Below are 57,671 nucleotides of genomic sequence, written 5' to 3'. Positions count from 1 at the left end.
GCATCAATTTCCAAGCTAATAATGTTGGCCTGCGCCCAGGTAGCAACTTGCTCGAAATTACCGCCACAAACAATAACGGAAGTACCACACAAACCTTTGCCATTACTTATAATGCCGGAGGAGGAACTAGCAATACCGCCGACCGCAAAGCTGATAATAATAACCAAAATAGCTCTACCAATAGTGGATCTACGGTAAACGATAAAAAGCAAAGCAATAAGCGGACAAAAACCTCGACTAAAGACCAAAAACGTCGTGGAAGTACTACTAAAACAGAGGCAGAAAAGAAGGAAGAAGCCAAAACGCAAAAACGTCGAGGTAACTAAACCCTCTGTCTTTCTCTAAAATTTTGGGAGCATTGGATTTTTTTCCGATGCTCCCTTTTTTATTTTCTTTTTTTGGGGCTGCCCCGCCCTGCGGGCGGGTCGGGCTGTGTCGCAGCTCGCTATTCGCTCGGCCCTGCGCCGCCTTTGGCGGCTGGGTCTGGCCTGCGGCCACTGCTATCCATCCCTCAGCCATGGGCCCTACGGGCCCTAGCGGCTTCGCCGCCAAGCCCAACCCTTGCCTCAGGGCAAAAAAAAGACCTGCCCACAAAAATGCGAGCAGGTACTAACCCCTAAAAATGTATGAAGAACAAGTAGTCCAAATATAATGTATTTTGATAGAAATTCAACGAATTACTATTTTTTAACAGTTTTCACCTGAAAATGACATGATGTATATTTTTCACGCACTATATGTAAAAAAGACCTGCCCACAAAAATGTGAGCAGGTACTAACCCCTAAAAATGTATGAAGAACAAGTCTTCAAATATACTATATAATAATTAATTACAGTATACAATTTAAGTTTTCACTCCCTTTAAGACTCTAAATAGAATAATTCTATACAAAAGTCTATTTTGCTTGGTCCTTCAAGAAAGGGAGCCCTTTCCGTATAGCTAATAATTCATCTATAGATATCTTTATATTTTTTATTTGCTCCTTATCTTTTAACTGAAACAATATTTTGCCATCGGCAGCAATTAGGCTACTGTAGCCAGAATAATACAAATCTGTGCCATCAACCCCTACCCGATTTACAGCAGCAACATAAGCTTGGTTTTCTATTGCTCGGGCCTGAAGCAGCGCCCGCCAATGTGCACTGCGCTTGTCGGGCCAATTGGCCACATAAATGGCCAAATCATACGGCTCCTCTTGGCGGTTTCGGTTCCAGATCGGAAAGCGAAGATCATAGCAAACAAAAGGACAGATCCGCCAGCCTTTATAGGCGATGATTATTTTTTCTTGGCCCGCCTCATAATGCAACTCTTCTTGGGCCATCGTAAATAGATGTTTTTTATCGTAACAGAGATAATCGCCTGAAGGAGGCATCCAAACAAAACGATTGTAGTACTTTCCCCCTTCCTCAATAATGAGGCTGCCCGCCAAAACAGCCTCCAATGCTTGGGCTTTTTGCTGCATCCATTGCATAGCGGGCCCCATCATGGGCTCGGCCAATTTTTGGGGACTCATGCTAAAGCCCGTTGTAAACATTTCGGGCAAGATGATTAAATCACTTTCTTTGGGGGCCAAAGGCGCCAAAAGTTGGTCAAAATGGGCCAAATTGGCCGAAGCATCTTCCCAATGCAAATTTGCTTGGACTAAGGTAATTTTCATAAGCTGATGTTTTATGCAAGATAATTTGGCCCTCTGCAGCGGACAGGCGGCGAAGCCGCCGCAGGCTGAGCTGCCGAAGCAGGGCCGCCGCAGGCGGCAGACCCAAGGCTTTTGAAGCAAAGCGAAAAAGCCTGCAGGGCCGAGCAGGCTTGCGAGCTGCGAAGTGGAGCGACCCAAGCGACAACAAGGCCCTTGGGCCGCAGTTGGCCGCGCGGGGCAGCCCCAAATTATACATTAGAAAGTAGCCAACTGCCGCTTGTACATTTTCCAAACCACCCAAAAGTAATACAAAAGAGGAAGCGCCAGCCCCAAGGCAAAATAGCCCCAAAAAGCAGGCATTTCTACAGCGATATACTGCCCCAAAACCCACTGAAAACTGTAGCTGGCGTAGGCCATAAGGCCCAAGAGTAAGAGGGCCGAAATCCCCATCATTAAGCCCCTAGAAAAGCGCCATAGTTGGCGTCCTCTAGCCTCATTTTTTACGGCCACCTTATCACTAAAATGGAGTAACTTTTGACGGATATACAAGAGCAGGGGAAGCGGAAAAATGGGCAAAAGGAAGCCCGCCAAGGCAAAAATACCGCCTAGGTAAATCAAGCCCAAGAAAAAGGCTTTGAGCGCCAAAAGGAAATCCATAACTTGAGTATTATTGCTAAAGGGCGCTAGGCTGCCCCAAAATGAGTTCGTTTTAATCAGTTGTCCAAAATATAGAAAATATGCGGTTTTTCCTGAAAAACTACTTCCCTTTCCTGCTTGGCCTCTTGGCCCTTTTGCTAAGAGTTTTTTGGGGATTTTTTCCGGCCCATTGCGAGACCTACTACGCCAGAGGCCTCTTTTTATGGATCCGCCAAGGACTAGATGCGCTTTTTTCGCCCCTGCCTTTTGCGGCTTTCTATTTGTTTTGGGCCAGCTTTTTCCTTTGGGCCGCCTATCGGATTTGGGCCCTGTTTCGGGCCCGGCCTTTTGGCAGTTGGAGAGCATTTTTAGGCTTACAGCTACGAGCCAGCGCCAATTTCATAGGCCTAATTGTTAGTCTTTTTTTGGGCCTTTGGGGCTATAATTATGCAAGAATTCCCTTAGAAGAACAGCTAGAATTGGCCGTTCGCCCACTTTCTCAAGAAGAAATGCGGGCAGAGGGCAGCCGAATACTCGAAGCGGTGGCCCAAGCCCGAGCCGAAATTGGTCCATTAGATAGTTTTGCTTTAGATAGTGCAATTTTGCCCAAAGATATAGTGCCTCATCTGCGTACTTGTTTGGAGGCTGAGCTGGCCAAACTGGGCTATCCGCATCAGGCAAATTTTAGATTGCGGGCCTTGCAGCCCAAGGGCTTGGGCTATGGCTTTAATGCCTCTGGATTTTATTGGCCCTTTACGGGAGAAGCCCATATAGAATCGGCCCTACACCCTTTGCAACAACCCTTTACCATTGCGCATGAACTGGCCCATGGCTACGGCTTTGGCGATGAGGCCAGCTGCAATTTTTTGGCTTATTTGGCTTGTAAGGCCTCTCCCAATGCCTTTATCCGTTATACGGGCCAACTGGCCTATTGGCGCTACATTTTCTCCGAGCTAAAGTATAGTGACCACGGCTATTATCGCTATCTGCGAGCACAAATCGACAGAGGGGTGCATCAAGATTTAGCCGCCATTTATGCGCAAATGGGCCCCTATTTTGAGTTTGTTCCCGGCCTGCATGGCATTGCCTACGAAACCTACCTGCAAATGCAAGGCGTAGAAGAAGGTCTGGCCTCCTATGACCGCATGATTCTCTTGGTTTATGCCTGGGAAAAGCAAAACTAATCGAGTAAATATTGTAATTCTGGCCCAAAATGCGCCTTAATCTGCTCTTTTACGCCCTCTTTGGCCGCCCGATGCAAATAGAACCTAAGCTCTCGCAATTGCTTGAGTTGCAAAAAGCTGCTGGGTAATTCTAAAGAGGGACTATAGACCGAAAAGCTCTGATAAAAGGAAAGGCGCTGCAAATTGGGCAGGCCCCTCCAGTTTTCTGGAAACTCCTCTAAGAGATTATAAGAGAGGTCCAAATCCTCTAAATTGGGCAAATCAAATAGGGAGGCGGGCAGGGCTGTAAGGCTACAATTTTTTAAGGACAAGGCCCGCATATTCTTCAATTGCCCCAAAATATGGAGCCGCTCTCGGTCTACCTGCTTTGCCCCCTTAGATAGCTCTTCCTTTTGTTTGTAGTAACTGCCCACCAAGCCTAGTCGGCACTGACTAAGGTCCAAAATCTCTATATCAAAATCGGCAATTTCGGCAGGAAGATGCTCTAAATACTGCCCAGAAAGGTCCATGGTTTTGGCTTCTTCCTGATAGAAATGGGCCAATAAGCGACGTTTTTGCTCCGAGTCTTCGCTATAGCGAAGCAAAAAAGCCAAACCCTCTTTGTTCTGCTCAAAAGCCAAGGCCGCCATGGCCAAGGGCTGCTCTAAGGGAAGGCGCTGCCCTGCAGGCAGCTGAAGCTCGCTAAAATGAGGATAATTATGAAAGGGCGTATAGGCTTTGAGGCTCTGCGAGGGCCGTTTGTAATTCGCCAGGCCTAGTTGCCGCAACTTTGGAGCGCGACAAAATTCTTCGGGCAGGGCCAAGCCCCTTTGCAAATTTACCTGGCAACTGCCGGTCAGTTCTAAGGCTTCTAGCTGAGGAAGCTCGGCCAAAAAGCTGGGAAATTGCTTGAGGTTGTTGCGGCCTAATTCTAGGCGCTTGAGCTGCTTGAGCGACAACAACGCCTTGGGCAATTTACGCAATTGATTACCCGATAGCTCTAGGACTTCTAGCTGCTCTAGCTCGGCAATTTCTGGCGGGAGGCGGCGCAAAAAATTATCATTGAGCCGAAGATGCCGAAGATTTTTATGGGCCAAAACGGCCAAGGGAAACTCTTCTAGGCCCGCCTGAGAAAGGTCGATCAAATCGCCCTTTTGGCAAAAACTCAAATCTGCATCGGCCTTTCGGCCCCCATCCAATAAATAGTAGGCCCCCAATTTATGGTCCTCATAAAGCCATTCGGCCAATAGCTTGGCAGGCAAATCGGCCTCGGCCTGGCAAAGATGAAGCTGCTGGGCCAAGGTCTTTTCCTGAGAAGATAAAAGAAGCGATCGGCTAATCTGCTGCCAATAAAAATCCATTACCCCCGAAGCCGCTAGCCTCGGATTGGCCCGTAGCAAACGCTCGGCCGCCTCGGCAATGGAAGCAGTAGGCGCAAACTGATAGACATAAAAAAGAGCGGCCAGCAGCTGGGGAGGCTGCGGCCCTTCTGCCAAAAGGCTAAAGGCCAATTCTACATTTTCGGGCTGCGAACTCCGCAGCAGCAGTAATAAGTTGGCCAGTTCGTCGGTAGTAAATCGATTGGGCATAAGTTTATTGTTGGGGAGCCTGGGGAGCCTCCGTCACTAAGAAAAAGTCATATGGACGTAGCAGCTTTTGCAAAACGAGATTCTGGGCCAAATAAAAATGATCCTCATCCCGATCGACAAAATATCGAATGATGCGCTCGCGCAAACCCGGACGACCATCGCCACGGTCATAAGAAGGGTTAATGACCGGATAAATGCTCAATTGCTCCTTTTTTCCATTCTCAAATTCATAACGCAATTGGGCAAAAGGAACCGTTTTGACAATAGAATCTCGCAAAGGCGCATCATAAATCAAACGCTCGGCCCCCATGAATTCCATTTCCTCCAAATAGGCCGAAATATACTCCTTTTTCAGCTGCCCCTGGGCTACATCCTCTCCATTGGGCATCTGGTATAAAGGACGCAATTTATAGTCCTCTCCCCCATTGCAATCAATGTGAAAAGAATAGGGCCGCTGCTCTGGCGAGTAATATTCCATCTCTAACCAAGCTATTTTTTTGGGGTTGATGCGCAACATGGCCTTATCTCTCAGGGCCTCTTCTCTACAAGTATAGCGGGTGTCAATACTGCCCGAAAACTTAGGCAAATAGACCATATAAGGCACCTCAGCACCTTCCATGACCGCAAAAGTAGCCTGCCCGGCATCGGCTGGACCACCAATGTAGTAGGTCCGCATTTTTTTATCTTGTTTGTTGTACAACTCTACCTTGATGCCAATACTTCCAATCCCTTTAAGGACCGAATTGACCGAAGCCGCAGGCACTCGGTTTCTGGCCCGTACCTTTTCTACGGTCTCCATCAAGTTATTAAAGGCATTGGGGCTAGGCCGAAAAACCTTGCCCGTCGCCTGATTGGTATAGGTCCAGCTGCCATCCGACTGCTTTTCAAAAAGGGCCTGATTGCCCTGCTTATCGGCCAAAAAGATTTTATGCAAAACCTCTCGAGCGTTTTCTACCGCAAATTGCGTATGCTCTACCTCTGTAAAGCTGTCTTTGTACTCCTCGCGCCCTTGCCAAAGCCAATAGGCCAAACCCAATAAGATGATTAAAATAATGGCTAATAATCCGATCCGTTTCATGTTTCATTTTTTATATAAGCTCCAAAGATAAGCAGCCCAAGGGAAATCTAAAACCCAAATAGCTGCCTTCTCTTTTTCTTATTTTTTTGGGGCTGCCCCGCCCTGCGGGCGGGTCGGGCCATTGCGCAGCTCGCAGGTCTGCTCGGCCCTGCGCGGGCTGCGCCCGCTGGGTCTGCCGCCTTCGGCGGCCCTGCTACAGCCCCTCAGCCGCGGGCCTTCGGCCCTTTAAAGCGGTATTGCTACGCAATAATATATTGGAGGTCCAAATCTGCGTCCTACAGGCGCGAAGCGCCGCAGGCTGAGGGATGGACAAGGGTGGCCGAAGGCCAGACCTAGCCAGCTTGCTGGCGCAGGGCCGAGCAGACCTGCGAGCCCTGAAACAGCCCGACCCGAGCGATAATTCATGAGGGTTTTAACCCTCATTTTGTATAGCTTCGCAAAGCGATACCGCTTTGCGCTGGCTTTCAACCCAGCGGGAGGGGCAGCCCCAAAAAAAACAGCCCAACAAAACTGTTGAGCTGTCTATTTAATAATCAAGCAGTAGCTGCCTATTATTGTTTGACAAAGCGGCGGTGGTAGTTCTGCCCGCCTTGCTGGATGCGCAAGAAGTAAATTCCGGCGGCCAAATCTTGAAGTGGGAACTGGAATTGGTTCTCTCCTTCACTCACGCTCACTCTTGTTGGAGGCGTAATTTGTCGGCCCAAAGCATCTACAATTTCCATTTGGATCTCGCTATTGTAGTTGCTGTAAAATAGCAGGTTAATTTGCTCTCGGGCGGGGTTGGGTTGTAGGCGAATGGCCTCTAGGGTATTACGGCGCATATCGAGTACACGGACCGAAGAGTAATAGGTGCTGCCATTATCAAAATGCTGCAAGAGGCGATAATAATTATAGCCATTGAGCGGCCGTGCATGAACTTTCTGATAGCTAGCGGCTTGGCCTTCTGCCGTAATTTGGAAAAGATCTTCAAAGTCAATTCCATTTGCAGAATGCTGTAGGCTAAAGCTATTGCAGCCTTCCTCGGCGGTTGTTTCCCAGCTTAGCAAAGCTTGGTCTCCGGCTCTTTTGGCCTCAAAAGAGAGTAGGTTATTAGACAACAAAGTGGGACTAGGATCGCCAAAACCAAAGCCAGAAAAGCCGGTGCTAAAGTTAGCCGAAAGCGTTACGCCATTGGCGCCAAAGCTACCTATAGTTGCTGGAACATATTCGATATTATAGCTCGCATAATTGCCAGGCGTCACATCTGAAATTGGATTATTGGCCACCTTTACAATTTTGAGATCGGCTCTTGTTTTTCCAGTAGCGGCCTCCCAAGCGGCGATTTCTGCTTCTGTAAAATAGAAAGTTGCGTTATAGGTTCCTGAGGCATTATTGCTAGAGGGATCTAGGTAAAAGGTTTTGGCCATTAGGGCATTGGCTGCAAGCAAATCGATGAAAGGAGCGGTAGGTCCAGCATTACTCGCCGTAGAGCGGTCTACCTCTAGAGTGGTACAACCATAGTCCCAAGCCGAAGTATTTTCAATGCTTCCCATCACATTAGAAGTAGCGGGATCGTAGAAATACACCATATTGTTTGGGCCAAGGGGAAGATCATCATTATTGGCCGTATTCACAGCCTCTTGGATATTCGTATTAAAGTTAGCCTGCAAAAGGATATTATCTATGGCCATGCCATACATCCAGTCGCCGCCATCGCTATACTCAAAGCGGAGCATAAGGTTATTTTGGCCAAGGTAAGCATCTAGATTGCTATTGACAGTTACCCAGGGTGTCGTCCGGCGACCTCCACCATCATTTGTGCTAGTATTACTTAGCGTTAGGAGGGGTACAAAGGGACCTGCGGCGCCATTGGTAGAAATAGAAACCACTCCAGTTTCAGGCGCTTCATCGGCAAAAGCATGATCAAAGCTAAAGGTTGTAGAATTGGCATTTTGCAAGCTAAAGACCGGAGAAAGGAGGTAATCTGCGCCCTTATCGCAATTACATTCATCATCATTGGTATAAGCAAAAGTAGTTGCATTGCTGTTGTCGATGGTCCAAAATGCACTAGAAGCTGTAGCGGCAGTACCTAGACCGAAGAGGTCAGAACCTGCGTTTCCATCGGTTGTAAATCCACCGCCACCAGATTCAAAGTCTACATTGATCACATCAACTAATTGGTTAGCGATAGGCGCATAATCATCATCTTGGACCGTAAATACATGTTGGCGAGTATCGGCTGTTGTAATTGCGGCATCGCCTACAGTGCTTAGATTCATGCCAATAGTAAAGTCTTCTGTTGCTTCAATAATTCCATCATTATAGATACGAACCGTTAGGGTTTGAGTGTTTTGTTGGCCCGCTAAAAAGGTAACTGAGCTAGGAAAAAAGTCATAATCTTCGCCTTGGGTAGCCGTTCCAGAAGGAACAAAAGTAATGACGGCATCATCAGAAGGGGGAAGAGCAATATTGAGATCTAGGGTAAACTCCTGAAAATTACAATCGGTCCCTTCAGTTACTGCCGTTTGGTCCAAATCAAAGGCAATAGTTGGCGTTGGAGGTGCACATTTGGTAGAGCTAGCTAGTTCCATCCGACGAGGCGAGTTATTCATGACCACGACCATCCGTGCTTTTTGGTCAGCAGTAAAGTTATTCATACAGGCATCATTAGAATAATCCATATAATTCTCGACTAAATCTGTAGTAGTACAAGAAACATGGCCCGTAGCACAACCAAAGTTAGCCGCATCAGACTCTGGAGTATCTGCACAAAAGTCATCTACAGAACAGTTGCCATCGCCCCAGATATGGCGAAGGCCAAGCCAGTGGCCCACCTCATGAGTAGTTGTTCGACCTAGATCGTAGGGTGCGTTATAGGTTCCGCCAGGCGCAATCGCCGAAGAACCAAAGGCACTAAAAAGCATAACGACTCCATCTGTATTTGCGGCACCACCTCCAGGCATACCAGCTAAGCCAGAGGCATCTGGAAATTGGGCGTACCCCAATAAGCTTGCATCTGGAGCCACAAAGCGGCAGGTCCACATATTCAGGTACTGGGTAGGGTCCCATTGTGTGTTAGGCTTAATCGTATTTTCTAATTGATTTCTAGTAACCCCTGTTTGTCCAATATTTACACGGTTAATTCCAGTAGACGGTCCATTTGTTTCATCATATTGGGCCATACAGAACTCGATCTCCACATCTACCCCAGATCCATCGCCGGGGGTTCCTGCCAATTTGCGGAAGTCCTCATTCATTACCTGAATTTGTGACAAGATTTGGGCATCAGAAATATTTTCGTCTGTGCCTATGGGGTCGCCATTATGTAGTACATGCACCACCACAGGAATTCTATAGACCACTGATTTGGCACCGCCTCTAGCCGCTTTTTGTTTGTATTCCGCTACTTTAGGGGCAATCCAGCGTTCAAAATCTTCTACATAATTTGTTTTGAGCTGCTTGCGCATGCGTTCAGCTTCCATTTCAACAGTAGCACAGCGAATATGGCCAGAGGGCGTGCGTTGAAAACTAGTTTGATTTTGGGCAGGTCGGGGTGCATTGGCTGGTTTTTGGGCCAAAAGACCTGTAGTCAGTCCAGTAAATAGCAGTAAGCTGTAGAGTAACCTCATGAATGTTAGTTTTAGTTAGACAATTGAATTTTGCTGATTATTTGACCAAAAGTCAATGTAAAAGTAAGTAGTTAGGGCATTAAATAGCAAAATTTAAGGCAACAAAAACCCCCTTTTACAGATATATTATTTTGATTAACCTAAAAAACAGCAAAGGCTAGCATTCTAAAAAAAGCCCTAGCCATTTTATAAATGGCTAGGGCTTCATTTTGTTACATCTTTTTAGTCTCTTTTTTTAAGCGAACTCAGTATTTTTTGGACAAGTCCCAAAACTAAGGTTTTGGGCCTTTTGTCTAGAACAGAGCTGCTAGCTCTAAAATAGCCAACTACTTAGAGCCTGGCATGCCAGATTTTCCGCCAAAATAGAGATAGGGAAAACTATCGTCTACTCCGGGTAAGACCTTCTTTTGCTCTTCCGTGAGCTGCTCATAGGCGGCTTTTACGTAAAACTGCGGATTATGATACCAAAAGCGAATAGGCAAAGCCGGCAACCAAGCATTTTCCATTTCCTTTTTCAGGCGAAGTTCGCCCAGCGTTCTTTTATCTCTGAAAGGGTGTTTATGAAACTTGAAAGGAGAAAGCGGAGTATAGCGTTCTCTTACATTTTCATGCAATTGATAGCCGCCAAGATCTTCAGCATCAAACCAATGCCGCTGCCCGCAATTGGTATAGCCCGGCGCCCAAAGAATACTCACGGGGTCGAGATAATACTCAAATCGGTGGACCTTATTCGGCAGTAGCTGCGCTAGTTTTTCAGCAAACTTCTTATTTCCAATAGTTCGGGGCGAGGCAAAAGTATAGACATTTTGCACGGGTAGACCCGCCGCTTTTAGGTAAGCGCCCGAAATAATGGCCATAGCACCACCCAAACTATGTCCAGTAATCCAGATAGGTTTGTGTTTAAACTCTTTTTGCTGTAAGGTTCGCATCAACTCATCTCGAATCAGGTCAAAGCTCTGCCAAAAGCCCTTATGCACCTTAGTATTGATGAGAAAGCCCCCCGCTTGAACCAACTGAATCCGAAAATCGGTCCCCTTCCATTCGCTCCATTCGTTTTCTTCTACTTTATCGGTGCCTCTATAGACCAAAACGACTGCTCTAGGCGTATTCACAATCATCAACTCGGGATCTAGCCCCTGATCTTTCTTGCCCCCCAAATAGGCCATTTTCCGCATAAAGTGGAAGGTACTCTTGGTCTGCGGAGGCTGCTCCTCTTTCATCCCCGTTAACTGTCGGGGATAATCAAAATAATGAGCAAAGCGCAGCTGAAAAGCCTCCTGAAAATTGTCGTCATTAACTGCTGCATATTGCTTGATCCACTCCGAATCTGGAATGCTGTCTACTGGCTGATAGCCATTTTCTAGATAGCGCAGCTGGTACTCCATCCGCTCTAAATACATCAGTTCTGAGAACTTGGCCAAAAAGAATAAATTGATCGGAGAAATGCCTTCAGCCTTGGGCTCAAAAAATCGGAAGGCCCCTTTTTCTTGCTCTCGGGGCTGAAACTTAAACTGCAGTTGGGTAAAACTGCGAGTAGGGAGTAAGAAAACTAAAAATAAAAGATAGTGTACAGGCGCTAGTCCTTTGGTTTTCATTGATTTATTGTTTTTCCATGCTATTTAACTTCGGCCGTTTGCCTATCAAAAAATGTGCCCCTATTTAAGTTTTTCTTTGGCTTTTTTGGCCAGCGGCTTAATAGTCAAACTCCATGCTTTCTAATGGAAAACCAAAGGCCCCTCTTTCCTGAATATAACGCGCCACACGATCCGATAACATGGCCTCCCAGCCTTCTTCTGCCGCCTGTATTTTGCGCAGGGCTTCTCTAGAGCGAATATGTAAAACATCCTCATTATAGCCTTCTACATCTCGAATCTGCCGCTGGTCCAGCAAATGCTGATAGAGGTTGCGCATACCTTCTGGAATGGGCAAATTATGGGTTTGCAACAGCTCTCCACTGCCTTCCTTGAGTTCTGGATAGGCATAAAGGGTCACATTGCGGGTAAATACCTCGCCAAAGGCCGTGAGCAAACGCCCATCTTTATTCCGTTCATATTTGCCCGATAGCAAGCTAAGCAGCAAATTGTTTTCAAGGACCAAGCCCAAATGCTGAATCCGATAATCAAAGGCGTATTGAATGAGCTTATGGTAGCGGTCGCAGTCCGTAATCATTACATACTGCCCCAAATGATTGAGCAAGCGCGCCCGTTCCAAAAAGTTTTTCTCATCGGTGGTATTTTCTTCTCCCTGCAGACTATCAAGGGTCATTTCGGTCATGACAAAGCAGTCCATGGCCCGCCGACTAAAGTCGGCCCTAAATTGCGCCGCCGAGGCCCGAATCATATCTAGGCTCAGCAAGGTAGACGGATTGTAGTTGCCCCGAACCAACAAGAGGTTTTTCTTATACAAGAACTCCGATATATGAACGGGCTGCCCCTTCTTATCAAAAACAGCCACATCGGTCAGGTTTTGCTCTATTAAAGATAAGAGCAATAGACGATTGTCAATATGTTCAAAATCGGGCCCTTTCATGCGTACCACATCAATCCGAATCCGATCCTCCAGCTTATCCAGCAAAGAGGCCAAAAGCTCTTTATAATCCGCATGATAGCGATAACAGGCATATAATAAATTTACCCCCAAGATCCCCACCGCCTGCTGCTGCAAATTGGCATTGCCATCCTGCAACTCTATATGCAAAACGATTTCGTTGGGCTCTGCATGCGGACTCAACTGAAAGCGCATGCCCATCCAACCCTGCCCCTTGATGGTGCGGTGGTAATTGATGGTGGTAATGGTATCGGCAAAGGCAAACAAACAGAGGTCGGGCCGCTGCCCACTCAATCGATCCAACAACAACTCATACTCATGGTCTAGCATTTTATACAATCTCGACTCGCAAACGTAGCGGCCAGAAGGCTCCCGCCCATAAATGTCATCACTGACCACTTTGTCGTAGGCCGAAATCGTTTTGGCGATGGTCCCCGCCGCAGCTCCTACCTTAAAAAAATAACGAGCCACTTCTTGCCCCGCCCCAATTTCGGCAAAAGAGCCGTAAATTCTAGGGTCGAGGTTGATTTCTAGGGCTTTCTGTTCGGTTTCTAAAAATTGACGCATAGTTGTAGTATTAAGGCCCTGAATATACAGTTTTGCTGAAAAAAAAGAAAGGTTTGTAAACCGAGTTTACAAACCTTCTAATCACCAAAAATCAATCAAATTCTAACGCTTGTATTAAAGAACCAAAAGCGAATTGGCCCCAATACTGTCGTTTTCTGTTAGCTAAGATAGAAGCATTCTACATAAATGCAAAACTTTTGATAAAAAAAAAGTTTTGTTCTTTTTCTCTGCCCCAAATCCCCTCTATTCCTTCAACCAATCGCCTAGTTCTTTCTGCTGTTCTAAAGCATCTGCCTGCTGCACCGATAGTTTAGGGAAAAAGTTAAGGCCCGTCTTATTTTCTAACTCCCGAATACTCAAAGCAAAGCTGCTTAAGTCTGCATCCGACTTTTCATTGGCCAATAAAAAGGCAATGCTCTTCCGCGCCTTTAGGTCTACAATGACTTTGTAAAAGGCCGAAGGCACCAAGATGTCTCCAGCAATTTTTGGAGCATCCACAGGCAGTTCTGCTGGCAAAACAGGCCCGGTAATCACCAATAAATCCCCCTTTTCTAAGGCCCAATCTCGCAAGTCCCCCTCTAGCTTTTTCCAAATCCCCCGATTAAAACTGGGGTCCTGAGGCGATACATTAGATAAATAAAAGCTTTCGTCCATGGCCTTGGGATCAAAATCCATATCCTCGGCCGGAATCAAATGCCCCCGATCAAAACCCGAGCCCCGATAATCAGCATCACTAGCCGTTTGCCGCCCCAATTGAGGGTCCTGGATAAAACCAGAACGCCTAGGCGCCCGCTCATCCGCTACCGACTGGCTGTCGATCCGATACATGGCCCATTCCGCATTTTTTGCATCCAAACGATAGGAAAGCTGATAAAATTGATGACGCACCAATTGCCCCCCCTGACCCGCTGGCACATCTGCCAGTAGCTGCTCTGCGGTCCAAAGCTGCTCTGCTGCCGCTGGGGCCGGACTAGCGCCCCCAGGCGCCTGCGGACTAGGCTGACAAGACCAAAGGCCCAATAATAAAAAGCCAAATGCTAGTAATCGATTCATAAGTTCTGCTTTTGCGTTGGGCTGCCCCAACTCTTTTCTTATATGTTTGTTAAGAGACAAACATAAGTTATTTTTCCCAAAGCTGTCTTCTGTGATTCTTGTTGCTTAAACTCATAGCAGCCCTTTGTTTATTTTGACCTAATTTTTCAACTGCATCAACTTATGGCCAATAGAAAACATTATCCCCAAGACCAATACGAAAAACCGGTCTTTAATCTCCCCTACCAAAAAATTTATCTCTACCTCCTTTTGGTAGGCCTCACTTTCCTCTTTGTCGCCTTTGCCATCGGCTATGTCTATACCCGCTCGGCCAATGAGGTGGGCCAGGGCGTTTACCTCCCCCCCATTTTTATCGCCAACTCGGTTTTGCTTCTCCTCAGCAGCCTGACCATCAAGGCCGCCAATACAGCCTATAAAGAGGATGAAACTAAGAAGTACCAAAATGCCCTCAACCTGACCTTTCTGCTCACGGCCATTTTTCTCATTATGCAAATTTTGGCCTGGACCCTCTACAAAGATGCCCTGATGGGCGAAAATATTGGCAATGGCAAGCAGTATCTATACGCCCTCTCGGGCCTGCACTTTGCCCACGTTTTTGGCGGCCTGCCCTTCCTGCTCTACTTTATGTATGTGGCCTCGGTCCGCATGAAAGAACCCGTTAGCGTATTGGTCTATTTCTCCGACCCCGCCAAAAAACTCCACCTAGAACTCCTCACCGTCTATTGGCATTTCCTAGATGCCCTCTGGATCTTTCTCGTCCTCTTTTTCCTCCTTAATATGCTGTTCTAACTGCTGTTTTGGGGCCTCCCGCCTGCGGCGGGCGCTACGCTTTGGGGCTCGCAGGTCTGCTCGGCCCTGCGTCGCCTTTGGCGCCTTGGTCTGGCCTTACGGCCACCCCGCCGCATCGCTAGGCCGCTCATCTATCTTTTTCCTTTTGGCTTTCTTCTTTGGCAGTTGGCTGCTTTAGGACCATGAGCTAAAGCCCATGGTTCTGGGCCTAGGCAAAGAACAGTCCCATAAAATACGTCGCCAAACCCCATTAACGACGTTCTGAACTCCATCAGATACGTCCCTATACTCCATCAGATACGTCGCCAAACCCCATTAACGACGTTCCGAACTCCATCAGATACGTCCCTATACTCCATAAGGTACGTCCCCAAACCCCATCGATGACGTTCCGAACTCCATCAGATACGTCCCTATACTCCATAAAATACGTCCCCAAACCCCATTAACGACGTTCTGAACTCCATCAGATACGTCCCTATACTCCATAAGGTACGTCCCCAAACCCCATCGATGACGTTCCGAACTCCATCAGATACCTCCCTATACTCCATAAAATACGTCCCCAAACCCCATTAACGACGTTCCAAACTCCATCAGATACGTCCCTATACTCCATAAGGTACGTCCCCAAACCCCATCGATGACGTTCCGAACTCCATCAGATACGTCCCTATACTCCATAAAATACGTCCCCAAACCCCATTAGATACGTCTAGGGACCCCCAAATAGACGTCCTGGGACGTCTATTTGGGGTCCTACAACCTATATCATGGACTTCCACAACCTATATCATGGACTTCCATAACCTATATGGAGGACTTTGACCACCTATATCATACAGTAAAGGACCGCATACGAGCAGTACAACTACTGCATAGCAACAGTAAAGAGGGCCTGTTCAGGATTTTGTGTATTAGAATAAAATTTTGGCCTCTAAGTAGTTGGGATTTGGCCAATAGTCGCCCAGGGACAAGCCCCTAGGCTAATCCAATGGAGTCAGCCCTCTGTGAGGGCCTCAACTATTGATATACAAGGCCTTGTTCAGTTGTTATCGAAGAGAAGAACCTTATCCAAAGGCCCTCTTTAGAGGGCTGTCTAAAAAAGCTAGCCTAGGGGCTTGTCCCTGGGCGCAGGAAAGAGCAGACACAAAATTTTAAACAGATCCCAAGAGGTTAAACAATATCTCATAGCCCTAGGCTTCAGCCCAGCCCACTAAGTATAGAAGTTCTTTTTTGCACTTAATTTTCTGCTTAGCCATTCCCTGCCTAGAGACAAGCTAAAACTCCCCCCTCCCTACTACCCTTCCCCTCAATTCAAACACCCAAGAAAAAGCTGAGGGACTAGTTAAATACCTATTAGCCTAAGACTGAGTTTATATACATTGAGTTATTCGGCCGGAGAAGAAGGGCCAAAGAAAAAACTAAAGTTGAGCGGCCCAGCGCTGCGGAGCGGGTGGCCGAAGGCCAGACCGAGCTGGCGCAGCCAGCGAAGGGCCGAGCAGACTTGCGAGCCCCGCAGCATAGCGGCGGCCAACTAGCTGAATGCTAGTTGGCCGCGGGCCCCAAATGATTCCTAAAATTCTTTTTCTTCTAAGGGGGGCTGTAGATCTAAATCTAGTTGTCGGTACTTCTTTTTATAGAGCTTGGGGTAATCCCAAAAAGCAAACTCTCCATTGCTGCGGTCCAGTAACTGCCAATCATTGATACTAAAAATGGTTAGGCTCAGGCCAGCCGTGGGTTGGTTATCTATGGGCGTTGGCTTGAAGGCATTGACCCAATTGGTGGCGCTAGTATTGTGGCCCACAACAAGGACCTTATTGATATGATTGGGCAACTCTCGGAGGCGTTGGTAGACCTGTGGGAGCTCGGCCTCATAGAGGCGATAGCTAATTTCGATATCGCCAGCGGGGCGATTAAGGGCTTGGCAAAAATGCAGAGCCGTTTGTTGGCAGCGTTCTGCTGGAGAGCAGAGAATATGGTCCAGCGGCAGCTCTCTGCGCTTAAACAACTGGGCCATGAGTTGGGCGGCCTCCTCTCCTCTGGGGTTGAGCGGGCGATCAATATCGTCTAGTTCGGGCTGTTCCCAAGAAGATTTGGCATGGCGTAAAAAATAAACCCACTTCACAGTTATTGTATTTTGGTTAGGGGGCGAATATCTTAAAAAAAAGAGAGGGCACAAAAAAAGCCGCCTCCTTTGTCGGGAGGCGGCACTGAAAGCTATTGTCTACAGCTTTTTAATATCTATCTACTATTGCTTGATGAACTGCTTAACCGTAAATCCTTGGCTAGTGGCCAAGCGGATAAAGTAGACACCAGCAGGCAATTCGTTGATATTGATTTGCTCTGTTTGGTTTTGAGCGCCATTCAAGCTAATTTCCTGAAGACGTTGTCCACGGATATCGATCAAGCTAATTTGTGCATCCATTTGCTCCTCTAGAGACAACTGAATATTGAGGTAGTCCTTAGCAGGATTGGGGAAAACAGCCAAGCTATTTTGGTCCAATTGAGCTACAGGCGTTACAGCAGAACCCATCATGAAAGGAGCTTCATGTAGACGGATAACGGGGCGGTAGCCACCAGTAAATCCACCAGGATAGAGACGGTCAGTATATACCGTAGAACCTAGGCTAATGAACTCTCCAGTTCCGCCATAAGTAAAGCGAGGAGAAGTGGGAATTGTGCTATCCCCTTGGTATTGTACCACAAGGAGGTACTGAGTGTTGGCCGTCAAAACAGCAGAATCGGCTCCGCTATTGATGTCGAACAAACGCTCAGAGATGATCGTATTGGGTAGGGTATCAGCAGCAGTGATAATATGCTGAGTAGCAGCGATAGGCGTATAAGTAGAGTAATCTGCATCTTGACCAGTAGCGCCAGTAATATCATAAAGTAGGATATTGAAAGGACGGCCAATAAACTCAGAGCCATTGTCTAGGGCAAAAGAAGCCCAAGCTACAGAACCACCATTGGGACCAGCGATATAGGCGTTACCCATATCGAAGCGGTAACCAGCATCGGCAAAGCCTTGGTCAGTTACCCCGATCCAAGTGAACTCATCTTCATCGCCTTCATCTAGCATAAAGCTATGCTCAGTGATCTGGAAGTTTTCAAATACAGTATCATTAGCCAAAGAGCTAAAGAAAGCCATTTGATACATCCCCGTATCTACAGGCGTGTAAGTCTGTGTGAAAGTTACATTAACAGTAGTATCTGCATCAATAGTTAGGGTTTCTGTCAACGTTTGAGTAGCTCCAGCAGGATCAGTTACAATAGCGGTAACTGTAGCACTAGCAGAAGAAGCACTAGCATTGATTACATCTACATTGATTCCGTCTAGTGTTTGGATATGGTCCTCTGGCGTACCATAGGCAAAAGTACCTACCGCATTAGCGATAGCAGGCTTACGGAAAGTCATGCTTACAGAATCGCCAGCAGTAATAGCATTGGCCAAAAGCTCACAGTCTTCATAGCTCAACATAACGGCGGGAATATTTACCTGAGGACCAAAAGTACCTCCGGCCATGTTAATTACACCACCACCGGGCTGGCTATTACAAATCACACAACCAATAGCTCCTTGAATTTGTGCATTAAGGGCCTTTTGGCTAAAGTTACAAGCGCCACGGCGAACAAGGGCGATCTTGCCCGTCAAATCATTGACTACAGAGTCACAAGAAATAGAATCGCCTACTGCAGTTCTGGCCCAAACGGCCTGTCCAGTTACATTTGCAGCCAAAGAGGTAGGTCCCCAATCCGACTGATAACCATAGATATAAGAGCCCGCCAAGTTAGAGGGCGAGTTGACCTCTACCAACATGGGATGCTCCAACTGCTGGGCAGATAGACCGAAGCCCATAAGCAGGCAGGCAAAAAGAAAAAGTTTCTGTTGTAGAATTCTCATAATAGATTGCTGTTTTGGTTTTAAAATCGCAAATTGATATGCGGTTCATTTGCCTTAGCAAGATAATTTATTCTGTTTGATTTTAAAAGCCCTATTGTCTTAAAGTTTAAGTTTCCTTAACTTTTATTTTACAATAGCCGCCTAAGCTGCTGCAAACTAAGGCTTTATTTTTTTGTTTTATCTGCCCTTGCCAATGAGCGGGAAAAGCTTATATTTAAGCTTGTTTTAGATCAAAAATCAAGGCCCTAAGGGCCTCATCAAAATGTCACAATTTATGAATATCATCACGCCAACTTCTGAAGATTTTTTGGCCAAATACCTCAACAATGCTTCGCCTACGGGCTTCGAAACCCCTGGCCAAAAACTTTGGCTAGATTATATTAAGCCCTATATCGATGACTATTTTGTCGATAATTATGGTACTGTTGTGGGTGTGATCAACCCCACTGCCGACTACCGTGTGGTCATTGAGGCCCATGCCGATGAAATCTCTTGGTTTGTGCATCAAATTACCAAAGAAGGCTACATCAAAGTGATTCGCAATGGCGGTTCTGACCATATGATTGCCCCCTCTAAACGTGTCAATATCCATACGCCCCAAGGGATTGTCCGCGGCGTTTTTGGCTGGCCCGCTATTCATACTCGCCGTGGCGAGGATGCTAAATTGGCCCCCAAGCTCGACAATATTTTTATTGATGTGGGAGCCGATTCTAAAGAAGAAGTAGAAGAAATGGGCATTCATGTGGGTTGTGTGATTACCTTCGACGATGAGTTTGAGGTCCTCAACGACCGCTTTTATATGGGCCGCGCCCTCGATAACCGCATGGGCGGTTTCTGCATTGCCGAGGTCGCCCGTTTGCTGCATGAGGAGCAGGTCAAATTGCCCTTTGCGCTCTATATCGTCAATGCCGTTCAGGAGGAAGTAGGCCTCCGTGGTGCTCAAATGATTGCCAACCGCATTAAACCACATGCGGCTATCGTGACCGATGTTTGCCACAACACCCATACGCCTCTGGTCAGCATTGCCAAACATGGCGATATCAAGGGCGGAGATGGACCCGACCTCACTTATGCCCCTGCGGTGCACAACAAATTGCTCCAACTGATTATTGAGGCGGCCCAAGAGAAGGAAATTCCCTTCCAACGCTCGGCTTCTTCTAGAGTGACGGGCACCGATACCGACGCCTTTGCCTACTCCAATGCAGGCGTGCCTTCGGCCCTTATTTCACTGCCCCTCAAGTATATGCACACCACCGTAGAGATGGCCCATAAGGAAGATGTCAAGCATGTGATTCAACTCATTTTTGAAAGTCTTCAGAAGATCGAAAACCAGCATGATTTCCGCTATTTTCATTAAGGAATGATTTTTTGGGGCCTCCCCTAGGGCGCTTTGCGCCCTAGGGTCCTTCCCTTTCGCAGCTCGCAGGCCTGCTCGGCCCTGCGGGCTGCACTTCGTTTAGCCCTGGGTCGGCGGCTGCGCCGCCCTGCTACAGGCAAGTAGGCCGCTCATCGGCTGGGCTTTGCTTTTGGGCGGGCGGCTTCGGCCCAATTAATTATTAAAAGGCGCGTAGCGCTGCCTTATTTGGCTGAGGGATGGATAAGGGTGGCCGAAGGCCAGACCCAGCCGCCTTTGGCGGCGCAGGGCCGAGCAGACCTGCGAGCCCTGACACAGCCCGACCCGCCCACAGGGCGGGGCAGCCCCAAATTCTTCTCCTCGATCTGCACAAAAAGAAAACTTACAAATTTTGTATCTTGCGCCCATTCTAAAATTTCTTTGAAATAAAGTAGCGATGCCCCTTTCCTCTCAACTATTAGAAGAAGGCGTACAAGCCTTTAGCAAACTGCCGGGTATTGGCCGCAAAACGGCCCTTCGTTTGGCCCTACACCTCTTGCAAGCCGAAGAAGAGGAGGTGGTTGATTTTGCCAAGGCCCTGCTCGATATGAAGCAAAAGATTCAGTTTTGCCAAAAATGCCATAATATTTCGGACCAAGAAACCTGCAGCATCTGCCAATCGCCTGCCCGCAGCAAGCAAGTTATTTGTGTGGTAGAAAGCATCAAGGAGGTCATGGCCATTGAAAACACCCAGCAATTTCAGGGTACTTATCATGTTTTGGGGGGGCTCATTGCGCCCATTGATGGCGTTGGCCCCGACGAGCTTGAGATTGCCTCTTTGATAGAGCGTATTGAAAAAGATGAGGTAGAAGAGCTAATTATGGCCCTGAGCCCTAGCATTGAGGGCGATACTACCGTTTATTATATTTCTAAGCAGCTAGAAGGCAAAACGATTAAAATCTCGACCATTGCCCGAGGGGTTTCTTTTGGTGGAGAGCTAGAATATGCGGATGAGCTGACCTTAGGGCGTTCTATTTTGGGCCGTTTGCCCTACAAACAAAGCTAAATTGAGCATGAAACTGAGCATTGTCATTGTCAACTACAATGTGAAATATTTTTTGGAGCAGGCGCTCTTGGCCGTTCGTAAGGCCGCCAAGGGCTTAGCCGTAGAGGTTTTTGTGGTAGACAACAACTCAGTAGATGATTCTGTGCAAATGTTGCGGGAGAAGTTTCCTGAAGTCAAGCTCATGGCCAATAGCCAAAACTTGGGCTTTTCTAAGGCCAACAACCAAGCAATTGCGCAAGCCAAGGGGGAATATGTGCTTTTGCTCAACCCCGATACCGTCATCCGAGAAGATAGTTTATCGGCTCCCTTGGCCTTTATGGATGCGCATCCTGAAGCAGGCGGTTTAGGCGTAAAAATGATTGATGGCAAGGGCTGTTTTTTGCCCGAATCTAAGCGGGGATTTCCTAGTCCGGAAGTGGCCTTTTACAAAGCCTTTGGGCTCTCTAAGCTCTTTCCCAAATCCACTCGCTTCAATCGTTATCATTTGGGCTACCTCAGCGCCGATGAGACCCATGAAATTGAGGTACTTTCGGGGGCCTATATGCTTTTGCGCAAATCTGTTTTGGACCAAATCGGCTATTTGGACGAGGCTTTTTTCATGTATGGGGAAGATATTGACCTCTCTTATCGGGTGGTACAAGCGGGCTATAAGAATTATTATTTTGCGGGCACCACCATTATTCATTATAAGGGAGAAAGCACCAAAAAGGGCAGCTTGAATTATGTCAAGACCTTTTATAATGCCATGATTATTTTTGCCCAAAAGCATTTTGGTGGTCCTCAGGCTGGGCTTTATGTGGGCATGTTGCGGGCGGCCATTTATTTTCGGGCCAGCCTCACGCTTTTGGCCAATTGGAGCAAGCGCTTATTCCCCTTATTATTGGATGCTTTGCTCATCTTTATAGGCCTCTTTTTGCTCAAAGATATTTGGGCCAATCTCCGTTTTGATGATCCCGATTACTTTAAGCCCAGCTTAATCTACTTCAACTATCCGCTTTATATAGGCATTTGGCTGACTACCGCCTTTTTTCGTGGGGTCTATGATCAAAAGCTCAAGGCGGGACAACTGGTCTCGGGCTTTGCCTTGGGCAGCCTGCTCATTGCGGCGGTTTATGGTTTTTTGCCCTCCCATCTTCGGGCCTCTCGTATGCTGATTGTGCTGGGCACAATTTGGGCCATTGGCAGCAGTTGGAGCTGGCGCTACCTACTGGCCCTTTTGGGTAAGGGGCCTTTAGAACAAGGCCAACAACTGCATAATGTAGTCATTTTGGGCAGCTTGTCGGAAAGCGAGCGCGTGCAGCGCCTACTTTATAAAGCTAGAGTGCAAAATAACCTCATTGGCACCGTAGCGCCTAGCGAATCTGAGGCCGATTTCAAGCAGTTTTTGGGGGCGATCTACCAACTAGAAGAGCTGGTCCAAATCTATAAAATCAAAGAGATTATCTTTTGCGCCAAAGACCTGCGGGCCGAGCAAATTATTTATTGGATGAACCGCTTGGGACCAGAAGTCGCCTATAAAATAGTAGCCGAAGACAGCCTGAGCATTGTGGGCTCCAACTCCAAAAACTCGGCAGGCGACCTCTACACCCTAGAGCTGGGTTTCAAGATTGCCGAAACCATGGCCAAACGCAACAAAAGGCTGTTGGATTTGAGCAGCAGTTTCATTTTCCTGCTTTTTTCTCCTATTTTAGCTTGGAGCTGCGCCTCTCCCCTGGGCTTTATCGCCAATGCTTGGGCTGTTTTTTGGGGCCAAAAAAGCTGGCTGGGCTATGCCGAGGGAGACAGCAAACTACAACATCTGCCCAAGCTCCGCCCTTCGGTCCTCTCCCCTGCCGATAGCCTGCCCCAACTGCCCGATGAAGAACACAGCCTCCACCGCATCAATCTATTTTATGCCAAAGACTATTATTGGTCAGAAGATGCTCGGCTAATCTGGGAAAACTGGCGCAAATTGGGCCGAAAAAAACAGCCAGCACAGTCCTGCAGCCAGCCGCTGCCATCTACTCAAAAACAAGACTAAATGGCCAAGAACTATCGGGCCCAACTGATGGCCCACCCCAAAATCCCGATCAGCCTTTTCGACTTCCTAACCGAAGAACTGCAGATTTCTCGCCGCTACCTAGCCCTTTGTGTCGGTGCCGATGCCCTACAACTTATTAAGCATTGGAAAAAACGCCTGCATCTGCTTTGCCTGCTCTTGCCCGATCAAGCCGCCATCTCCCTAGCCGAAGAACTAGACCCCAGCCAAGAAATATGGATGCAAAAAGGCGATTTGGCCCAACTTCCCCTAGATGATGACAGTATCGATATGGTCTGTATTCTAGACCCCCTGCCCAGCTCCCCTGCCGCCTGGAAAAAAGAACTCCAACGCCTGCTTCGCCTCAATAGCTATGTTTTTGTCTTGAGACACGAACTAGAAGACCAAAATGAACGCAGCTTTTCTTGGGCCTTTAGCCAGTTTTTCAGACAACTACATGGCCCCAATAGCTACCCCCACCTCCCCCAAACAGAAAACTTTGACCAACTCTACCCCAGCAACTACAAAGCCCAAAGCTTTGCCAATCAGCTCCGACTCGATTGGCCCCTGCTAGAAGCCCACTACCAAGCTTGCCCCCAAGCCTTTGGCCTAGAACAAGAAGAATACGAACGCGCCCGAAAAGGCCTGCGCATCCTCTTTGAACAATATCAACAAGATGGAAAAGTGGTCCTCAACTACCAAACAAAACTCTACTACGGCCTTTTTAACCTCTATACCCCAGCCATCTCCCTACGCAAAAATATATTTTTTCAACTGCTCCGCCCCTTTGCCTTTCTCTTCTACCTACTCATCAAATTAAACCTCTACTTTTGGCGGGCTATCTACAAATTGCAAAAAAAACAAGCTGATGACTAAGCAAGATTTACAAAATAAATGTCGTGAACTTATCGAAAAATTATCCTACGAACACCTCGAACAAGTGCACGACTTTGGCAAAATGCTACTCGAAATGCAACAAAGCGAAGAGGAGTTTAATAACCACTTTAGCATAGAAACCCAAGAGGAAAACCCTCAGACCCCCAATGCAGAACCCCTTGCAGACCCCCTAGATAAATTGCTGCTACAACACCTAAAAGACGAAAATCGAGATATTAACTAAACCAATTTCTCCTTTTTCTATTCTACTCTAAAAGTACGCTCTAAAATGAAGAAACTCGTTTTTAAAACCAGTTTGCAGTGCGCCAACTGCCAAGCCAAAGTGCAAGATGAACTCAACGCTATTCCCGGACTGCATTGGCGGCTAGACCTAAGCGATGCCGACAAAAAACTCTATGCGGAAGGCGATGATATCAAAGCCGAAAAAATTATCGAAACCATTGAAGATTATGGGTTTGATATAGAACTTATTGACGAAGAATAATCTATACCACTTTATGGCCAATCTACCCAAGGAAATTCAGGCCCTTCAGGCCAAAATTGCGCCCATCGAAGCGCAAATTATCCAACACCCTCTCTATAAAAGTATCCAAAAACCCGAAGAGCTGCACCCCTTTATGCAGCATCATGTGCTGGCCGTTTGGGACTTTATGTCGCTGCTCAAAGCCCTGCAAATTGAGCTGACCTGCATGCAGCTCCCCTGGCGCCCAACAGGCAATGCCGAAACCCGCTTTCTCATCAATGAAATTGTGGTAGGCGAAGAGTCTGACGAACTACCCGATGGCAGCCATATTAGCCATTTTGAGCTCTATCTACAGGCAATGCAAAAGGCCGAGGCCGATCTAGGCCCTATTCAAGCCCTGCTAAAGGCCCTTGAAGAAGGCCAAACGGTAAAAGAAGCTCTGCAAACCGCCAAGATTCCCGCCGGCGCCCAAAAGTTTGTCAACTTTACCTTTGAGGTGATCGCAACAGGCAAAGCCCATATCATGGCGGCCGTTTTCACTTTTGGCCGCGAGGACCTGATCCCCGATATGTTCCAAGCCATGGTAGACGACCTCAATGCCCGCTTTCCCAACGATCTTAGCCTCTTCAAATATTATCTAGACCGCCACATTGAGGTGGATGGCGACCACCACAGCCATCTGGCCCTCTCCATGACAGCCCAACTCTGTGGCCAAGATCCCGAAAAATGGGCCGAAGCCGAACAATATGTCCTCCAAGCCCTGCAAATGCGGAAAATGCTCTGGGATTCTGCCTATGAAGCCATTATGGCCGTGCAAGTATAATCCTTTTTTTGGGGCTGCCCCTCGCCTAGGGCTCGGGTCGCTCCCCTCTACAGCTCGCAGGTCTGCTCGGCCCTGCGCAGGCTTCGCCTGCTAGGTCTGCTGCCTACGGCAGCACTGTTCCGGGCAGCTCAGCCTGCGGCGGCTGCGCCGCCTGCAAAACGCAAGCTCATCTTATCTGGATGGCCTTGCGTTTTTTTGTACCTTTGGACCAAAGGGCGCAAAGCGCCCCAAAGGAGCGAAGCGACTCGGCTGAGGGATGGAAAGTGGGGCGGCGAAGCCGCAGACCAAACTGCCGAAGGCAGTGCAGGGCCGAGCAGACCTGCGAGCCACGACACAGCCCGACCCGACCGATAATTCATGAGGGTTTCAACCCTCATTTTATATAGCTTCGCAAAGCGATACCGCTTTGCGCTGGGTTTTAACCCGGCGGAAGGGGCAGCCCCAAAAAACAGAAAAAATTAGTCAATGAATATGAAAAAGATCTATTTCAGTTGTTGTTTGCTTTTGCTTAGCCTTTGGGCCAAGGCACAATACTATGAAGTATATAAGGGGATTTTGGGCGGCGAACCCATGGAACTTATTTGGACGGAAAAAGCCGATGGGCAACTAGAGGCCTATTATATAGATATCAACCGCAGACAGCGCTTCCCTTTAGTGGGCGAATATCATCAGGAAGGACAATATTGGTCCTTTGAAAGCCAGGAAAGTCCACAAAGTTGGCGACTATTTTTGCGGGCACGCTGGGGCCAAAAAGGCCGCCTAGACGGCATCTACTACCGAGAAGATAAGTTGCGTAGCTTTGCCGATATGCGACAACAAAATGCCAGCAAACGCAATCCCGAACAACTCATCGAGGCCGTTAATGGCATTTATCGCGACTTTTTGGCCCAAAATAACCTCCCCCAACGACAAAAGGAATTGCCCTTTACCCAAGACGAACAAACAGGCATTTATTTTCTGGCCGAAAATGAACCCACTCCCCTCCCCTCTGGCCTTAGTTTAGCTGGCCGAGAAATGCACCGCTACCAAGCCATGCAGGTCTTTTTTGACGACTTTTCGGGAGATGGCAAAAAGCTAAGCCTCTACTTTCAAGTGCTAACCTATTACCCCAATATGCAACTGATGGTCTGGGCCGAAGAACAAAACGAAAATGGCCAAACGCTCACCCTAGGCGTTTATCAGCAAAATCGCAGAAATTGGGAGCTGACCAAAGATGTTTTGCAAGAAAAAAGCTGGGCCGAATTGGCCGAACGGCTCCCCCAAGGGGCCAAAATCAGTAAAAAGGGCGCATTTTACCAGTTGGAATTGGGCCAAAATCCCTTGCAAATTGACCTAGGTACCCCTTTAAGTAGCTTTTACGATAAAAAGAAACCCCTCTTCCGCCTCTTTTGGGAAAAAGGCCATTTGCTGATTCGCTAGGCCAAGACCTTCCATTCTTCACTGCTATTTTGTACATTTAAAGCCCAAAAATATTCTCTTTTGCCCATGAATTGGACGCCCTCAGAAATTTCTGCCCTCGCCCCAGATGTCGCTACCGAAAATCGTGCACGTCGACTTGCCCAGGCCCCAAAATGGGAGTCCCTGGGCCGCTATGAAGATTGTATCTGGGGCTATTGCAAAGGAGCCGGCATTGGTAGTATGGCCTATGAAGTTAAGATCTACCTCAAAGGGCCAGAACTGCTTTGCAATTGCGCCCAAAGACAAGTCCATTGTAAACACGCCCTAGCTCTGCTCTTCCTTTTTGCCGAATCTGCCCCGCTTTTTCGGCAAAAAACGCCCCCCCAAAATATCCTCCACTGGTATCTGCAGCAGCAACCCCAAACGGCCAAAACAAGCCCCGCTGCAGCGGTGGACCAAAAAGAGCTAGAAAAAAAGCGCTTGGCCAAAGCCAAGCGCCAAGCCAAAAAACTGGCCCAAATGGAGGCCGGCATGGAAGAACTAGAACAATGGCTACAAGATTTTAGCCGTCAGGGATTTGCCCAATTGCCCGTCCAAGAGAAAAGCTTTTGGGAGCAGCTGGCCCAAAAAATGACCGATGCCAAAATGAGCCGCCTGGCTTATGGCCTGCGAGAAACCGCCCAACTCCTGCCCTTTCAAAGCAACTGGATGGATTTTCTGGGCCAGAAAATTGGCGAGCTGCAACTCCTACTACAAAGCTTTAAGCAAAGAGAGAAGCTCTCGCCCCTTCAGCTAGAAGATTTACTGGATGCCTTGGGCCGAGTACAACGCAAAAAGGATATTGTGGCCCAAAACGACCCCATTGAAGATCAGTGGCTAGTCTTGGCCCAATTAGAAGAAATTGATGCAGAAGGCCGAAATATGCGCAGAGTTTGGCTGCAAGGCCTGCAAACAGGAAAAAATGCCCTACTCATTGATTATAGCTTTGGTAGCCGTGGCTTTGAGCAAAACTACTTTTTGGGCCAGCTCTTAAGCGCCAAACTCTACTATTATCCCAGCGCCTACCCCCAAAGAGCTATCTTGCAAGAGCAGCAGCAAAGCGCCCAAAAAGGCCCTTTCCAAATTCGGATGGCCGAAAACTGGCAGGCAGCCCAAACAGAATACGCCCAAGCCCTAGGGAAAAACCCCTGGCTCAATTACCAATTGTTTTTGGTCCAAAACCTTCGCTTAGAACAGCAGGCCGATGAACGTTTTATCCTTTTGGACCAAAATGGGCAATTTCTCCCCTTTCAGACCAAAATAGAGCAGAGCCTCTGGCGCATCTTGGCCTATGCCGCCGAAGCCGACATCCACCTAATTGGCGAATGGCAAAACGGCCAATTCCGTCCCCTTTCTATCTTCAAACAAGGTCAACCTCAAGCGCTTTAAGTCTTATGCAAAGCTGGAACCTCATCATCAAACAACTTTTATTGGGCAGCGCCCAAGCTGGCCCCTTACCCAAAGAAAGCCAGCTCCAATTGGAACATTGGCAACTGCAGCAGATTGGCCAAGAACAACTAGAGCTCCAATATTTGCAGGCTTTGGCCGCCCAATCGCTCTTTAAGAAAGCAGAGCTGCCCCTGGGCCAACTGCCCGAAGAAGCCCAAAAAACCAAGAAAATCCAGGATGAGCAGCAGGCCGCGCCCCAAAAAGCCAGCTGGATGCTGCAACAAATCCTCAGCCGCAGACAAGAAGAACTCTTGCCCGCCTGGATCGATTTGGCCCATAGTCAAAACTGGCGAGTGGCGCCCGATAATTTAGCCGATATCTTAACCTTTGGCAGCCGCCACAAAGAACTGCGGCCCGCTATTGTTTCTGTTTTGGGACAAACGGGCCGCTATTTGGCCCAATTCAAAAGAAGCTGGTCCTATGCCGCCATCAAAGAATTGCAGGAAGAAGAATTGGCCCAAGCCGACTTTTCTAGCCTGCTCTTTTGGTTGCAGCAAGAGCGCCGCTTGGATCCCAACAATGCCCTAAAAGTGATTCAGCAGTATTGGACGGAATGGAGCAAGAAACAGCGTCTAGAAGTGCTCGAACTGCTGCATATTGAGCTCTCTAAGGCCGATGAAGCCTTTCTGGAGGAGGTCCAAAACGACCGCCGCCAAGAGATCAGGCAAGCCGCTGTAGAGCTTTTACTGCTTTTGCCCAATACCGCCCTCGAAAAGCGAATGCAAACCGCCCTCGAACAACTGATTCAGTATGATGGAGAACTACTAAAGGTAGCCGCTCCCGAAAAACTGACTGCCCAGCTCAAAAAAGATGGCATTCGGGAGCATTACCAAGCCTTTAGCGAAGGGAAAAACAGCAATTGGCTGGCGCAAATGATCGCCTCGGTAGCGCCCAGTTATTGGGCCAAAAACTGGGAACTTTCGCCTATGGCTTGCCTGCAGTTGGCCCTAAACTCTGACTATCGGCAGGCTTTGATTTGGGGCTGGAGCAAGGCCGCCCACCGCCTCAAAGATTTAGATTGGCTGATGGCCTTTCATCAGCTCTTTATGCAAAATGAACCTAAAGGGAAACAAGCCCTTTTCTTTTCCCTAGAATTTCTGTATTATGATTTGCCCAGTTCATTTTTTAATGAATTGGCCATGGCTTACCTTCGGGCCTCGGGCAAAAGAAGCATAGATGATGAAGATCCTATTATGCAGTTGCTTTTGCAAGAGGGCCAAAGCTGGGAGGCCGAATTGGGCCGGCAGGTTTTAGAGGCCATGAAAATCAGTTTGGCCCAGGGCTTTTCCGTTTTTCAGTGGAACCACAAAACCCTGCTCAAACGAGCGGCTTTTGCCCTAGACGAAAGTCTGTTTGAAGACAAAGAACTACTTAATGACTGGCCTCAACTGGATTATTCCTGGCAAAAGGAATTGGACCAATTTAGCGCCCAAATCTCTTTCCGTAAAGAACTGGCCCAACTCAAGGCCCTTTAGGGACTTGCAGCGGACAGGCGGCAAAGCCGCCGCAGGCTGAGGGATGGATAGTGGGGCGGCGCAGCCGCCGACCAAGGCGCCCCGCGCCGCAGGGCCGAGCGAACAGCGAGCCACGACACAGCCCGACCCGAGCAAAGCGAGGGGCAGCCCCAAAAAAATAGCTTGACGATTATCTAATACAATACTATATGGCTAAGCGAAAAAAGGCAGCAGAACAATTGTTGCGCCCTCATGCCGAGGTGCTTTATGCAGAGGAACTCAAGGCCCTCAAAAAAATGGATAGCTACCCCAAACCCCATAATTGGGCGCTTTCGCCTTGGGCGGTGGTGCAGTTTGTTATGGGCGGAAGCTTGGAAGATGGGACCGAAATTGAGCCCAAATATTTTGGCAACCGCCGCTTGATTGAGCTGGCCGTAGCCACCCTAGCCACCGACCGCGCCCTGCTGTTGATGGGGGTGCCCGGTACGGCCAAATCATGGGTCAGCGAGAATATTGCCGCGGCCATTAGCGGCAGCTCGACCTATTTGGTGCAGGGGACCGCTGGCCTTGGCGAAGAGGCCATGCGCTATAGCTGGAACTATGCGCAATTGTTGGCCAAAGGCCCATCTGCAGAGGCTTTGGTGCCCTCTCCCCTGCTGCGGGCGATGCAAGATGGGGCTATTGCCCGACTAGAAGAATTGACCCGTGTGCCCGCCGATGTGCAAGATACCCTCATTACGATGCTGTCGGAGAAATTACTGCCGATTCCCGAACTCAATACCGAAGTTCAGGCCCAAAAAGGCTTTAACCTGATTGCCACGGCCAACGACCGCGACAAGGGCGTCAATGAGCTTTCTTCGGCCCTCAAACGCCGCTTTAATACCGTGATTTTGCCCCTGCCCGCTTCTTTGGAAGAGGAGGTCAAGATTGTCAAAATGCGAGTAGAAAAGCTGGGCGCCGCCCTAGAGATTCCCGCCAAAATGGCACCACTCAAAGAGATTGAGCGCCTAGTGACGATTTTTAGAGAACTGCGTTCGGGCGTGACCCAAGATGGCCGTCAGAAAATCAAGCAGCCCAGCTCTACCCTCAGTACCGCCGAGGCGATTTCGGTGGTCAATAATGGCCAAGCCCTAGCCGCTCATTTTGGCGATGGCGAACTGCGGGCCAGAGATTTGGCCTCTAGCCTGATTGGTGCGGTGGTCAAAGACCCCAGCCAAGACCAAGAAGCTTGGCAAGAATATGTAGAAACGGTGGTCAAAGAGCGAAAAGAATGGGCCGATTTATACCGCGCCTTTAAAGAACTAAGCTAAACTACCTCATTTGGGCCATAAAACGGCCCCAATAAACTCATTAACATGCAATACCCCGTCAAGATCTCTAAAGCAGAGGTCAACGAACTTCCCCTCTGGCATTTTGAGGGCGAAATTATTACCGTAGAAACCGAAGAGCAGCTAGAAGAGGCCCTTTTGGCCCTCAATCAATGCAAGGTTTTGGGCTTCGATACCGAAAGCAAACCCTCTTTTCGCAAGGGAGAATACCATCCCGTTTCGCTCATCCAATTGGCCATGCCCGATAAGGTTTTTCTGATTCGCAACCTCAAGTCTGGCTTTAGCGATGGCCTCAAGGCCCTCTTCGAGAACCCCAAAATTGTAAAAGCTGGCCCTGCTCTCCGAGACGACATCCGCGATTTGCAGCGGCTGCGGCCCTTTAAAGCCAAGGGCTTTAAGGACATTGCCGATATTGCCAAGGCCAACGGCATTCAGCAAATGGGGGCCCGCAATCTTACGGCGATTTTTCTGGGCAAACGGATTTCAAAATCCCAACAGACCTCGAACTGGGAGCGAGAGCCCCTCAGCCAAGCCCAAAACTTTTATGCCGCCACAGATGCCTATTTGGGCCTAAAAATTTATACCTTATTCCAGGAATTGGGCTGGACCTAAAACAAGATGCAGCAGTCTATTTTTCTAGGCTGCTGTTTTTTTGGGGGGCTTGCCCGCCCTGCGGGCGGGCCGGGCTGTGCCGCGGCTCGCAGGTCTGCTCGGCCCTGCAGTTTTTTCGCTGCGCTCAAAAAACTTTGGTCTGCCGCTTCGCGGCACCGCTATCCATCCCTAAGCCGGCGGCTTCGCCGCCTCGGAACGCAAATATTGGAGCCATGTCATACGAACAAAAAGAAGTCAATCTTCGCCTAGAAAAATACTTGCTCAAAAGCAATCAGCAATTTACCCTAGAGGATGCTGCCGCTAGTACGGGTATGCCCATCATTGAGAGCGAATCGGCTATTCGAGAACTAATGCAACGCTACGATTGTAAACTCAAAGTGACCGAAAATGGCGATTTAATCTATGATTTTACGGGCCTGCACCGCCGTACAGAAAAAAGCTTTGGCGAACGCCTAGCAGAATTTGCCGATTGGTTTTGGAAGGGCTTCAAGATCTTTTATCGCATTGTTACGGCGGTGTTTCTGCTCATTTATTTTGTGCTTTTTGTGGTCATCCTAATCGCTTTGATTGTGGGCCTTTTGTCTCAGGGTGGCAACTCAGATAATGATAGCAAATCGGGAGGAGTGGGCAAGCTCTTTTTGGTCCTTTTTCGAGTTTTTATCTCCATTTTTGAGTGGAGCACCATTTTGGGCTATGATTATACCTACCGCAGCCGCGACGACTATGGTTATCCCTATAAACATTATGTAGAGAAGCCAGGCCAATTGGCCAAGTTGCGTAAAAATCGCAAAAGCTCTAAGGAAGAAAAGGGCTTTGTGGCCTCTGTCTACGACTTTATTTTTGGGCCAGTTCGCTATCAGCCCGATCCCTATGCCAACCATAAGGAGGTGGCCAGTTTTCTGAAGGAAAACAAGGGCTTGGTTTCTACTGCAGAGCTACAGGCCTTGGCCGGTTGGCGCAGAGATGAAGCCGAAAACTTTATGACAGAGCTTTTGGGCCGTTATGATGGCCAAGCCAAGATTTCGGAGCGTTCTGCGGTCCTTTATGGCGACTTTAGCCAGCTAAACCGCTCGGCCAACCGCCCCGATGAGGCCCCTATTATCTATTATTGGGATGAATACGAGCCCGAATATGAACTTACGGGCAATAAAACTGGACGAAATTGGGCCATTGTGGGCATGAATAGCTTGAACTTAGTTTTTTCGCTCTTCTTTTTGGCCCAGCCTAACTTTTTTGCCGAATTTGATATTCCCATTGCGAACGGTCCCTTTTTGGCCCAAGTCGTTTTGGGGGCGATTCCCTTTACTTATTCCCTACTCTTCTTTTTGATTCCCGCTTTTCGCTACTTTAGGCTCTTGCCCCTCAAGCGAAAGCAGCGGCAAGAAAATGCCCGCAAACGATTGATGAAAGTCATCTTTCAGCATGTTCGTGTTCCTATTAGTCTAAAGATGCTGACCCAGGTGGCCAACGACCAAGCCCAAACCGAGGAGAAACTCAAGGAGGAGCAGGTAGAAGCCCTGATGCAGGAAGTGATTCATGACTTAGGGGGAGAGTCGAGCTTAAACTCTCAAAACCAACTGGTCTATCGCTTTGATCGCCTGAAGGAAGAGGTAGAGGAAATGAGCCGTTTGCGCCAAGAGCATCGAGGAGATGATCGCCTGGGCAAGATTGTTTTTGAGTCTTAGGGCTTAAAAAGGAAGATAGCAAAAGATGCTCTCTGGGGAGCAGGCCCTTTTGGTCCAAAAAAAAGGAAGCCTAGAGGAAGGTCCGATTAAGGGCGCAAAACTTGAGTTTTGCGCCTTTTTTTGGTCCAAAAATCAGTTGGCTGCTATATTTCGATTCTAAGCGACTATAGTTAAACTGTAGTAGGGGGAGTCCAGAAAAAAAAGATAGGACCTTAGAGATACGCCCGGAGGAGTTTGTAAATTGCAGATTAGCTCTGAACAACTGTATAGAGCTGTTTTGCATTTGCAGATTAACTCTGGGGATTCCCCAGAGCCGTTTTGCATTTGCAGATTGCCTCTGAACAACTGTATAGAGCCGTTCTGCATTTGCAGATTAGCTCTGAACAACTGTATAGAGCTGTTTTGCAGTTGCAAATTAGCTCTGGGGATTCCCCAGAGCCGTTTTGCAGTTGCAGATTGCCTCTGAACGACTGTATAGGGCCGTTTTGCAACTGCAGATGAAGGCTGGCGCAACGCCAGGGTTGTTGCTGAGCTGCAGCTGGACGCTGGACGGTTGTTTTTTTGGGCCTGGAAGTTGGGGGCCTAGGAGATGGGGTTGTTTCTTTGTAAAAACCCCGCCAACAGTACCCCTGAGGGATTCCTTAGGGAATCCCGAGGAGGGGCGGGTGGGCGGGGTCGTGAAAACGAATGAGGAGCGCAGCGACGAATACCGCTTTTCGGCAAAGGCCCGCAGGGCCGCTGAGGGCCCAGCGCTGCGGAGCGGGTGGCCCGAAGGGCCAGACCAAAGGCAGGCAAAGCCTGCCTGCAGGGCCGAGCAGACTTGCGAGCCCCGCAGCATAGCGGCGGCCGCCCCTACTCAAAAGGGCGGCCGCGGGCCCCCAAAAAAAACTCCCCAACAGTAAACTGTTGAGGAGTTCGTGAGGCCTTACTTTTGTAATTCTAGTAAAAGCTTATGCTTATAATCCTTACTCTTCTCGAAATCATCGGGGTTCAGGAGGATATGCTCTGTAAACTTTCGTTTCTTAAAATCGGCAGTCATATTAGAGAGCTGGCTATAATCATTTTTGGAGAGATAAGGCTCCTTATTGGGCCAAACGACAAAACTGGGCTCTGCATATTTGGTAAAAGGATACTTTTGCAACTTCTCGATCGCCTCGGTAATGGCTGGACCAAAATAATAGCCCTCAGGCAAGGCTTTGTCGCCTAGAGCTTGCCGCAGCAGAATCTCCGCCAAAGACTCTTGGCTCTGGATATTGAGGGTCAGGAAAAAGCTATTGACATGCGGTAGCTTTTGGACCTTTTCCGCATTGAAATTTTCTTGCAGATAAGTCATATGCTCCATGGGATCGCCCCCATTAAAATGGACCACAATCGTTTCGGAAAAGCGGAGCATCGTTTTGAGGTAATAGGTTTTTACGCCCTTATGATAAGTATAAGGGACCTCCTCTACTTCTAGGCGCTCCTCCATGAGGTCGGCAGGATGCTCGGCGGTAATAAAATTGCGTGTAATAGTTTTGAAACTGGGGTGCGACATACGCACTTTAAAGGCTGTATTATGTGGCAAATAGATGCCCCATTCATCTCCCTTGGGATCATAATACGCAATATAAGTATTACCTAAATCGGTACCTCGATTTCGGATATCATAGACCGTAAACTCAACCTTCAGCTTAGCACGGGCCTCTTTATAGCCAATTGCTCTTTGGGCCCTATATGCTGGTTTTTCGAGTCTGATAATAAGGTGGGTCATTCCCTCTTCCGACTTATTGGAGAGGATGCGTTCTCTGGGCTTTTTATCTTTGGGCGGCAAGAGGCCTTGGGCAAAGCTAGGCGAAATAAAGAGGGCCAAAAGGCCGATTAAGGCGAGTTTTCTCATAGTGGCTAAGATTTATTGGGCGCTAAAAATGGGCTGTAGTTCTTGCTTAATTTGGTAGAGATACATAATCTGCTGGCTACATTCTGGGCCAAATTCGGGCTGCAATTCGTTCCAGAGCATCAGGCGGTCTATAGCGGTTTGCAGATAGGGCCAAAGGCTGCGGGGCAGCTCGCCTTCAAGGACCAAAGGGGCCAAGCAGGCCGCCAGAAGATAACTATCGGTAGAGAGAATTTCTAGCTCATCGCGAAAGCGGCGATCGGCAATCTGTGCTTCTATTTTCTTTCGATTGAGCAAATGAGGACCATATTGGGCCAAATTCAGCTTTCTCCTTTTGCTCATCCAATCAGTAACAAACTCTAGGGGATCTGCTTGGGGCGCTGTTTCTCGCCAAAGCAGATAAGCTTTTAGGCTTTGGTAGCCCTCCATGGCCCCAAAAGGCGCTAGTTGGTCGCGGCTATCCCAGAAAAAATCGCCTTTAAATAAGGCCAGGGCTTTGGGGTGGGCCAAAGATTTTTGAATTCCTCTATAGGTCGTTTTCATTAAGATACATTTAGGTCCATCAAGATTTGCAGGGCCGCCTCATAACCTGTTTCAAAGGCCCCATGAAGGCTTTGGATATGCCCCTTAGGGTGGCAGGCTTCGCCAGCAAAATACAATTTATAATCGATCGGGGCTTGCAGTTCGGCTCTATCGCCGGGCTGCTCGCTATTGGAGGGATAAGAATAGGCGCCCCAGATATGCTCCTCTTGGCTCCAGTCCTGCCAATAATATTTTTCAAAATGGCTGCTGGCCGCCCCCACATAAAGGCTATCTAATTCGGCTAAAATGGCTCGGCTAGCGAGCTCTTGGCCCATATTTCGTAGAATTTCGGCCTTTTCGCCAAAGGCCCAGGCGCAAAGAATAGCATCCTTGCCCGACTTATAAGCCTGCGTATCAATATAACTGCTAGCCATTTTGGCCCCAATAATATCGCCGCTCCAAAATAGGCGATTAAATTTAAAGAAGATTTTCAGGCCATCGCCCATTTTTAGTCGCTGAATTGCTGCAGTTTTGGCTGTGGGCAAACTGGGCGCAAAGCTAATGCTCTCCTTTTGCAAAACGGGCAGGGGAACGGTTAGTAGGACCTTATCCACCACAATCGTTTGATCTTGGGTAAAGACCTTAATCTGCTCCCCACTATAATCAATATGTTTTACGGCCTGGCCCAACTGCAAATATGGGCGGAGCGGACGGATCAGCGACTCATCAATAAGATCATAGAGCGAGGGCTCTGCCTTAAAGTCCAGATCGCCAGAAGACCATTGTCTATTGATTTTGGCTAGGGCTTCTATCCCCAACTCCTTGGCCGAGCAGCCCCATTCGCCAGCCCAATAGTCCAACAAAGGATAAAGCGCCTGATCAATGCCATTTTGCTCGGCCCAATCCAATAAATTGCCTTTAATGGGCGCTTCTTCATAGCCCAACTCATTGAGTCGCTCGAGCAAAACCTCTGCGCCAGGATAATCCTCTAGGGCCCGCAACTGCTGTTTGTAAGGCACAAACTCCTCCCCTTCATCTTCTACAATTTGGTTTTGGTACTGGCCATCTAACCAGCGAAAAAGCGTAGAGCGCTGCCCATGCAACCATTCTGCGCCTAGTTCTAGCGGCATATCGGCCCAGTTTCGGAGATTGGCCAAGCGGCCAGCGGGACGCTTTTTAGCCTCTAAAATAATGGGCCGCAAGCCCTGCTGCTTAAGCATATAGGCCGCCGTCAGGCCAGCCAAACCAGCCCCAACAATAAGGACCTGTCCCTGAAAATAGGGACCCGTACTCAGCTCCCAAAGGCGGGGACTGAGTGCTTGAAAAACGGGAGCTAAAAAACGATTGGCGGGAGAGCTAGACATCTAATCTTTATTTTTAATCAGGTGGGGTTGAATACAATTTTCGCAAATATTGGGGCCATGATTTCGGATGAGGGTGGCCTTGGTTTCGGGATAAATCAAACCATGTTTTTCCCAACATTCGCCAGCTTCATGCTGCAAAAAGCTTTTGCCACATTTGCCGCATTTGACCACAAAATTTTGCCGCAGCTCAACAAAAGTGCGGCTAACAGGGCCGCCCAAGGGCGGGTCCAACTTAGAAAGGCGCAGCTCAATATCGGCCGCCTTACTCAAAATAGAGCGCAGTCGGTCCATAATCCGCTGGGCCAGATGTTCAATCATTTTAGAGGGCTTGGCCATTTCTACCTTAGCCGCCCGATAAATGGTTTCATAATTCACGGTATCGCCCAATTCATCGGTTTTGCCCACCTTTCCTGTGGCGGTTTCCACATACACATCTAGGCGATAGCGGCCGCCCATTTTGCGTTCCTCCTCATAAAATCCGTGATAGGCATAAAACTCCATGCCCTCAATTCCTATTCTTCCCATAGCGTTAGGCTGCTGTATTTATTTCTGCTGTTGATTCAATTTATTTTTTGGGGCCTCCCGCCTCCCTTCGGTCGTCGGCGGTTACTCCCTTTGGTCGTCGAACTGCGAACTAAAGTTCTTGTTGTCGTTTATTCCCTTTGGTCATCGAACTGGCGCCCCTATAGGGGCTGGTTGTCGCAGCTCGCTGCTGTTTTGGGGCCTCCCGCCTTCGGCGGGCGCTACGTTCCGCAGCTCGCTGTTCGCTCGGCCCTGCGGCGGCAAAGCCGCCTGGGTCTGGCCTAACGGCCACTGCTGCACATCGCTAGGCCATTGGGCGCAGCGTTCTAAAAGTAAGATATTTTTCCATAAAAAAAGGGCTGTCGATGATCGACAGCCCTTTTTTTGGGGGTTAATTTCTTCAGGCGGCTTCTTGGGCCAAGGCCTTGCAAAGGGCCACAAACTCACTGAGCATCATGGCGGTGGCGCCCCAAACTGTTTTTCCGCAAAGGTCAAAATACGGCATATTGGGCAAAATGCGGCCATTATAGGTTTGAATATCCTTAGATTTTCGGTTCGTAGAATCGAGCAATTCGGCTAATGGGATTTCGATAATCTCTTCCACTTCTTCGGCATCGGGAACAAAATTGGGTCGTTCTTCTAAATAGCCCACAAAGGGGTAGACCAAATAATTGCTCACGGGAATATAGAGTGGAGTCATAGGGCCTAAGAGCTCTACAGTTTCGGCCAAAACGCCAAACTCCTCTTCTGTTTCTCGGAGGGCGGCAGCGGCCGGGCCGGCATCAAAGACCTCTAGTCCCCCACCAGGAAAGCTAATTTGCTTGCTATGGGGATAAGGCGAAGCGGGCCGTTGCATTAGCGCCGTATGCCATTCTCCTTTGTGCATATACAGCAAAAGCAAAGTAGCCGCTTCTTTATATTTTTTGGGCAATTTGAAGCGCGACTCTTGGTCTGCTCTTCGGGCGAGGGCTTGGCCCATCATTTCTTTTTGTGCGGCTTGTCCGGGTAATTTTTGAGCGATTTCTGCCTGCAGATGGCGAATAAATTTTGCTTTCATTGTTCTTTTTTTTGGGGACCGCATTTCAACTAGTCCCTAACTCTACTTTTTTTTACTTAACTTAAACTTTTGCCAACTTGTTCCTTGTAACAATAGTTACGAACTTCTTTTATTTTGCTAACAAACATTTGCTATGATTATATCTGCTATTGTGGCTTGCAACCAAAACCGAGCCATTGGCAAGGGCAATAAAATGCCTTGGTATTTGCCGGCTGATTTGCGTTACTTTAAGGCCACCACCCTAGGGCATCCCATCATTATGGGCCGAAAAACCTTTGTTTCTTTGGGGCGGCCCTTGCCCAAGCGGCGTAACATCGTATTGAGCCGACAAAAGAAATACAGTGCAGAAGGCATAGAGGTTTTCCCCTCACTTTGGGAGAGTTTGAAAACCCTAAAAAAGGAAGGCTGCGAAGAAGTATTTATTATTGGCGGGGGGCAAATTTATCGGCAGGCGCTTCCTTTTTGCCATAAACTTTATTTGACAGAAGTAGAAATTGACTTACAGGGGGCCGATACCTTTTTTCCTGAGCTTAAGGCAGAAGACTGGACCCTATTGAGCGAGGAGGCCCATGAGAAGGACCAAAAAAATTTGTATAATTATACCTTTAAGGTCTTAGAGCAGAACAACAGAAGAAGCTTGCTCAAGGGCTTGGCCGAATAGTGGGATCCAGAAGGCGCGCAGCGCCTGGCTGAGGGATGGAAAGGGGGGGCCAAAGGCCAGACCGAACAAAACGAGCGCTAGCGAAGTTTTGTGAAGGGCCGAGCAGACCTGCGAGCCCCTGCACAGCCCGACCCGACCAATCATTCATGAGGGTTTTAACCCTCATTTTGTATAAGCTCGCAAAGCGATGCCGCTTTGCGCTGGGTTTCAACCCTGCGGAAGGGGCAGCCCCAAATCATAAAAAAGAAGCAGTAGAAAAGAATATGAGTACAGCAGAGCAGCGAGAACAAATAGCCCATCGGCAGGCGATATTACTGGACCTATTGATGTTAATTTTGGTCGTTTTGGACTTGAGTTGGATTGCCTTTGATCAAATTTTTGGCGTCAAACTCATTCGGGAACAACTCTTTGATGCCTTTTTGCCTAAATTTAGCAGTTGGTACTTTGAGGAAGTGCATCAGAGTTTTTTGCTTTATGAGTCGACGATATTCGGGACCTTTTTTATTGTAGAAATTAGTTTGCGTTGGTTGTGGGCCATTTGGAAAAAGCGTTATGCCAAGTGGTTTTTCTACCCCATTGTGCATTGGTATGATGTCTTGGGTTGTATTCCCTTGAGTTCTTTTCGGGTTTTGCGTTTTTTGCGGGTCATTGCATTATTGTATAGTTTGCACAAATGGAAATTCATCAATTTGTACAACTACAGCCTATTTCGTTTAGTCATTCATTACTACAACATTGCGGTAGAAGAAATTTCTGATCGGGTGGCGATTTCTTTATTGGAAGAGGCCAAAATTGAGATTCGGCGGGGGACGCCCTTGTCCAAAGCCTTGGCCCAGGATGTATTTCGGCCCAAGCATGCGGAGCTAACGGATTGGGCGGCTGGGCATATTCAGGCGGGTTTACAACTGCATTATCATCGGCATCGCTATGAAATACAGGCCTATTTAAAAGATATTATTGAGGAAATCACGCATGGGAACAAAGAGCTCAAGCGGCTGCAGAAGATTCCCGTTTTGGGCAAATCTATACAGCAGGATGTAGAGCAGGCCGTCTCGAGCATTACCTTTGGAGTGATTGACCGCTTGACCACCGACCTAGCCAACAAAGAGCATTTGGTGGTTTTGGAAACTACCGTGGCCGCTGTTTTGGAGGTTATTTTTCAGATGAGCGAGCACAGCAAAGGCGAAAAAGATAATTTGGCCAATGATTTAGTCATTGAAAGTGTAGACCTCATCATCAACCGCATACGCAAAAAGCGTTGGCAAGAGGTAGAAGCAAGCTGGAAGGCCTGAATTTACTATAGTTTGGCCCATAGTTCAGTGAACAAAAAAAGTAGTTTAGCATTATAATTTTCAGCTTCAACTCTCTATATTTGGCGAAGCTCGAAAAAGCAAAAAAAAATTTGGCCAGCCCGCTGGCCAACAATTATCATATAATTTCAATTCTAACGTCTATGAAGTTATTAGTGTGTGTTAGCCAGACACCTGATACCACTGCCAAGATTAAATTTACGGCAGATAACAGCCAATTTGACAAAAATGGTGTACAGTTTATTATGAACCCCTACGATGAGTGGTATGCTCTAGTGCGCGCCCTCGAGCTCAAGGAGCAAGTAGGTGGAACCGTTACCCTTTTGCATGTTGGTCCCAAAGAAAATGAAGCGGTGATCCGCAAAGGACTTGCTATTGGTGCCGATAATGCCGTACGCATTGATGCCGAAGCCAAGTCTTCGCTTTTTGTTGCTAAACAAATTGCAGAATACGCCAAAGCAGAAGGTTTTGACCTTCTTTTCTTTGGTAAAGAAACCATCGACTACAACGGTTCTGAAGTACCCGCAATGGTTTCTGAATACCTCGACCTTCCCTTCGTATCTTATGGTATCGAAATGAGCGTAGAAGGAACTACCGCTACTGTTCAGCGCGATATTGAAGGCGGTAAAGAAGTACTTACTGTAGATACTCCATTTGTATTGAGCTGCGCCAAAGGAATGGCCGAACAACGCATCCCCAACATGCGCGGTATCATGATGGCCAAGCGTAAGCCCATCAAAGTGGTTCCCGCTGTAGAAGCTGCTGTAGGTGCCGAATTGGTGAGCTATGCCTACCCGCCCGAAAAAGGCGATGTTAAACTTATTGATGCAGACAATATGGACGAACTCGTTCAACTTTTGCACAATGAGGCCAAAGTCATCTAATTTTTCCTTGACCAAAAATTATCTCAATATATTATGGCTGTATTAGTATTTGCCGAAAGCCTAACAGGCAGTATCAAGAAAATTGCCCAAGAGGCCGTAGCCTACGGTTATCAGGCTGCCCAAGCTATGGGTACAGAATGTATCGCCCTTACAATTGGCCAAGCCGATGGCGCTGGCGATTTGGGCCTTTATGGCGCTGCTAAAGTTTACAATGTAGACGCTAGCAACGATTTTGACGCTCAGGTTTATGCCAGCATTTTGGGCCAAGCGGCCGATAAATTTGGCGCTGACCTTATCGTTTTTGCTCACTCTTCTTCTGGAAAGTCTTTGGCCGGCCGCCTAGCTGCTCGCTTCGATGCCGCTTTGGTGACTGCCGCTACTAGCGTTCCTACTGTGGCCGATGGCGGTTTGCATATCAGCAAAGGGGTATTCTCTGGTAAAGCTTTTGCCACTTATGCCCTCAAAACAGACAAAAAAGTAGTGACTATCGCCGGAAATACCTTCCGCCCCACTGAGGTAGGCGCTGCTGTTGCTGTTGAATCAGTAAGCCTAGATGCCGCTACTGGCCGCATTACAGTAAAAGAATTAAACACCGTTACTGGTGCCGTTCCTTTGCCCGAAGCCGAATTGGTGGTTTCTGCTGGCCGCGGTATGAAAGGTCCCGAAAACTGGGGAATCATCGAGGAACTAGCGGGTACACTTGGTGCCGCTACCGCTTGCTCTCGCCCAGTGGCCGATGTACACTGGCGCCCTCACCATGAGCATGTAGGCCAAACTGGGGTGGCTATCCGTCCCACGCTTTACATTGCCATCGGTATTTCTGGAGCAATTCAGCACTTGGCTGGGGTGAACCAATCTAAGGTAATCGTTGTGATCAACAAAGATCCAGAAGCACCTTTCTTCAAAGCTGCTGATTATGGCGTTGTTGGCGACCTCTTCGATGTGGTGCCCAAACTCAATGCCGCTCTCGCTAAATTTAAGGCCAATAACTAAGCCTTTACTTTAGCCAATAAAAAAATCCCTAGTTGCTATGCAACTAGGGATTTTTTTTGCCCCTGATCAGGTTAGGGCAAAAAAAGAGCGGGCGACCTCCTCAGGCCTCCCGCTTCTGCCAAAATACATTAACCTAACTAACTATTATGAACCTGTAATAGTTACAGTACAAACTTACAAATATAAAAATTGACAGACAAATAAAAAAGTGTTTTTTTATTTTTGTTTAACAGAGCTGCCGCAAATTGCCTTCTCTTAGCCTTAATTTAAGACTTACTTTAGTTTATCATAACGTAGATGACTGGCAGAAAATCAGGGACTTTTATAGCTTTGCGCTCATTTTTTACTATCTATTGAGTAAGCATAAAAAATAGCTCTAAAACAATTGTTTATGAATTTCAAGGATGCCTTTACGGCTAGTATGATTTTATTTGCGGTAATTGATATTATTGGTAGTATCCCGATCATTTTGGACCTGCGCAAAAAGGTGGGCCATATTCAATCCGAAAAGGCGAGTTTGGTGGCAGGAATTATCATGATTGCCTTTTTATTTGTGGGAGAAGAAATTCTCAATCTCATTGGTATTGATGTCAGTTCTTTTGCGGTGGCGGGTGCTTTTGTGATCTTTTTCTTGGCCATCGAGATGGTGCTGGGCATACAAATTTATAAGGAAGATGCCCCCGAAACGGCCTCAATTGTGCCCATTGCCTTTCCCCTGATTGCGGGGGCCGGGACCATGACCTCTCTGCTTTCTTTGCGGGCAGAGTACGCCCTACCCAATATTATTATTGCCATTATCGTTAATCTGATTGTGGTCTATGCGGTCCTCAAACTCTCTGGCCGCATCGAAAAATTGCTGGGCCAATCGGGCCTGAACGTGATTCGAAAGGTCTTTGGCGTCATTCTTTTAGCCATTTCCATCAAACTATTTGCCTCTAATGTGGGTGGTTTGATTAACTAGTTGGATTTGGGGCCCGCGGCCGCCCTTTTCAGCGGGGCGGCCGCCGCTATGCTGCGGGGCTCGCTATTCGCTCGGCCCTTCGCCAGCTTCGCTGGCTTGGTCTGGCCTTCGGCCACCCGCTCCGCAGCGCTGGGCCATTTGGCCCTTGGGGCCAAGGCGGCTGCGCCGCCTATTCTGGCCCGCCTGGGCCTTTTTTCTTCGCTTCGGGGCAGATAAAAGGACGTTCTGTTTAGATTCTAAAGGAATCGCTTTATCTTAATTAACTAAGGCCCTGGCCAAAAAGGCGGCAAAGCCGCCGCCTAGGCGCGCAGCGCCTGGCTGAGGGATGGAAAGTGGTGCGGCGAAGCCGCAGACCAAGCAAAAAACTTGTTTTTTTGCGAAGGGCCGAGCAGACCTGCGAGCCACGACACAGCCCGACCCGCCCAAAGGGCGGGGCAGCCCCAAAACAAAACTTTCTTAACCTCTATTATACTTACCCATGCGTCAACTTATCTCCCCTTTATTTTGGAGCAGTCTACTGCTCTCGGGATTTTTACTGTTTGGCCTTTCTGCTTGTAGCAAAAAAAACAAGCCGCCCACAGAAGAAGAGCTGTTTCAAGCAGCCGATGAATCCTACAAAAACTATATTTCGGCCTATACCGCCGGCCTGATTTCTGCAGCCGACCCCATCCGCATTCGCTTTTCTTCCGATTTGGCCAGCAAGGCCCAAATTGGCCAAGCCGCCAATGCCGATCTGCTGAGCTTTGAGCCCGCCCTAAAAGGAAAACTTTTTTGGGAAGACGCCGCTACGCTACGCTTTGAGCCCGCAGAAAACCTACCCCAAAAGCAAAGCTTTCGGGGTGTTTTAGACCTCAAAAAGCTGTTTAAAAAGCTACCCGAGGGCCTAGAAAACTTTAAATTCGCCTTTAAGGCCCTGCCCCAAGATTTTGAAATTAGCAGCCAACGGATTTTTATTCCAGATGCCAATCAGGCCGATCAACTAGAGCTAGAAGGCGCCCTTTATACCGCCGATGTGGCTAGCCCCGAACTGGTGCAGCAACTCTTGCAGCTAGATTATCCGGGCCAAGAAAACCTAGAGCTGGTCTGGAAACATTTGGCCGACCAAAGAACCCATCAGTTTACTGTCAAAAATATTCAGCTCAAAAAAGGCGGCGAAGATGGCCAACTCTTTTTGCGCTGGGACGGACAAGCTTTGGGCCTAGATAAAAAGGGCGTAGATACCATCAGTATGCCTTCTGAGCTGTTTACTGTGGCCCAAGTCAAGGTATTGAATGATGAATCAGGCTATCCCTACTTTTCTATTCAGTTTTCTCAGCCCTTGGCGCAATACACTACACCAACACTTAATAATAATGCTATTCTGCCAAATAACAGTTTGCGAGAACTAGATTATATCAGCATTTTTCAGTCGGACTATGAGGTGAGCCGTCGTTTTGACATTTTTGTTGAAAAGAACGAGCTCAAATGTATTCCTAGAAATAAAAATACGACGGGCGACTTTAAGTTGGTCCTCAATGAGGGAATTCGCTCTTTTTCTGGAGATAAGCTCAAGGGAGAAGCAGAATTTAGCCTAGCGCTCCGCTCTGCACAGCCTGCTGTTCGTTTATTGGGCCGAGGAAGCATTTTGCCCAACAACAAAGGGCTATTTTTCCCCTTTGAGGCCATCAACCTCAAGGCGGTAGATGTGCAGGTCATTAAGGTTTATGAAAATAATGTATTGCAATTTTTGCAAAACAATGACCTCAATGATGAATACCTCAATTATATGGGCAGAGTGGTGGCCCAAAAAAGAGTCTCTTTGCAAGAGCTAGCCCCCAATGCCAACCCCAATGAATGGACCCGCTACGCCTTGGCCCTAGACGAACTCATTAAGCAAGAGCCAGGCGCTATTTATCAGGTGGCTATTGCCTTTAGAAAAGAATACCAAGCCTTTGGTTGTGGCGCTTCGGCCTCTTTGGGCCTAGAAAGCACCCAAGCACTTTATGAGGAAGATGAAGAAAGCCAAGAGCTCATTAGCTTTTTTGAACGGCCCGAATTCTATAGCTACAACTATAGCCGCCGAAATGACCCTTGTACAGACGACTATTATAATTATAGCCGCTTTGTTCGCCGCAACCTCTTGGCCTCCGATATTGGAATGATTGCCAAAAGAGGACCGAATAAAGAAGTGCTTGTTGCCCTAACCGATCTAAGAACTACCGAGCCGATTGGCCGAGCTACCGTTAAAATCTATGACCGTTTTCAGCAACTGATGGCCGAACTACAAACAGATAGTGATGGCTTTGCCAAAACGACCACCAAATATGAACCTAGCTTGGTCGTTGCCGAATACAATAAGCAAAAAGGCTATTTGCGCATGCCTAAAGGCGGCAACCTTTCGCTAAGCCGCTTTGAAGTAGGCGGTAGCCGCAGCCAAACCGTTAAGGGCCTAAAAGGAAGCTTGTATGGAGAAAGAGGCGTTTGGCGCCCCGGTGATTCTTTGTTCTTAACCGTAGTTTTGGAAAGCAAAGAAGAGCCCCTGCCCATGCAATATCCCCTAAAACTGCAATTGCGCAACCCTCGCGGACAAATTGTTTATAGCCGCACAGAAGGGCAACACCTCAATGGCGTCTATAGCTTTAAGATAAAGACCGAAGACAATGCCCCCACCGGAAACTGGTCGGCGGAAGTAGCCGCTGGTGGACTCAACTTTAGCAAAAGAATCATGATTGAAACGGTAAAACCCAACCGTCTCAAAATTGACTTGGACCTTGGAAAAGAGGAACTCATGGCTGAAGACCGAGAACTTAAGGCCGACCTCAAAGTGAAATGGCTACATGGCGCCCCTGCGGCCAAAATCCGTAGCCGAGTACAAATGAGCCTAGAGCCCATGCCTACTGATTTTGAGCAATATCCCGACTTTGTTTTTGATGATCCTACTCGCCTTAACTATAGCCGCAGCCCTTTTACTATCTTTGATGCCAGCCTAAACGAACAGGGCTTTGCCCAACTTCAGGGCGAAATCAAAATGGAGGCCCTACCTGCGGGTAAACTCCGCGCAGGCTTTAATGTACGCGCCTTTGAATCTGGTGGAGACTTTAGCGTCGATAATTTCTCTATGCCTTTTTCTCCCTTTACGGCCTATGTCGGTATTGAGATCCCCAGAGATGCTGGGGGACGTAAAACGCTCAAGGTAAAAGATGGCAATAAAATCAACTTAGTGGTGCTGGACCAAAATGGGCAGCCCCTAGCCAACCGAAAGGTCAAAGTTGGACTCTATCGCCTAGACTGGCGCTGGTGGTGGGACAATGGCTATGAAAACCTTTCTCGTTTTAGCAGTAGCTACCACAAAGGGGCTATTTCTACCATAGAATTGACCACAGATGCCCAGGGTAAAGCCCTCTATCAAGTTACACCCGAAGAATGGGGCCGCTATATGGTCCGAATTACCGAAGAAAGCAGCGGACACTGTACTGGAGACTTCTTCTATGCCGGTTCGCCTTGGGATGATAGCGATTTTGGTAATCGTTCTGCCGCTAGTATGCTTGCTTTTTCTGCAGACAAGGAGGTCTATGCCCCTGGCGAAGAGGTGGTCCTTCAATTGCCCGCTGGCAAAACGGGCCGTGCCCTTTTGAGCTTAGAAAATGGCAAAAAGATTTTGGAACATCGCTGGATTAAGATTCAGGATAACCCCAAGGGCATCCAAGAGATTCGCTTTAAGGTGAATGGCCAAATGAGCCCCACCATTTATGCGCACATTAGCTTGGTCCAACCTCATCAGAATAGCCTCAACGACCTGCTTATCCGCAGCTATGGGGTCATTCCAATCCGTGTAGAAGATCCCGCCACTCGCCTAGAGCCCAAACTAGAAATGCCTAGTAAATTACAGCCCAATAGTACCGTTAGCATTAAGGTCCAAGAGGCCAAAGGCCGCCCAATGACCTACACTATTGCCATGGTAGATGAGGGCTTACTCGACCTCACTCGCTTCAAAACGCCTGATCTTTGGCCCGAATTCTATAAAAAGGAAGCCCTAGGCGTAAAAACATGGGACCTCTATGAGCAAGTTTTGGGTGCCTTTGGCCAACAACTAGATCGAATCATTACTATTGGTGGGGGTAGCGGCATTGACCCCGCCCAAGCCAAGAAAGCCAACCGCTTTAAACCTATGGTTCGCTATTTAGGCCCTTTTGAGCTAAAAGCTGGAGCCAAAGCCGAACATCAAGTGAAAATTCCGAACTACATCGGTTCGGTTCGGACTATGTTGGTGGCGGCCCAAGATGCTGCTTATGGACAGGCGGAAAAAACAACTCCTGTACGTAAGGACCTTATGACTTTGGCCTCCTTACCTAGAGTGCTATCGCCCAAGGAACGCTTGGCCCTTCCCGTTACCGTTTTTGCTATGGAAAAAGGCATTAAGGATGTAGAGGTTCGTCTAGAGACCAATGAATTACTACAGATTAAAGGAGAGAAAAGCAAAAAACTCCGCTTTGATCAAGTTGGAGAGCAAATGCTATCCTTTGATATTGAGGCCGCAGAAGGTTTGGGCGTAGCCAAAATTAAGGTAGTGGCCCAAGCTGCTGGTAAAACAGCTAGCTATGAGCTAGAGGTCCAAGTACGCAACCCCAACCCACGGATTAGCAAAACCTATGCGGCCGTCTTGCAGCCCGGCGAAAACTGGGAAGAGTCACTGGCCCGCATTGGAATGCCTGGCACCAACCGCGCTAGCCTAGAGCTTTCTCGTATTCCCGCCCTCAATCTGCAAAAGCGATTGCACTACCTCAAACGCTACCCCTATGGCTGCGTTGAGCAAACTGTTTCTGCTGTTTTTGCGCAATTGTATTTGGGCTCGCTCATGCCATTAAGCAAAAAAGAATCGGCCGAAGTCGAGCAAAATGTAAAAGCGGCCATTAAGCGTTTGGCCCGCTTCCAAACTGCCACGGGTGGTTTTGCCTACTGGCCTGGTGGAAACGAAGCCTCTGAATGGGGCAGTAGTTATGCTGGACACTTTTTGTTGGCAGCCAAAAAAGAGGGCTATTTGGTTCCTCAAGCCATGCTCGACAACTGGAGCAATTACCAAAAGAGTATGTCTCGCATTTGGAGAATGCCCAGAGGCGAACAGCTCAACCAACAGGCTAACGCCCCTTTGATGCAAGCTTATCGTCTGTATACCTTGGCCCTAGCCGGTAAATCGGAGTTGGCGGCCATGAACTTGCTTCGCAATCAGCCTTTGCTCCCTAGCAATGCCAAATGGCGCTTGGCCGCAGCCTACGCCCTGACGGGCAATAGCCAATTGGCCAAAAACATGAGCAAAAACCTGCCAAAAGAAGTCGGTAGCTACCGAGAAATGAGCTACACCTACGGCTCTGACCTTCGAGATGAGGCCATGATTCTAGAAACGCTCAACCGTTTGGGACAAAAAACCGAGGCCGCCAAAGTCTTGCAGCAATTGGCCCAAAAACTCAGCTCAGATCGCTGGTACTCTACGCAGTCTACCGCCTACGCCCTTTTGGCCGCAGCCGATTTTGTCAAACAACAAAAAGGAGGTGCTCAGGCCAAAAATAGCTATAGCTTTAGCTTTGCCCAGCTCAACGAAAGTGCGAGCTTGGAAGAAGCCCCCATTTTTGAAACGGACTTGCCCGTTGGTAGCCAAGCCGAAGCCCTCAAGGTGAAAAATACTGGAGGAGGGCCGCTTTTTGTTCAGGTTTTGCTAGAGGGACAAGCCCTGCAAGATGAAACTGAAGAAATTAGCAATGACCTTAAATTGACGGTAAACTACCAAGATTTGGAGGGCAAAAAGCTCGATATTAAACAAATTAAGCAAGGGACCGACTTTATTGCGATTGTAGAGGTGGCCAACCCTGGCCAAAGAGGCCGCTATGAAGAACTGGCCCTAGAGCAGGTTTTTCCCGCCGGTTGGGAGATTTTGTCTAACCGCATGAATGCCGCTTTGGGCGCAGGCAATAGCCGAGCCGATTATCAGGATATTCGCGATGATCGGGTGTATAGCTTCTTTGATTTGGGCGCAGGCCAAAAAATGACCTTCAAAATTTACTTGAATGCTGCCTATAAGGGCCGCTTTTACCTGCCTCATCAGTCTTGTGAGGCCATGTATGACCATAGCATTTTTGCCAATAAAGCTGGCGGTTGGGTAGAGGTAAACTAGGCCCTCTCCCCTATTCAAAAAGCGCTAATCGTCTTAAAGATGATTAGCGCTTTTTTGTTTTATTTTTTTCTGTTGGGGCCTCCGCTGCGGCTTCGCCTTGCGGCGCTATGTTGCGCAGCTCGCAGGCTTGCTCGGCCCTGCGGCAGCAAAGCTGCCTGGGTCTGGCCTTCGGCCACTGCTCCACAGCGCTAGGCCAACAAAAACTGCGGCTTTGCCGCAGTCGAGCAAAGCGCCTTTAGGCCTTGGCCCATTTTCTCAATTGGCTGAGGGTAGCCCGCATATCTTTGGGGGGTTCTGCCTGAAAGCTCAAGCTTTCGCCAGAGCTAGGATCTGCAATTTGCAATTGGTAGGCATGCAGGGGCACTCTTTTTAGCAGGGGGCGTTCTTCGGCATATTTGGCCGATCGATATTTTCGGCCCTTAATTTCGGAGAGGAAAAACTGATCTTGGCCTCCGTAGCTAGGGTCTACCACTAAAGAGTGGCCCAAATGTTTGAGATGCAAGCGAATTTGGTGTGTGCGGCCGGTCAAGATATCGCAAGCGAGTAAGCTATGTTGTTTAAAGGTCTCTAGGGTCGAGTAATCGGTAATAGAGGGTTTGCCTTTTCGGGCGACGGCCATACGGCCAGCAATAGTAGGATGTTTGGCAATAGGGGCATCGATGCGGCCCTCTTCTGGATAGGGTTGGCCAAGGACCAGTGCCCAATAGGTCTTTTTGGTTTTCCGCTCTTCAAACTGAAGGCTTAAGTTTTTGTGTGCTTCGGCTGTTCGTGCAAAGCAGATAATGCCAGAAGTATCTTTATCTAGGCGGTGGACGATATAGATTTCGCCAAAATCAGCTTTTAGCATATGATAGAGATTGGGGACTTCATCGGGGCGAAAGCGGTCCGGAATGCTGAGCAGGCCAGCGGCCTTATTCACGATAATAAAATCCTTAGTTTCTGCGATGAGCTGATAATTTGCTTTTTTTGCCATTTTATTTTAGCGTTCTGATGTGATGCGAAGGAATTTGGTCCTTTTTGTTGCGGCCGCAGGCCGCATTTTGGCGCCTGCAAGGCGTTTTTTTTGGCCTAGCGCTGTGGAGCAGTGGCCCGAAGGGCCAGACCAAGCAAAAAAAGCTTCGCTTTTTTTGCGCAGGGCCGAGCAGACCTGCGAGCTGCGCAACATAGCGCCGCAGCTTGCTGCGGAGGCCCCAAAGATCCAAAAAAAAAGCAGCTTCCGTAAATAATAATTACGAAAGCTACCTTTGCGCCTTTAGAAAGCGGCCAGATATTAGAGTTGTGGCAGTTCGATCAGGGCGGGGCTATTGGCATGGGTAAGTTCTAGGGCTTCGGCCTCTAGGTTTTTCTCTTTGATGCGGAAGCTCCCTTGGCTACCGTCGGGTCGGACCTTTAGTTGGCCCTTGATGATATAGGGGTGGCTCACCCATTGATCTCGCCAAGAAATTTTGAGATCCATGACCAGTTGGCTAGCGTCTAGATCCGCCTTGAGCACCTCTAGTCCTGGCGACTGAAAAGGCTCTGGATAAACCGCATTGATGGCATACCAAACAGAAGCCTTGGCCAGCTCTTCGGGCTTATTACTTTTTCTTTTGTAGGGGCGGTTGAGCTGGGCCATTTTTAGGGGGCCCGCCTTGGGGCGAGTTTGCTCGGTGAGGGTACTAATTTCTTGACCATTTAGGTCTTCATCCTCAAAAAATCCGTCGGAAATATAGACGGTTTCTTTAGGGAGGTTGAGCAAATCCATATCGTTACCAGAGCTACAGGAGTAGGTTAAAAGGCAACTGAACAAGAAGAGCAGATAAGAACTTTTATACTTCATACTGTCCATTTTTAAGTTAGCAAAACAGATCCTGAATGAGGGGACATTGAGGATTTTCTGATCGTTAGGTTAGTTTTAAGTCGTTGGTTGTCACAAAATAGTGAATAAATTATATTTTCACAGGCTTTTGAGCCGTCAAAATCATCACAATCTCTTTATTATCAGGAATAAATCCAAATATCAACTTGTTAAAACTCTATTATTTAACAAGCTTTCTAATTTTCACATATGCTTGAGCGTCAAGGATTCCCAATGCTTGCGCGCTGATAGGAGAAAGCATAACGATAGAGCCTCTTGCAAAGGGGGTATCGGGCACAGATCCTAGAACTTTGGCATATATTCGGCGTTCAATCATAGGGTTTTCGATCAAAATGACGTCTCCTGCTTGGGCGCCATCATATAATACGTATAGGCCATTTGTTTGCTGACTAAGTTGTTCATATTTGGGCCAGCAGGCTCTACCCTCCTCCATTTTTTCGGTTTTGCCTCTCATCAGGCCCATTTCATACTTTTTTCGCCACTTTCGGTTTTCTTCGGCCAGGGCGCCCTCCAGTCCAGTGTGTTTACTTAGGCTGTCACTAACTCCCTTTAAAGAGAACCAACCTACTTGTAGGCGTTGGCCTTCATAGAGCACGGCAGAGCTAAGTTGATTGCGGTTTTGGAGTAGTTCTACAGGTACATTAAAATGTTTTCGAGCGACTCGCCAGAGGGTTTCATTTGCTTTGACCTGATAATACACCTTGACATAATTGCTATCAATATAGGGCCGAGGTTTAGTTCTTAAGATGGCCTTTGCGCTGATGGGAATACGCAGTTTTTCGCCAACTCTGAGGCTACGTTTAGAGAGGCCTGGATTACAATAATAAAGGTCGGCTAGCTTGATTTGGTAAAAGTTTTTCATGGAGTAAAGCGTTTGTTTGCGCTTTACCTGATGCAGCAAATACACTCTTCCGCCGTTGATATCGACAAAGACGCTATCTTCTGGGTAGAGTTTAATATTTTGAGCTTGCGTTAGATGACTTACGAAAAGAGCTAAAATAAGGATGATATAGGGCATAGATTTCATTAAAATAGTTGGAGTTGAGGGTCTTGATAAGGTGTAGGAATTTTGATGGACCAATCTGTTTTTTTGGCCAATTGTTCCGCCATATACTGACAAATATCTGGGGCCAAGAGGTTGTCTGGTTCATGCAAAAAGAGATAAAACTCCTTCAAGCCTTGGGTTTGCAGACTCATTATTTTTTCTATCCAGGCATCTACTCTTTGGTAATCGCTAGGAAGCAAACCATTGCCCACAAAGCGGAGCATCAAAACGGGGGCGGTCAATTCGAGATGCAAAACATCTCTTCGGCCAGCGACATCAGTAATGCAAGTTCCTACTTTATAATGCTGCAAAAGGTCAAAATAGTCTTTGCGGGCAGCAGCATCTGCAAAGATATCGGCTTGGCGGGCTTCTATACAGATGGGAAAAAGGCTTTGGGGATATTGTTTGAGGAACTGCTCGAGTAAAGGCAGCTTAGCGGGACCAAAATGCGGAGGCAACTGCATAAAGCCCCAACCCAATCGGGGGCCGAGTTCCTGCATTCGTTCGGCAAAGCTTGGGCCTAGGCCCAGATTGATGCCTAGGTCGGCGGCATGGCTAATATTTTGGCCCAGTTTGGGCGAAAACCGAAAGCTTTGGGGCGTTTCCTCTCGCCAACGTTCCAATAATTCTACTTTGGGCAATTGGTAATGGGTAGAATTGAGTTCTATGCCATTAAATTGGGCGGCATAAGCTTTTAAATAATCTTTGGGCGTTGTTTTGGGTGGATAATAGCGCCCAACCCACTCCTTCATGGCCCAGCCCGTACAGCCAATATAGACCGCTGGCTGCTCTGGCTGTTCTTTGGCCAAAAGAGCAGTGCTTCGCTCGGCCAAATTGGGCAGCGAAAAATCTACTCTAGTGATATCTGTCAGTTTACCAAATTTCATTCATTACTTTTTGAGAGCACAAAGATCTCGAACTCATTTTATTTTAGTCGCTAAAAGGGCTACTTTTTTTTAAGGGCAAAAGACGCTATCTTCAGCCAAAATCTAGAATATGCGCCCAGTTTACTTCCTTTTTGCCGCCATTTGTCTACCTATTTTCCTTTTTTGGCCACCCAAAGAAGCCCCTGCTCAAACAGAAGTCTTTGATAACCAAATTAAAACAGGGGCCGAGCAAATGCACCACTACCTCCCTTTCCTCAAAGGCAAGCGGCTAGGTTTGCTGGTCAATCATAGCTCGACCATTAAGGAAACGCATTTGGTAGATAGCTTGTTGGCCCTGGGCCTAAATGTAAAAAAGATTTTTGCCCCCGAGCATGGCTTTCGCGGAACGGCAGACCGAGGCGAAAAGATTTTGGATGCCAAAGACCCCAAAACGGGCTTGCCCATTGTTTCTCTTTATGGCAAAAACCGCAAGGCCAAGGCCGCAGAGTTGGCCGATTTGGACCTCGTTATTTTTGATATCCAAGATGTAGGGGTTCGCTTTTATACTTATAGTTCTAGCATGACGTATATGATGGAGGCCTGCGCCCGTGCCAAAATTCCCTTTTTGGTCCTCGATCGCCCCAACCCTTTGGGCCATTATATAGATGGACCTATTTTAGAAAAGGAGCAGCGCAGTTTTGTAGGCCTTCACCCCGTCCCGATTGTGCATGGCCTTACTTTGGCCGAATACGCCCGCATGATTAACGAGGAGTTTTGGTTGAGCGATAGCCTGCAATGCGATTTACAGTATGTGGCCTGCCTCAATTATCGACATGATAAGTACTATGAGCTCCCCATAAAGCCCTCTCCCAATTTGCCCAATATGCGCAGCATTTACCTCTATCCGGGGCTCTGCCTTTTTGAGGGCACCCAATTTTCGGTTGGTCGAGGCACCCAAAAACAGTTTCAGTGCTATGGCTATCCGGCATTTCCCAGCCGCCAATATTCCTTCAAGCCTGTGCCCATGCCTGGGGCCAAGTCTCCGGTCCAAAATCAACAGCTTTGCTGGGGCGAGGACCTCTCTCTGATTTCCCTCGATAGCCTGCAGGCCCAAAAACAAATCCCCCTGCAGTATTTTTTAAAGGCTTATGAGGAGGCCCCCGCCAACTTGAAGCAAAAATTCTTTTCTCAAAAGGCTTTTTTCGATAAATTAGTGGGCAATAGCTGGCTCCGAACCGCCATCCAAAAGGGCGAAAATGAGAAGCAAATCCGAGCCCGCTGGGCCAAAGAATTAGAAGAGTATAAGGTCTTGCGCCAAAAGTATTTACTTTATCCTTAAGTAGCTATTTTGGGGCCTCCCGCAGCTAAGCTGCGGGCGCTATGTTGCGGGGCTCGCTGCTCGCTCGGCCCTTCGTTTTTCGCTGCGCTCAAAACTCGGTCTGGCCTTCGGCCACCCCTCCACAGCGCTAGGCCGTTTAGGGCCTGCGGCCCTAGGGCTGGCTATTCAGCCAGCCCCATCCCAACTCCTGTCATCATCAATCACCATCAATCATATTGTATTATGCAAGCTCCTATTTTAGGGCAATATGCCCCCGAGTTTATGAAATTGTTTTTATCGCCCCTCAAGCAAAAGTTATTTTTGCTCAGCAAGCTGCCCGCAGCTTGGTTTATGGGGGTCAAAATGAAAACCCTAACGCCTGAGCGCTCTATTGTTCATTTGCCCTTTAGTTGGTACTCCAAAAATCCGTTTAAATCCACTTATTTTGCGGCCCAAGCTGCAGCGGCCGAACTCTCTACAGGAATTTTGGCCAATATGCTCCTCTACAAAGGGCCAAAAATGTCTATGTTGGTTACCGGTATGCGAGCCGAATACTTTAAAAAGGTCAATAAAACAGCTCGCTTTGTCTGCGAACAAGGCCAAGATATTAAGGCCTGTATGCAAAAAGCAATAGATACTGGAGAGGGCCAGCGAATTGAGATCATTTCAGAAGGCTATATGACTGGCCCTGACGGACAAGATATTTTGGTCTCTCGCTTCTATTTTGAATGGAGTTTTAAAGCGAAATAAACAATTTATGAAGTATTTATTTTGGGCCTTGGGGCTCTTGCTTTTGGCTAGCTCCTGCGATTTGACCGAAGGCTGCACCGACCCCATTGCCGAGAACTATGCCCCCGAGGCCGATACGGACTGTTGTTGCGAGTATTTTAGTTTGCGCCTCAATCGCTCGGGCATTTGGGCCGATACCAGCAGTTTTAGTTGGTCTAACAAGTATACCGATATGCAGGGCGATAGCTTTCAGCTAGAGCAGTTCCGCTTTTTTCTGTCTTCCTTTGCCCTCCGCGATAACAATGGCCAATGGTGGCAGGTACAAGATAGCCTCCTCTACCCTTTGGCCAATGGCAGCAGCCGTTATTTAGCTAGCGATATTGCCATTTGGCGAAACAATAGCTTTTTATATGATTTGGGCCGTTTTGACCAAGCCAGAGAATTTGATCGCCTCCGCTTTTTGGTGGGCGCCCCTGCCGACTGGGCCGATTTGGCCCCAAATGAGATAGAAAGCAGTTTGGCTCTCAGCAGTAGTTTTACCGCTAGTTTATATGAAAACTCTGCCTATCAATCGGCCGAAATGCAGGCGGTAGTGGGCAACGATAGCAGCCAATATGTCCTGAGCGACACCCTTTGGGTAGAACTCCCCTTGGCCCTTTCGGGCTCTTTTGATGAAGATCTCAACTTAAATATAGCCCTAGATTATTCGGATCTATTGCGAGGCATAGCCTTTAACAGAGATGATTCTAGCCAGATCGTCCAACGCATTCGCCAAAATATGAGCGCTGCTTTTCAGATTCCCTAAAAAGGTATTCGTCGCTTCGCTCCTCATTCATCAATATGACCCGCCCACCCTCCCCTCCAATGGATTCCCTAAGGAATCCATTGGGGGAGCTTGGGCCATTTTTGGTCCAGAAAGGCGCGAAGCGCCTTGGCCTAGTGATGTGCAGCAGTGGCCCAAAGGGCCAGACCAAAGCGCTTTAGCGCTGCAGGGCCGAGCGAACAGCGAGCTGCGGAACGTAACGCCCGCAGCAAAGCTGCGGGAGGCCCCCAAAAAACAACAACAGCATGAAAAAACTTATCTACCTTAGCCTCAGCCTAATACTACTGAGTTGCCAATCCAAATCTCCTCAAAATTCGGGGTATTTAGAACTCAGTGGGCAAACCATGGGCACCAGCTACAGCATTAATTACCAAGACAGCCTAGGGCGCAACTTTGGTCCAGCCATCGACTCCCTACTCCTAGCCATTAACGCCGAAGTATCCACCTATATTCCCAGCTCCACCATTAGTCAGTGGAACCAATCCGAAGGGGGCATCAAAATAGATGACCGCCCCCACTTTTTGCGCAACTACCTCTTGGCCAAACAAGTATTTCAAGAAAGTAACGCTTGGCTAGACCCCAGCCTCATGCCTTTGGTCAATTATTGGGGCTTTGGCTATACCCAAAAACGGCCCGTACTCGCCGTAGATAGCCAAAAAGTAGACAGCCTAAGGGCCCTTTGCGCCTTTGCCCAACTAAAGCTCGACAAAGGCTATTTGTATAAAAACAAGGCCGGAAACGAACTCGATTTTAGCGCCCTAGCCAAAGGCGATGCCGTAGATGAACTAGGCCGTTATTTAGAATCCCAAGGCGTTCAGAACTATATGGTTGAAATTGGGGGAGAGCTGCGTTTGCGGGGACATCAGGAAGGCGCCCAAGGCTGGTATATTGGCATTAATTTGCCCAAAACAGAGGCTGGACTAAAAGAAATTCAGAATATTGTCGAGATGAAAGACTATAGTTTGGCCACTTCTGGAAATTACCGTAACTTTTATGAAGTAGAGGGCCAAAAATACGCCCACACCATCAACCCCAAAACGGGTTATCCAGAAAAAAGCCAACTACTCAGCGCTTCTATTTTTGCCCCCAATTGTGGACGAGCCGATGCCTGGGCCACCGCCTGCATGGCTATGGGCCTCCAACGCGCCCAAAAACTACTGCCCCAACAAAAAGAACTAGAAGCCCATCTCATTTATGTCGATAGCTTAGGACAACTACAAAGCTGGTCGACCCCAAAAGCAAAAACTTGGATAAAAAAATAATGCCTTATGCGACTCTTCCTACTGCTGACTAGCCTCTTCTTCCTATTGCCCAGCCTCAGCGCTCAAGAAAAAGAACTAGCCGTAATGGCCCCCCTGATGCTTTCTGGAAAATGGACCGGCAAACTCACCCAAGAAAAAGGAGGCATTGCCAAAACCTATTACTATGAAGTAGAACTCAGCCTCAATGGGCAAGATATTGTCGGTACCGGCATGATCCGAGCCGGGCGCATGTTTGGCTATTTTAATATCAAAGGGAAATTAGAAGGAACCAAAGTAACCCTAGAAGATATTGAAATTACCAATGAAGAAATTAAGGAAAGAGCCGCCTGGTGCCTCAAAAAA

General features: G+C 48.0%; 46 protein-coding genes (2 of these 46 only partly in view). 27 read left to right on the top strand and 19 right to left on the bottom strand.

The annotated features are described in order from the left end of the window. Nucleotides 1–326: the end of a beta strand repeat-containing protein gene (locus OP864_RS12675; RefSeq protein WP_270098535.1), read on the top strand. 4,825 nt of this gene lie to the left of the window's left edge; the window shows 326 of its 5,151 coding nt (coding positions 4,826–5,151); its start codon lies off the left edge, out of view; the stop codon is at nt 324–326. Between the two features lie 571 nt (nt 327–897). Here the strand turns inward: OP864_RS12675 and OP864_RS12670 are convergent. Together OP864_RS12670 and OP864_RS12665 are read right to left on the bottom strand one after the other, a co-directional pair. Continuing rightward, nucleotides 898–1,659 carry an amidohydrolase gene (locus OP864_RS12670; RefSeq protein ID WP_270098534.1) on the bottom strand — a complete coding sequence of 254 codons (762 nt, stop codon included), beginning with the start codon at nt 1,657–1,659 and terminating at the stop codon, nt 898–900. Nucleotides 1,660–1,893: 234 nt separating this feature from the next. Beyond that, nucleotides 1,894–2,295: a hypothetical protein gene (locus tag OP864_RS12665; RefSeq protein ID WP_270098533.1), complete on the bottom strand. Its 402-nt coding sequence runs from the start codon at nt 2,293–2,295 to the stop codon at nt 1,894–1,896. 80 nt (nt 2,296–2,375) lie between these two features. Here OP864_RS12665 and OP864_RS12660 point away from each other — a divergent pair, with 80 nt between their 5' ends. Next, nucleotides 2,376–3,458: a DUF3810 domain-containing protein gene (locus tag OP864_RS12660; protein ID WP_270098532.1), complete on the top strand. Its 1,083-nt coding sequence runs from the start codon at nt 2,376–2,378 to the stop codon at nt 3,456–3,458. On the opposite strand, the gene OP864_RS12655 is transcribed toward OP864_RS12660, so the two are convergent. The 6 genes from OP864_RS12655 to OP864_RS12630 all read right to left on the bottom strand — a co-directional run bounded on the left by OP864_RS12655 (nt 3,455) and on the right by OP864_RS12630 (nt 13,879). After that, nucleotides 3,455–5,026 carry a leucine-rich repeat domain-containing protein gene (locus tag OP864_RS12655; RefSeq protein ID WP_270098531.1) on the bottom strand — a complete coding sequence of 524 codons (1,572 nt, stop codon included), beginning with the start codon at nt 5,024–5,026 and terminating at the stop codon, nt 3,455–3,457. The two genes, OP864_RS12660 and OP864_RS12655, sit on opposite strands and share 4 nt — an antisense overlap. Nucleotides 5,027–5,030: 4 nt before the next feature. Beyond that, entirely contained in the window at nt 5,031–6,104 is a 1,074-nt protein-coding gene (locus tag OP864_RS12650; protein WP_270098530.1) for a hypothetical protein, read from the bottom strand. Nucleotides 6,105–6,655: 551 nt separating this feature from the next. Continuing rightward, on the bottom strand, nt 6,656–9,712 hold the full coding sequence (locus OP864_RS12645; RefSeq protein WP_270098529.1) for a M43 family zinc metalloprotease: 3,057 nt from the start codon (nt 9,710–9,712) through the stop codon (nt 6,656–6,658). Between the two features lie 326 nt (nt 9,713–10,038). After that, on the bottom strand, nt 10,039–11,307 hold the full coding sequence (locus OP864_RS12640) for a lipase family protein (protein ID WP_270098528.1): 1,269 nt from the start codon (nt 11,305–11,307) through the stop codon (nt 10,039–10,041). 97 nt (nt 11,308–11,404) lie between these two features. Further along, nucleotides 11,405–12,826, bottom strand: coding sequence for a hypothetical protein (locus OP864_RS12635; protein ID WP_015693481.1), 1,422 nt, complete (start codon nt 12,824–12,826; stop codon nt 11,405–11,407). 243 nt (nt 12,827–13,069) lie between these two features. Beyond that, nucleotides 13,070–13,879: a DNA/RNA non-specific endonuclease gene (locus tag OP864_RS12630; protein ID WP_270098527.1), complete on the bottom strand. Its 810-nt coding sequence runs from the start codon at nt 13,877–13,879 to the stop codon at nt 13,070–13,072. A 162-nt stretch (nt 13,880–14,041) separates the two neighbouring features. Between OP864_RS12630 and OP864_RS12625 the strand changes: the two genes are divergently transcribed. Continuing rightward, nucleotides 14,042–14,668: a cytochrome c oxidase subunit 3 gene (locus OP864_RS12625; protein WP_270098526.1), complete on the top strand. Its 627-nt coding sequence runs from the start codon at nt 14,042–14,044 to the stop codon at nt 14,666–14,668. Between the two features lie 1,576 nt (nt 14,669–16,244). Here OP864_RS12625 and OP864_RS12620 read toward each other — a convergent pair. Both OP864_RS12620 and OP864_RS12615 read right to left on the bottom strand, forming a co-directional pair. Further along, entirely contained in the window at nt 16,245–16,796 is a 552-nt protein-coding gene (locus OP864_RS12620; protein WP_015693476.1) for a SixA phosphatase family protein, read from the bottom strand. Nucleotides 16,797–16,919: 123 nt separating this feature from the next. Beyond that, on the bottom strand, nt 16,920–18,572 hold the full coding sequence (locus OP864_RS12615; RefSeq protein ID WP_270098525.1) for a T9SS type A sorting domain-containing protein: 1,653 nt from the start codon (nt 18,570–18,572) through the stop codon (nt 16,920–16,922). A gap of 274 nt (nt 18,573–18,846) precedes the next feature. On the opposite strand from OP864_RS12615, the gene OP864_RS12610 reads away from it, so the two are divergent. The 13 genes from OP864_RS12610 (at nt 18,847) to OP864_RS12550 (ending at nt 33,136) form a co-directional block, all read left to right on the top strand. Continuing rightward, nucleotides 18,847–19,929 (top strand): M42 family metallopeptidase, encoded by a 1,083-nt coding sequence (locus OP864_RS12610; RefSeq protein ID WP_270098524.1) that lies wholly within the window; start codon nt 18,847–18,849, stop codon nt 19,927–19,929. Between the two features lie 433 nt (nt 19,930–20,362). Next, complete coding sequence (gene recR, locus OP864_RS12605) at nt 20,363–20,971, top strand: recombination mediator RecR (protein WP_270098523.1); 609 nt, start codon at nt 20,363–20,365, stop codon at nt 20,969–20,971. A gap of 7 nt (nt 20,972–20,978) precedes the next feature. Continuing rightward, a complete protein-coding gene (locus tag OP864_RS12600; protein ID WP_270098522.1) occupies nt 20,979–22,991 on the top strand; it encodes a glycosyltransferase family 2 protein in 2,013 nt (670 codons plus the stop codon). After that, nucleotides 22,992–23,864 carry a class I SAM-dependent methyltransferase gene (locus tag OP864_RS12595; RefSeq protein ID WP_270098521.1) on the top strand — a complete coding sequence of 291 codons (873 nt, stop codon included), beginning with the start codon at nt 22,992–22,994 and terminating at the stop codon, nt 23,862–23,864. Beyond that, complete coding sequence (locus OP864_RS12590) at nt 23,857–24,108, top strand: hypothetical protein (protein WP_270098520.1); 252 nt, start codon at nt 23,857–23,859, stop codon at nt 24,106–24,108. The genes OP864_RS12595 and OP864_RS12590 overlap by 8 nt, the downstream gene beginning before the upstream one ends. A 45-nt stretch (nt 24,109–24,153) precedes the next feature. Beyond that, complete coding sequence (locus tag OP864_RS12585) at nt 24,154–24,369, top strand: heavy-metal-associated domain-containing protein (RefSeq protein ID WP_270098519.1); 216 nt, start codon at nt 24,154–24,156, stop codon at nt 24,367–24,369. Nucleotides 24,370–24,382: 13 nt separating this feature from the next. Beyond that, nucleotides 24,383–25,171 carry a DUF3050 domain-containing protein gene (locus tag OP864_RS12580; protein ID WP_270098518.1) on the top strand — a complete coding sequence of 263 codons (789 nt, stop codon included), beginning with the start codon at nt 24,383–24,385 and terminating at the stop codon, nt 25,169–25,171. A gap of 471 nt (nt 25,172–25,642) precedes the next feature. Beyond that, nucleotides 25,643–26,590, top strand: coding sequence for a hypothetical protein (locus OP864_RS12575; protein ID WP_270098517.1), 948 nt, complete (start codon nt 25,643–25,645; stop codon nt 26,588–26,590). 66 nt (nt 26,591–26,656) lie between these two features. Further along, nucleotides 26,657–27,997 (top strand): SWIM zinc finger family protein, encoded by a 1,341-nt coding sequence (locus OP864_RS12570; protein WP_270098516.1) that lies wholly within the window; start codon nt 26,657–26,659, stop codon nt 27,995–27,997. Between the two features lie 5 nt (nt 27,998–28,002). Continuing rightward, nucleotides 28,003–29,532 (top strand): DUF5691 domain-containing protein, encoded by a 1,530-nt coding sequence (locus OP864_RS12565; protein ID WP_270098515.1) that lies wholly within the window; start codon nt 28,003–28,005, stop codon nt 29,530–29,532. A gap of 188 nt (nt 29,533–29,720) precedes the next feature. Beyond that, the gene (locus tag OP864_RS12560) at nt 29,721–30,821 is read left to right on the top strand and encodes an ATP-binding protein (protein WP_270098514.1); all 1,101 of its coding nucleotides are present in this window, start codon (nt 29,721–29,723) and stop codon (nt 30,819–30,821) included. A 45-nt stretch (nt 30,822–30,866) separates the two neighbouring features. Beyond that, a complete protein-coding gene (locus OP864_RS12555) occupies nt 30,867–31,451 on the top strand; it encodes a 3'-5' exonuclease (RefSeq protein ID WP_270098513.1) in 585 nt (194 codons plus the stop codon). A gap of 212 nt (nt 31,452–31,663) precedes the next feature. After that, complete coding sequence (locus OP864_RS12550; RefSeq protein WP_270098512.1) at nt 31,664–33,136, top strand: hypothetical protein; 1,473 nt, start codon at nt 31,664–31,666, stop codon at nt 33,134–33,136. 925 nt (nt 33,137–34,061) lie between these two features. Here the strand turns inward: OP864_RS12550 and OP864_RS12545 are convergent. The 5 genes from OP864_RS12545 to OP864_RS12525 all read right to left on the bottom strand — a co-directional run bounded on the left by OP864_RS12545 (nt 34,062) and on the right by OP864_RS12525 (nt 38,474). Then, nucleotides 34,062–35,012 carry a hypothetical protein gene (locus OP864_RS12545; protein WP_015693458.1) on the bottom strand — a complete coding sequence of 317 codons (951 nt, stop codon included), beginning with the start codon at nt 35,010–35,012 and terminating at the stop codon, nt 34,062–34,064. Nucleotides 35,013–35,024: 12 nt separating this feature from the next. Continuing rightward, a complete protein-coding gene (locus OP864_RS12540; RefSeq protein WP_270098511.1) occupies nt 35,025–35,552 on the bottom strand; it encodes a hypothetical protein in 528 nt (175 codons plus the stop codon). After that, the gene (locus tag OP864_RS12535; protein ID WP_270098510.1) at nt 35,552–36,895 is read right to left on the bottom strand and encodes a flavin monoamine oxidase family protein; all 1,344 of its coding nucleotides are present in this window, start codon (nt 36,893–36,895) and stop codon (nt 35,552–35,554) included. Before OP864_RS12535 ends, OP864_RS12540 begins: the two co-directional genes overlap by 1 nt. Next, on the bottom strand, nt 36,896–37,420 hold the full coding sequence (gene folB, locus OP864_RS12530) for a dihydroneopterin aldolase (protein WP_270098509.1): 525 nt from the start codon (nt 37,418–37,420) through the stop codon (nt 36,896–36,898). A gap of 397 nt (nt 37,421–37,817) precedes the next feature. Then, entirely contained in the window at nt 37,818–38,474 is a 657-nt protein-coding gene (locus OP864_RS12525) for an NUDIX hydrolase (RefSeq protein WP_270098508.1), read from the bottom strand. Nucleotides 38,475–38,607: 133 nt separating this feature from the next. Between OP864_RS12525 and OP864_RS12520 the strand changes: the two genes are divergently transcribed. The 6 genes from OP864_RS12520 (at nt 38,608) to OP864_RS12495 (ending at nt 49,428) form a co-directional block, all read left to right on the top strand. After that, complete coding sequence (locus OP864_RS12520) at nt 38,608–39,135, top strand: dihydrofolate reductase (RefSeq protein ID WP_270098507.1); 528 nt, start codon at nt 38,608–38,610, stop codon at nt 39,133–39,135. A gap of 263 nt (nt 39,136–39,398) precedes the next feature. After that, nucleotides 39,399–40,427, top strand: a complete 1,029-nt coding sequence (locus OP864_RS12515; protein WP_270098506.1) for an ion transporter — start codon at nt 39,399–39,401, stop codon at nt 40,425–40,427. A 161-nt stretch (nt 40,428–40,588) separates the two neighbouring features. Next, on the top strand, nt 40,589–41,329 hold the full coding sequence (locus tag OP864_RS12510; RefSeq protein ID WP_041329937.1) for an electron transfer flavoprotein subunit beta/FixA family protein: 741 nt from the start codon (nt 40,589–40,591) through the stop codon (nt 41,327–41,329). Between the two features lie 33 nt (nt 41,330–41,362). Further along, the gene (locus OP864_RS12505; protein ID WP_270098505.1) at nt 41,363–42,322 is read left to right on the top strand and encodes an electron transfer flavoprotein subunit alpha/FixB family protein; all 960 of its coding nucleotides are present in this window, start codon (nt 41,363–41,365) and stop codon (nt 42,320–42,322) included. A 391-nt stretch (nt 42,323–42,713) separates the two neighbouring features. Beyond that, entirely contained in the window at nt 42,714–43,283 is a 570-nt protein-coding gene (locus OP864_RS12500; RefSeq protein WP_270098504.1) for a MarC family protein, read from the top strand. A gap of 478 nt (nt 43,284–43,761) precedes the next feature. Then, nucleotides 43,762–49,428 (top strand): alpha-2-macroglobulin family protein, encoded by a 5,667-nt coding sequence (locus tag OP864_RS12495; RefSeq protein WP_270098503.1) that lies wholly within the window; start codon nt 43,762–43,764, stop codon nt 49,426–49,428. A gap of 235 nt (nt 49,429–49,663) precedes the next feature. Here the strand turns inward: OP864_RS12495 and OP864_RS12490 are convergent, their stop codons facing one another. From OP864_RS12490 to OP864_RS12475, 4 genes are all read right to left on the bottom strand, one after another. Continuing rightward, the gene (locus tag OP864_RS12490) at nt 49,664–50,401 is read right to left on the bottom strand and encodes an RluA family pseudouridine synthase (protein WP_270098502.1); all 738 of its coding nucleotides are present in this window, start codon (nt 50,399–50,401) and stop codon (nt 49,664–49,666) included. A 297-nt stretch (nt 50,402–50,698) separates the two neighbouring features. Next, nucleotides 50,699–51,247 (bottom strand): hypothetical protein, encoded by a 549-nt coding sequence (locus OP864_RS12485; protein WP_270098501.1) that lies wholly within the window; start codon nt 51,245–51,247, stop codon nt 50,699–50,701. Nucleotides 51,248–51,446: 199 nt separating this feature from the next. After that, nucleotides 51,447–52,304 carry a LysM peptidoglycan-binding domain-containing protein gene (locus tag OP864_RS12480; protein WP_270098500.1) on the bottom strand — a complete coding sequence of 286 codons (858 nt, stop codon included), beginning with the start codon at nt 52,302–52,304 and terminating at the stop codon, nt 51,447–51,449. An 8-nt stretch (nt 52,305–52,312) separates the two neighbouring features. Next, nucleotides 52,313–53,218 carry a DUF72 domain-containing protein gene (locus OP864_RS12475; RefSeq protein WP_270098499.1) on the bottom strand — a complete coding sequence of 302 codons (906 nt, stop codon included), beginning with the start codon at nt 53,216–53,218 and terminating at the stop codon, nt 52,313–52,315. Between the two features lie 109 nt (nt 53,219–53,327). Between OP864_RS12475 and OP864_RS12470 the strand changes: the two genes are divergently transcribed. The 5 genes from OP864_RS12470 to OP864_RS12450 form a co-directional block, all read left to right on the top strand. Continuing rightward, the gene (locus OP864_RS12470; protein ID WP_270098498.1) at nt 53,328–54,536 is read left to right on the top strand and encodes an exo-beta-N-acetylmuramidase NamZ family protein; all 1,209 of its coding nucleotides are present in this window, start codon (nt 53,328–53,330) and stop codon (nt 54,534–54,536) included. Nucleotides 54,537–54,758: 222 nt separating this feature from the next. Continuing rightward, nucleotides 54,759–55,265, top strand: coding sequence for a DUF4442 domain-containing protein (locus OP864_RS12465; protein ID WP_270098497.1), 507 nt, complete (start codon nt 54,759–54,761; stop codon nt 55,263–55,265). A gap of 7 nt (nt 55,266–55,272) precedes the next feature. Beyond that, complete coding sequence (locus OP864_RS12460; protein WP_270098496.1) at nt 55,273–56,049, top strand: MbnP family protein; 777 nt, start codon at nt 55,273–55,275, stop codon at nt 56,047–56,049. Between the two features lie 263 nt (nt 56,050–56,312). After that, a complete protein-coding gene (locus OP864_RS12455) occupies nt 56,313–57,329 on the top strand; it encodes an FAD:protein FMN transferase (protein WP_270098495.1) in 1,017 nt (338 codons plus the stop codon). A gap of 6 nt (nt 57,330–57,335) precedes the next feature. Then, on the top strand, nt 57,336–57,671 hold the 5' portion of the coding sequence (locus tag OP864_RS12450; RefSeq protein ID WP_270098494.1) for a hypothetical protein. It continues 126 nt past the right edge of the window; only the first 336 of its 462 coding nucleotides appear in the window; its start codon is at nt 57,336–57,338; the stop codon falls past the right edge of the window.

This window comes from Saprospira grandis, from assembly GCF_027594745.1.
Classification (GTDB): Bacteria; Bacteroidota; Bacteroidia; order Chitinophagales; family Saprospiraceae; genus Saprospira; species Saprospira grandis.
This window is presented reverse-complemented; position numbering and strand designations above follow the sequence as displayed.

Coding starts and splice junctions, on each gene's coding strand:
- OP864_RS12670 (WP_270098534.1), bottom strand. CDS start 1,659: ATGAAAATTACCTTAGTCCAAGCAAATTTGCATTGGGAAGATGCTTCG.
- OP864_RS12665 (WP_270098533.1), bottom strand. CDS start 2,295: ATGGATTTCCTTTTGGCGCTCAAAGCCTTTTTCTTGGGCTTGATTTAC.
- OP864_RS12660 (WP_270098532.1), top strand. CDS start 2,376: ATGCGGTTTTTCCTGAAAAACTACTTCCCTTTCCTGCTTGGCCTCTTG.
- OP864_RS12655 (WP_270098531.1), bottom strand. CDS start 5,026: ATGCCCAATCGATTTACTACCGACGAACTGGCCAACTTATTACTGCTG.
- OP864_RS12650 (WP_270098530.1), bottom strand. CDS start 6,104: ATGAAACGGATCGGATTATTAGCCATTATTTTAATCATCTTATTGGGT.
- OP864_RS12645 (WP_270098529.1), bottom strand. CDS start 9,712: ATGAGGTTACTCTACAGCTTACTGCTATTTACTGGACTGACTACAGGT.
- OP864_RS12640 (WP_270098528.1), bottom strand. CDS start 11,307: ATGAAAACCAAAGGACTAGCGCCTGTACACTATCTTTTATTTTTAGTT.
- OP864_RS12635 (WP_015693481.1), bottom strand. CDS start 12,826: ATGCGTCAATTTTTAGAAACCGAACAGAAAGCCCTAGAAATCAACCTC.
- OP864_RS12630 (WP_270098527.1), bottom strand. CDS start 13,879: ATGAATCGATTACTAGCATTTGGCTTTTTATTATTGGGCCTTTGGTCT.
- OP864_RS12625 (WP_270098526.1), top strand. CDS start 14,042: ATGGCCAATAGAAAACATTATCCCCAAGACCAATACGAAAAACCGGTC.
- OP864_RS12615 (WP_270098525.1), bottom strand. CDS start 18,572: ATGAGAATTCTACAACAGAAACTTTTTCTTTTTGCCTGCCTGCTTATG.
- OP864_RS12610 (WP_270098524.1), top strand. CDS start 18,847: ATGAATATCATCACGCCAACTTCTGAAGATTTTTTGGCCAAATACCTC.
- recR (WP_270098523.1), top strand. CDS start 20,363: ATGCCCCTTTCCTCTCAACTATTAGAAGAAGGCGTACAAGCCTTTAGC.
- OP864_RS12600 (WP_270098522.1), top strand. CDS start 20,979: ATGAAACTGAGCATTGTCATTGTCAACTACAATGTGAAATATTTTTTG.
- OP864_RS12595 (WP_270098521.1), top strand. CDS start 22,992: ATGGCCAAGAACTATCGGGCCCAACTGATGGCCCACCCCAAAATCCCG.
- OP864_RS12590 (WP_270098520.1), top strand. CDS start 23,857: ATGACTAAGCAAGATTTACAAAATAAATGTCGTGAACTTATCGAAAAA.
- OP864_RS12585 (WP_270098519.1), top strand. CDS start 24,154: ATGAAGAAACTCGTTTTTAAAACCAGTTTGCAGTGCGCCAACTGCCAA.
- OP864_RS12580 (WP_270098518.1), top strand. CDS start 24,383: ATGGCCAATCTACCCAAGGAAATTCAGGCCCTTCAGGCCAAAATTGCG.
- OP864_RS12575 (WP_270098517.1), top strand. CDS start 25,643: ATGAAAAAGATCTATTTCAGTTGTTGTTTGCTTTTGCTTAGCCTTTGG.
- OP864_RS12570 (WP_270098516.1), top strand. CDS start 26,657: ATGAATTGGACGCCCTCAGAAATTTCTGCCCTCGCCCCAGATGTCGCT.
- OP864_RS12565 (WP_270098515.1), top strand. CDS start 28,003: ATGCAAAGCTGGAACCTCATCATCAAACAACTTTTATTGGGCAGCGCC.
- OP864_RS12560 (WP_270098514.1), top strand. CDS start 29,721: ATGGCTAAGCGAAAAAAGGCAGCAGAACAATTGTTGCGCCCTCATGCC.
- OP864_RS12555 (WP_270098513.1), top strand. CDS start 30,867: ATGCAATACCCCGTCAAGATCTCTAAAGCAGAGGTCAACGAACTTCCC.
- OP864_RS12550 (WP_270098512.1), top strand. CDS start 31,664: ATGTCATACGAACAAAAAGAAGTCAATCTTCGCCTAGAAAAATACTTG.
- OP864_RS12545 (WP_015693458.1), bottom strand. CDS start 35,012: ATGAGAAAACTCGCCTTAATCGGCCTTTTGGCCCTCTTTATTTCGCCT.
- OP864_RS12540 (WP_270098511.1), bottom strand. CDS start 35,552: ATGAAAACGACCTATAGAGGAATTCAAAAATCTTTGGCCCACCCCAAA.
- OP864_RS12535 (WP_270098510.1), bottom strand. CDS start 36,895: ATGTCTAGCTCTCCCGCCAATCGTTTTTTAGCTCCCGTTTTTCAAGCA.
- folB (WP_270098509.1), bottom strand. CDS start 37,420: ATGGGAAGAATAGGAATTGAGGGCATGGAGTTTTATGCCTATCACGGA.
- OP864_RS12525 (WP_270098508.1), bottom strand. CDS start 38,474: ATGAAAGCAAAATTTATTCGCCATCTGCAGGCAGAAATCGCTCAAAAA.
- OP864_RS12520 (WP_270098507.1), top strand. CDS start 38,608: ATGATTATATCTGCTATTGTGGCTTGCAACCAAAACCGAGCCATTGGC.
- OP864_RS12515 (WP_270098506.1), top strand. CDS start 39,399: ATGAGTACAGCAGAGCAGCGAGAACAAATAGCCCATCGGCAGGCGATA.
- OP864_RS12510 (WP_041329937.1), top strand. CDS start 40,589: ATGAAGTTATTAGTGTGTGTTAGCCAGACACCTGATACCACTGCCAAG.
- OP864_RS12505 (WP_270098505.1), top strand. CDS start 41,363: ATGGCTGTATTAGTATTTGCCGAAAGCCTAACAGGCAGTATCAAGAAA.
- OP864_RS12500 (WP_270098504.1), top strand. CDS start 42,714: ATGAATTTCAAGGATGCCTTTACGGCTAGTATGATTTTATTTGCGGTA.
- OP864_RS12495 (WP_270098503.1), top strand. CDS start 43,762: ATGCGTCAACTTATCTCCCCTTTATTTTGGAGCAGTCTACTGCTCTCG.
- OP864_RS12490 (WP_270098502.1), bottom strand. CDS start 50,401: ATGGCAAAAAAAGCAAATTATCAGCTCATCGCAGAAACTAAGGATTTT.
- OP864_RS12485 (WP_270098501.1), bottom strand. CDS start 51,247: ATGAAGTATAAAAGTTCTTATCTGCTCTTCTTGTTCAGTTGCCTTTTA.
- OP864_RS12480 (WP_270098500.1), bottom strand. CDS start 52,304: ATGCCCTATATCATCCTTATTTTAGCTCTTTTCGTAAGTCATCTAACG.
- OP864_RS12475 (WP_270098499.1), bottom strand. CDS start 53,218: ATGAAATTTGGTAAACTGACAGATATCACTAGAGTAGATTTTTCGCTG.
- OP864_RS12470 (WP_270098498.1), top strand. CDS start 53,328: ATGCGCCCAGTTTACTTCCTTTTTGCCGCCATTTGTCTACCTATTTTC.
- OP864_RS12465 (WP_270098497.1), top strand. CDS start 54,759: ATGCAAGCTCCTATTTTAGGGCAATATGCCCCCGAGTTTATGAAATTG.
- OP864_RS12460 (WP_270098496.1), top strand. CDS start 55,273: ATGAAGTATTTATTTTGGGCCTTGGGGCTCTTGCTTTTGGCTAGCTCC.
- OP864_RS12455 (WP_270098495.1), top strand. CDS start 56,313: ATGAAAAAACTTATCTACCTTAGCCTCAGCCTAATACTACTGAGTTGC.